The sequence below is a fragment of the Tardiphaga robiniae genome, assembly GCF_001618955.1.
Taxonomy (GTDB): Bacteria; Pseudomonadota; Alphaproteobacteria; order Rhizobiales; family Xanthobacteraceae; genus Tardiphaga; species Tardiphaga robiniae_A.
In genome coordinates, this window is sequence record NZ_LVYV01000001.1 from 660,909 (window position 1) to 718,579 (window position 57,671).

At 61.7% G+C, this 57,671-nt stretch carries 53 protein-coding genes and 1 tRNA gene (2 of these 54 cut by a window edge); 21 read left to right on the plus strand and 33 right to left on the minus strand.

Annotated elements, in window-relative coordinates; all coding sequences use genetic code 11:
• The 13 genes from A4A58_RS29505 to A4A58_RS03200 form a co-directional block, all read right to left on the minus strand.
• Positions 1-113: the 5' end (the start) of a DUF2778 domain-containing protein gene (locus tag A4A58_RS29505; protein WP_244499645.1), read on the minus strand. Its footprint begins 859 nt before the window's first position; only the first 113 of its 972 coding nucleotides appear in the window; the start codon lies at positions 111-113; its stop codon lies beyond the left edge, outside the window.
• A gap of 239 nt (positions 114-352) precedes the next feature.
• A tRNA-Ser gene (locus A4A58_RS03145) sits at positions 353-442 on the minus strand.
• Between the two features lie 224 nt (positions 443-666).
• Positions 667-2,139, minus strand: a complete 1,473-nt coding sequence (locus tag A4A58_RS03150) for a trehalose-6-phosphate synthase (RefSeq protein WP_068729695.1) — start codon at positions 2,137-2,139, stop codon at positions 667-669.
• Between the two features lie 157 nt (positions 2,140-2,296).
• Positions 2,297-3,112 carry a trehalose-phosphatase gene (gene otsB, locus A4A58_RS03155; protein WP_068730416.1) on the minus strand — a complete coding sequence of 272 codons (816 nt, stop codon included), beginning with the start codon at positions 3,110-3,112 and terminating at the stop codon, positions 2,297-2,299.
• Positions 3,113-3,122: 10 nt separating this feature from the next.
• Positions 3,123-4,616, minus strand: coding sequence for an MFS transporter (locus tag A4A58_RS03160; RefSeq protein ID WP_068729697.1), 1,494 nt, complete (start codon positions 4,614-4,616; stop codon positions 3,123-3,125).
• A 175-nt stretch (positions 4,617-4,791) separates the two neighbouring features.
• The gene (locus tag A4A58_RS03165) at positions 4,792-5,517 is read right to left on the minus strand and encodes a GntR family transcriptional regulator (RefSeq protein ID WP_433993610.1); all 726 of its coding nucleotides are present in this window, start codon (positions 5,515-5,517) and stop codon (positions 4,792-4,794) included.
• Between the two features lie 11 nt (positions 5,518-5,528).
• A complete protein-coding gene (hpxZ, locus tag A4A58_RS03170) occupies positions 5,529-5,927 on the minus strand; it encodes an oxalurate catabolism protein HpxZ (RefSeq protein WP_068729700.1) in 399 nt (132 codons plus the stop codon).
• A 1-nt stretch (position 5,928) separates the two neighbouring features.
• Positions 5,929-7,359 (minus strand): AtzE family amidohydrolase, encoded by a 1,431-nt coding sequence (locus tag A4A58_RS03175; RefSeq protein ID WP_068729702.1) that lies wholly within the window; start codon positions 7,357-7,359, stop codon positions 5,929-5,931.
• The gene (locus A4A58_RS03180) at positions 7,349-7,528 is read right to left on the minus strand and encodes a DUF4089 domain-containing protein (RefSeq protein WP_068729704.1); all 180 of its coding nucleotides are present in this window, start codon (positions 7,526-7,528) and stop codon (positions 7,349-7,351) included. The genes A4A58_RS03175 and A4A58_RS03180 overlap by 11 nt, the downstream gene beginning before the upstream one ends.
• A gap of 23 nt (positions 7,529-7,551) precedes the next feature.
• On the minus strand, positions 7,552-9,273 hold the full coding sequence (locus A4A58_RS03185) for a dipeptide ABC transporter ATP-binding protein (RefSeq protein WP_068729706.1): 1,722 nt from the start codon (positions 9,271-9,273) through the stop codon (positions 7,552-7,554).
• 211 nt (positions 9,274-9,484) lie between these two features.
• Positions 9,485-10,405, minus strand: coding sequence for an ABC transporter permease (locus A4A58_RS03190; protein WP_244499646.1), 921 nt, complete (start codon positions 10,403-10,405; stop codon positions 9,485-9,487).
• A 10-nt stretch (positions 10,406-10,415) separates the two neighbouring features.
• Positions 10,416-11,429 carry an ABC transporter permease gene (locus A4A58_RS03195; protein ID WP_068729708.1) on the minus strand — a complete coding sequence of 338 codons (1,014 nt, stop codon included), beginning with the start codon at positions 11,427-11,429 and terminating at the stop codon, positions 10,416-10,418.
• Between the two features lie 216 nt (positions 11,430-11,645).
• Positions 11,646-13,265: an ABC transporter substrate-binding protein gene (locus A4A58_RS03200; RefSeq protein ID WP_068729710.1), complete on the minus strand. Its 1,620-nt coding sequence runs from the start codon at positions 13,263-13,265 to the stop codon at positions 11,646-11,648.
• Between the two features lie 320 nt (positions 13,266-13,585).
• On the opposite strand from A4A58_RS03200, the gene A4A58_RS03205 reads away from it, so the two are divergent.
• From A4A58_RS03205 to A4A58_RS03220, 4 genes are all read left to right on the plus strand, one after another.
• Positions 13,586-15,655 (plus strand): TonB-dependent receptor, encoded by a 2,070-nt coding sequence (locus A4A58_RS03205; protein WP_081421678.1) that lies wholly within the window; start codon positions 13,586-13,588, stop codon positions 15,653-15,655.
• A gap of 130 nt (positions 15,656-15,785) precedes the next feature.
• On the plus strand, positions 15,786-16,571 hold the full coding sequence (gene exbB / locus A4A58_RS03210) for a tonB-system energizer ExbB (RefSeq protein ID WP_086936946.1): 786 nt from the start codon (positions 15,786-15,788) through the stop codon (positions 16,569-16,571).
• 3 nt (positions 16,572-16,574) lie between these two features.
• Positions 16,575-17,012, plus strand: a complete 438-nt coding sequence (gene exbD, locus A4A58_RS03215; RefSeq protein ID WP_068729716.1) for a TonB system transport protein ExbD — start codon at positions 16,575-16,577, stop codon at positions 17,010-17,012.
• The gene (locus A4A58_RS03220) at positions 17,009-17,860 is read left to right on the plus strand and encodes a TonB family protein (RefSeq protein ID WP_068729718.1); all 852 of its coding nucleotides are present in this window, start codon (positions 17,009-17,011) and stop codon (positions 17,858-17,860) included. Before exbD ends, A4A58_RS03220 begins: the two co-directional genes overlap by 4 nt.
• A 40-nt stretch (positions 17,861-17,900) precedes the next feature.
• On the opposite strand, the gene ugpB is transcribed toward A4A58_RS03220, so the two are convergent.
• Positions 17,901-19,223, minus strand: a complete 1,323-nt coding sequence (ugpB, locus tag A4A58_RS03225) for a sn-glycerol-3-phosphate ABC transporter substrate-binding protein UgpB (protein ID WP_068729720.1) — start codon at positions 19,221-19,223, stop codon at positions 17,901-17,903.
• 408 nt (positions 19,224-19,631) lie between these two features.
• Between ugpB and A4A58_RS03230 the strand changes: the two genes are divergently transcribed.
• The 9 genes from A4A58_RS03230 (at position 19,632) to A4A58_RS03265 (ending at position 29,711) form a co-directional block, all read left to right on the plus strand.
• On the plus strand, positions 19,632-21,659 hold the full coding sequence (locus A4A58_RS03230; RefSeq protein ID WP_068730418.1) for a sensor histidine kinase: 2,028 nt from the start codon (positions 19,632-19,634) through the stop codon (positions 21,657-21,659).
• Positions 21,629-23,383, plus strand: a complete 1,755-nt coding sequence (locus A4A58_RS03235; RefSeq protein WP_068729722.1) for an ATP-binding response regulator — start codon at positions 21,629-21,631, stop codon at positions 23,381-23,383. The genes A4A58_RS03230 and A4A58_RS03235 overlap by 31 nt, the downstream gene beginning before the upstream one ends.
• A complete protein-coding gene (locus A4A58_RS03240; protein WP_068729724.1) occupies positions 23,380-24,117 on the plus strand; it encodes a response regulator in 738 nt (245 codons plus the stop codon). Before A4A58_RS03235 ends, A4A58_RS03240 begins: the two co-directional genes overlap by 4 nt.
• 194 nt (positions 24,118-24,311) lie before the next feature.
• Entirely contained in the window at positions 24,312-24,923 is a 612-nt protein-coding gene (locus tag A4A58_RS03245; protein ID WP_068729726.1) for a sigma-70 family RNA polymerase sigma factor, read from the plus strand.
• 344 nt (positions 24,924-25,267) lie between these two features.
• Entirely contained in the window at positions 25,268-26,677 is a 1,410-nt protein-coding gene (locus A4A58_RS03250) for a cytochrome ubiquinol oxidase subunit I (RefSeq protein WP_068730419.1), read from the plus strand.
• Positions 26,674-27,675, plus strand: a complete 1,002-nt coding sequence (gene cydB / locus A4A58_RS03255; RefSeq protein ID WP_068729728.1) for a cytochrome d ubiquinol oxidase subunit II — start codon at positions 26,674-26,676, stop codon at positions 27,673-27,675. Before A4A58_RS03250 ends, cydB begins: the two co-directional genes overlap by 4 nt.
• Positions 27,675-27,824, plus strand: a complete 150-nt coding sequence (locus tag A4A58_RS30075) for a DUF2474 domain-containing protein (RefSeq protein WP_086936947.1) — start codon at positions 27,675-27,677, stop codon at positions 27,822-27,824. Before cydB ends, A4A58_RS30075 begins: the two co-directional genes overlap by 1 nt.
• Before the next feature lie 160 nt (positions 27,825-27,984).
• Positions 27,985-28,587 carry a L,D-transpeptidase gene (locus A4A58_RS03260; RefSeq protein WP_068730420.1) on the plus strand — a complete coding sequence of 201 codons (603 nt, stop codon included), beginning with the start codon at positions 27,985-27,987 and terminating at the stop codon, positions 28,585-28,587.
• A gap of 83 nt (positions 28,588-28,670) precedes the next feature.
• Positions 28,671-29,711 carry an amino acid ABC transporter substrate-binding protein gene (locus tag A4A58_RS03265; RefSeq protein WP_086936948.1) on the plus strand — a complete coding sequence of 347 codons (1,041 nt, stop codon included), beginning with the start codon at positions 28,671-28,673 and terminating at the stop codon, positions 29,709-29,711.
• A gap of 261 nt (positions 29,712-29,972) precedes the next feature.
• Here A4A58_RS03265 and A4A58_RS03270 read toward each other — a convergent pair whose 3' ends face one another.
• Both A4A58_RS03270 and A4A58_RS03275 read right to left on the minus strand, forming a co-directional pair.
• Positions 29,973-31,109, minus strand: coding sequence for an acyl-CoA dehydrogenase family protein (locus A4A58_RS03270; protein ID WP_068729733.1), 1,137 nt, complete (start codon positions 31,107-31,109; stop codon positions 29,973-29,975).
• 163 nt (positions 31,110-31,272) lie between these two features.
• Entirely contained in the window at positions 31,273-32,457 is a 1,185-nt protein-coding gene (locus A4A58_RS03275) for an acyl-CoA dehydrogenase family protein (RefSeq protein ID WP_068730421.1), read from the minus strand.
• Between the two features lie 172 nt (positions 32,458-32,629).
• Between A4A58_RS03275 and A4A58_RS03280 the strand changes: the two genes are divergently transcribed.
• Both A4A58_RS03280 and A4A58_RS03285 read left to right on the plus strand, forming a co-directional pair.
• Positions 32,630-33,175, plus strand: a complete 546-nt coding sequence (locus A4A58_RS03280) for a carboxymuconolactone decarboxylase family protein (protein WP_068729735.1) — start codon at positions 32,630-32,632, stop codon at positions 33,173-33,175.
• A 140-nt stretch (positions 33,176-33,315) separates the two neighbouring features.
• Positions 33,316-33,813, plus strand: a complete 498-nt coding sequence (locus A4A58_RS03285) for a VOC family protein (protein ID WP_068729737.1) — start codon at positions 33,316-33,318, stop codon at positions 33,811-33,813.
• Between the two features lie 94 nt (positions 33,814-33,907).
• On the opposite strand, the gene A4A58_RS03290 is transcribed toward A4A58_RS03285, so the two are convergent.
• Positions 33,908-35,173, minus strand: coding sequence for an MFS transporter (locus A4A58_RS03290; RefSeq protein ID WP_068729739.1), 1,266 nt, complete (start codon positions 35,171-35,173; stop codon positions 33,908-33,910).
• Positions 35,174-35,387: 214 nt separating this feature from the next.
• Here A4A58_RS03290 and A4A58_RS03295 point away from each other — a divergent pair, with 214 nt between their 5' ends.
• Positions 35,388-35,942 (plus strand): ActR/PrrA/RegA family redox response regulator transcription factor, encoded by a 555-nt coding sequence (locus A4A58_RS03295; RefSeq protein WP_068729741.1) that lies wholly within the window; start codon positions 35,388-35,390, stop codon positions 35,940-35,942.
• Positions 35,943-35,956: 14 nt separating this feature from the next.
• Here A4A58_RS03295 and A4A58_RS03300 read toward each other — a convergent pair whose 3' ends face one another.
• Positions 35,957-36,451, minus strand: a complete 495-nt coding sequence (locus tag A4A58_RS03300; protein WP_068729743.1) for an MmcB family DNA repair protein — start codon at positions 36,449-36,451, stop codon at positions 35,957-35,959.
• Between the two features lie 148 nt (positions 36,452-36,599).
• Between A4A58_RS03300 and A4A58_RS03305 the strand changes: the two genes are divergently transcribed.
• From A4A58_RS03305 to A4A58_RS03315, 3 genes are all read left to right on the plus strand, one after another.
• Entirely contained in the window at positions 36,600-37,724 is a 1,125-nt protein-coding gene (locus A4A58_RS03305; protein ID WP_068729745.1) for a vWA domain-containing protein, read from the plus strand.
• A 208-nt stretch (positions 37,725-37,932) separates the two neighbouring features.
• Positions 37,933-38,601, plus strand: a complete 669-nt coding sequence (locus A4A58_RS03310) for an MBL fold metallo-hydrolase (RefSeq protein ID WP_068729747.1) — start codon at positions 37,933-37,935, stop codon at positions 38,599-38,601.
• Positions 38,602-38,678: 77 nt separating this feature from the next.
• Positions 38,679-38,936, plus strand: coding sequence for a hypothetical protein (locus A4A58_RS03315; protein WP_244499647.1), 258 nt, complete (start codon positions 38,679-38,681; stop codon positions 38,934-38,936).
• Here the strand turns inward: A4A58_RS03315 and A4A58_RS03320 are convergent.
• From A4A58_RS03320 to A4A58_RS03360, 9 genes are all read right to left on the minus strand, one after another.
• A complete protein-coding gene (locus A4A58_RS03320) occupies positions 38,933-39,190 on the minus strand; it encodes a hypothetical protein (protein ID WP_158005639.1) in 258 nt (85 codons plus the stop codon). The genes A4A58_RS03315 and A4A58_RS03320 overlap by 4 nt on opposite strands.
• A gap of 68 nt (positions 39,191-39,258) precedes the next feature.
• Positions 39,259-40,230, minus strand: coding sequence for an acyl-CoA desaturase (locus A4A58_RS03325; RefSeq protein ID WP_068729753.1), 972 nt, complete (start codon positions 40,228-40,230; stop codon positions 39,259-39,261).
• Between the two features lie 166 nt (positions 40,231-40,396).
• On the minus strand, positions 40,397-40,816 hold the full coding sequence (locus tag A4A58_RS03330; protein ID WP_068730422.1) for a DUF1236 domain-containing protein: 420 nt from the start codon (positions 40,814-40,816) through the stop codon (positions 40,397-40,399).
• A gap of 195 nt (positions 40,817-41,011) precedes the next feature.
• A complete protein-coding gene (locus A4A58_RS03335; protein ID WP_068729755.1) occupies positions 41,012-43,501 on the minus strand; it encodes a hybrid sensor histidine kinase/response regulator in 2,490 nt (829 codons plus the stop codon).
• A gap of 100 nt (positions 43,502-43,601) precedes the next feature.
• Positions 43,602-44,789 carry an extracellular catalytic domain type 1 short-chain-length polyhydroxyalkanoate depolymerase gene (locus A4A58_RS03340; RefSeq protein ID WP_068730423.1) on the minus strand — a complete coding sequence of 396 codons (1,188 nt, stop codon included), beginning with the start codon at positions 44,787-44,789 and terminating at the stop codon, positions 43,602-43,604.
• A 213-nt stretch (positions 44,790-45,002) separates the two neighbouring features.
• Positions 45,003-45,251: a hypothetical protein gene (locus A4A58_RS03345; RefSeq protein WP_068729757.1), complete on the minus strand. Its 249-nt coding sequence runs from the start codon at positions 45,249-45,251 to the stop codon at positions 45,003-45,005.
• 104 nt (positions 45,252-45,355) lie between these two features.
• Entirely contained in the window at positions 45,356-46,753 is a 1,398-nt protein-coding gene (chrA, locus tag A4A58_RS03350; protein ID WP_068729759.1) for a chromate efflux transporter, read from the minus strand.
• A gap of 1 nt (position 46,754) precedes the next feature.
• Positions 46,755-47,573, minus strand: coding sequence for a chromate resistance protein ChrB domain-containing protein (locus tag A4A58_RS03355; protein WP_068729761.1), 819 nt, complete (start codon positions 47,571-47,573; stop codon positions 46,755-46,757).
• 144 nt (positions 47,574-47,717) lie between these two features.
• Positions 47,718-49,127: an MFS transporter gene (locus A4A58_RS03360; RefSeq protein ID WP_068729762.1), complete on the minus strand. Its 1,410-nt coding sequence runs from the start codon at positions 49,125-49,127 to the stop codon at positions 47,718-47,720.
• A gap of 278 nt (positions 49,128-49,405) precedes the next feature.
• Here A4A58_RS03360 and sthA point away from each other — a divergent pair, with 278 nt between their 5' ends.
• Entirely contained in the window at positions 49,406-50,800 is a 1,395-nt protein-coding gene (gene sthA, locus A4A58_RS03365) for a Si-specific NAD(P)(+) transhydrogenase (protein ID WP_068730424.1), read from the plus strand.
• Positions 50,801-50,876: 76 nt separating this feature from the next.
• Here the strand turns inward: sthA and A4A58_RS03370 are convergent, their stop codons facing one another.
• The 4 genes from A4A58_RS03370 to htpX form a co-directional block, all read right to left on the minus strand.
• Positions 50,877-51,614 carry a cupin domain-containing protein gene (locus tag A4A58_RS03370; RefSeq protein ID WP_081421733.1) on the minus strand — a complete coding sequence of 246 codons (738 nt, stop codon included), beginning with the start codon at positions 51,612-51,614 and terminating at the stop codon, positions 50,877-50,879.
• A 105-nt stretch (positions 51,615-51,719) separates the two neighbouring features.
• A complete protein-coding gene (locus A4A58_RS03375) occupies positions 51,720-52,142 on the minus strand; it encodes a hypothetical protein (protein ID WP_068729764.1) in 423 nt (140 codons plus the stop codon).
• A 186-nt stretch (positions 52,143-52,328) separates the two neighbouring features.
• Positions 52,329-53,408 carry a DUF4892 domain-containing protein gene (locus tag A4A58_RS03380; RefSeq protein WP_068729766.1) on the minus strand — a complete coding sequence of 360 codons (1,080 nt, stop codon included), beginning with the start codon at positions 53,406-53,408 and terminating at the stop codon, positions 52,329-52,331.
• Between the two features lie 158 nt (positions 53,409-53,566).
• A complete protein-coding gene (htpX, locus tag A4A58_RS03385; RefSeq protein ID WP_068729768.1) occupies positions 53,567-54,499 on the minus strand; it encodes a zinc metalloprotease HtpX in 933 nt (310 codons plus the stop codon).
• A 182-nt stretch (positions 54,500-54,681) separates the two neighbouring features.
• Here htpX and A4A58_RS03390 point away from each other — a divergent pair, with 182 nt between their 5' ends.
• Complete coding sequence (locus A4A58_RS03390; RefSeq protein WP_068729770.1) at positions 54,682-55,908, plus strand: LLM class flavin-dependent oxidoreductase; 1,227 nt, start codon at positions 54,682-54,684, stop codon at positions 55,906-55,908.
• A gap of 49 nt (positions 55,909-55,957) precedes the next feature.
• On the opposite strand, the gene A4A58_RS03395 is transcribed toward A4A58_RS03390, so the two are convergent.
• Both A4A58_RS03395 and A4A58_RS03400 read right to left on the minus strand, forming a co-directional pair.
• Complete coding sequence (locus tag A4A58_RS03395) at positions 55,958-56,761, minus strand: DUF4886 domain-containing protein (protein WP_244499680.1); 804 nt, start codon at positions 56,759-56,761, stop codon at positions 55,958-55,960.
• Positions 56,762-57,164: 403 nt separating this feature from the next.
• Positions 57,165-57,671, minus strand: partial view of a cupin domain-containing protein gene (locus tag A4A58_RS03400; protein WP_068729774.1) — the 3' portion only. It continues 3 nt past the right edge of the window; the window shows 507 of its 510 coding nt (coding positions 4-510); its start codon lies beyond the right edge, outside the window — the gene reads right to left on this strand; its stop codon occupies positions 57,165-57,167.

Sequence of the window (57,671 nt, forward strand, 5' to 3'; positions counted from 1 at the left end):
ACATACGCGCATAACGTCAAAGCCGCAGCAAAGGCTCCGACAGACGCAGCAGCGATAACAATTCGAGATCTACGCAATTGATGCCCCGGACGCGACGCAAAAAGGCTACCCAATAATTCAAGCTCAAATCAAGCCAACGAGCCTGACGTATTGGGCCATTTTGGCCTTGCCAGACTTTGCGCCATTCAGGAAGGCCCGTCTCCCAGAGCGAGAGCTTCCTTTTCCAATCCCAGCCTGCCGATACAGGCTCCTTAAAAACCTAGCCATGACGTAGACATCATCCTGTTACCGCGCGGGGAGCGGAAGGACGACAGCCGGCTCGCAAATAGATCAGATGGTTAGGAGGGGGTGCTGGCGGAGAGAGTGGGATTCGAACCCACGGTACGGTTTCCCGCACACACGCTTTCCAAGCGTGCGCCTTAAGCCACTCGGCCATCTCTCCGGCGCGCCTTCTCATGACGGGCCGGAGCGAGATTTGCAAGGGACCGCCGGCCCGGCCCGGCGGTTTTTCTCAAATTATTGAAGGATATAGGGAATTCGGGGGAGCCTTGGCGCCACCTGCTCGCCCTGGCGAGCGGCGAATCGGCTTGCGATGCGTCGGCACAGCAATCCCCGCACCAGCGCGCCGCGGGAGACATCCCCATTTCGCCTGGCTGGCGCCGCGGCTCAGTGGAACCGGCTACCGACCCCAGCACCCAGCGATTGGACCGGCCAGAGTACGGCCGGCTCAACCGGCAGCGTTTCCACCGGCGTCTTGTCATTGACAACATGGGCCTGCTGAAGCGCCTCGACGAAATCGGCGAACCAGTCCTGAATGGTGCCGGCGCGCAGCTTCGCCATCATGGCTTCCCAGCGCATGCGGCGCTCCAGCAACGGCATCGACAATGCGGTCGCGATGGTCCGCGCCATGCCGTCCACATCATGCGGATTGACCAGCAGGGCCGTATCGAGCTCGTTGGCGGCGCCGGCATATTTCGACAGCACCAGCACACCGGGGTCGACCGGGTTCTGCGCAGCGACATATTCCTTGGCGACCAGATTCATGCCGTCATGCAGCGGCGTCACCAGACCGACCTGCGCAGTGCGATAGAGGCCAGCGAGCACGGTCTGGCTGAAGCCCTTGTTGAGATAGCGGATCGGCGTCCAGTCAACTTCGCCGTGACGCCCGTTAATATCGCTTACCAGCTTCGCAAGCTGGTTCTGCAGATCGCCATAGGCCTCGATCGTGCCGCGCGACAGTGTCGCGATTTGCAACAGCGAGACCGAGCGCTTGAGCTGCGGCTGCCGCGTCAGCATGCGATCGAATGCATCGAGACGATTGACGAGGCCCTTGGAGTAATCGACGCGATCGACGCCGATGGCGAGTTTCTCGCCGTTCAGGCTGCGGCGCAGCCGCGACACATCGGGATGCGACGCCGCCTTGGCGGCATGTGCAGCAAACTTCGCGGGATCGATGCCGATCGGAAATACCGCACAGCGCGACACGCCGTAACGCGACATCACCACGCCACCCGTCGTATCGAGGCCGAGATCGCCATCGACATAAGACAGGAAGTTGTCGCGATCACCTTCGGTCTGGAAGCCGATCAGATCGTAAGCGAGCATTGCCTCGACCAGCTCGCGATGGTGCGGCACGCCGCCAAAAATATCGCGTGCCGGCCACGGCGTATGCAGGAAAAAGCCGAGCGGATGCGTCACGCCAAGCGCGCGCAATTCTGCGCCGAGCGCAAGGAAATGGTAATCCTGAATCCAGAACGCGGTATCGGGCTTGCGGAACCGCAGCAGCGCGCGCGCGAAGAACGAATTCACTTCGCGATAAGACTGATAATCATCGTGCGACGTGCAGATCAGGTCGGTGCGGGAATGCAGCGCAGGCCAAAGCGCCGAATTGGCGAAGCCTTCGTAATAGCCACCGTAATGCGCGGCAGGCAGATCGAGCATTGCCAGCGCACCGGCGCCCAGCGCCTCAATTTCGGCAAACGGTTCCTTCTGCGCGCCGTCGCGCACGCGGCCGCTGGAACCCACCCAAATCGCGCCGGATTTCTCCACCACGGGCAGCAAGGCTGCTGCCAGACCGCCGGTCATCGGCTCATTCGCCGAAGCGCGCGATACTCGGTTTGAGACTACGACGAGATTCACAGGGTCCCCTCCTGATTGCACACATTGATAAACGTCCGTTCATCAATATGGTTCCTCGTCACCATTCGACCCAATTGAAACCAAATTCGGGCACGCAACGATGGAACTCACCTTTCAGTGAGTTCCATCTGCATCGGTATCAATGACACGAGGTGAATCACTTCGATTTCGCCGCATCGTCGATCAGCAAGCGCGCGAGCCATGCGCGCACATCGCGCGGCTCGTCGAAGTGACCCGACACACCTTGCGCACGGCGACCGACGGAGAATGCGAGACCATTCATGCCGGGCATGATTGCAAATACAGATTCATCGGTGACATCATCGCCGATGAAGATCGGACGGCGCCCGCTGAACGGCTCATGCGTCATCAATTCGATCACGCCCGTCGCCTTGGTCACGCCAGCTGGCTTGATCTCGCAGACAGCCTTGCCGGGCAGCACTTCGATCGGCGCATTCGGCAGATCGGCACGGATCGCGGAAACCGCATCATAGATCGCCTTCTCCGCATGCGGCGCGAGACGATAGTGCAGCGCGAGCGCATAGCCCTTGTCCTCGAGCAGAATGCCCGGGCTCAACTTCGCAATGGCAGCAAGGCGACGCTTCAATTCCTTGTCCATCGGCGGCGCGCCTGACGCCACCGATTCATTGTCGCCTGACAATCGCATTTCGGCACCGTGACCACCGACCGCCGGGAACTGCATCGGCGCGAAAATCAGATCGATGTCGTTGATCGAGCGACCTGAGACAAGCGCCATGGCGCCATTCGTGCGCTGCAGCAGCTTACCCATGGACGTCGCCAGATCCGGCGGCACCCACACTTCACGCGGCGTCGGCGCCAGATCGAGCAGTGTACCGTCGATATCGAGCAGCAGCGCACATTCGCTAAGCCGCGGCAATTCCGCGCCGGGATACAGCACCTCTTCGGAATGCGGTGCATCGTCGACAGGAATTTCAATAATCTTCTGTGGCATGTTCATGATACTACTCCACCACGGCCAACGGCCGTGCAACTGATTCAAGCGGCTGGCGTTCCGCCGCGACGGCATAGCGCCAGCCGACGATCGCAGCCACGATCATCAGAACAGCGCCAAACAGGTAGCCGGCAAACACGCTGTCGCGCGACCCGGTATCGATCAGCACGCCAAACAGAGCCGGGCCGGCAACCCCGCCGATCCCAGTGCCGATCGCGTAGAAGACAGCGATCGCCAATGCACGCACCTCGATCGGGAACGTCTCACTGACGGTGAGATAGGCCGCACTCGCCGCCGGCGATGCAAAGAAGAAGATGATCATCCAGGCGATGGTCTGGGTCTGTGCACTCAACACGTCGATCGAGAACAGATAGCCGGAGATCGCAAGCAGTATGCCCGACATCCCGTAGGTCACCGCAATCATGACGCGGCGCCCGAGCGTATCGAACAGCCGGCCGAGCAGCAGCGGCCCGAGAAAATTGCCCGCCGCAAACGGCAGGATATACCAGCCAACATGGTTGGACGGGATGCCGAAGAAATCCGTCAGTACCAGCGCATAGGTGAAGAAGATCGCGTTGTAGAAAAACGCCTGCGACGCCATCAGCACGAGACCAACCAGCGAGCGCTGCCGATACAGCACGAACAGCGTCTGCGCGACCTCCTTCAACGGCGTATGGTCGCGCATCGTCAGCCTGATCTTCGGCAGCGCCGCCAGAACCGATGGCCTTGCTTTCTGATGCGCGGAGGTTTCGATCTCAGCCACAATCTCCTCTGCGCGTTGCGGCTGTCCATGGATCATCAGCCAGCGCGGGCTTTCCGGAATCCACATTCGCATGAACAGCACGATGAGACCCAAGATGGCGCCGGTGAAATAGGCCAGCCGCCAGCCGTAGGATTGCGAGATCACTGCAGGGTCGAGCAGGACGATGGCGCAAACCGCGCCCATCGCGGCGCCCAACCAGAAGCTTCCGTTGATCACCAGATCGGTCCAGCCGCGATAGCGCGCCGGGACAAGCTCCTGAATCGTCGAATTGATCGCGGTATATTCCCCGCCAATGCCGGCGCCCGTCAGGAATCGAAACACGGCATAGCTGGCAAGATTCCATGACAGCGCCGTGGCGGCAGTCGCCGTGAGATAAAGCGCAAGCGTAATGAAAAACAGCTTCTTGCGACCGATGCGATCCGTCAACCAGCCAAATCCCAAGGCGCCGATCACGGCGCCAGCGAGATAGGCGCTGTTCGCAAAGCCCACGTCGAAGTTCGAGAAGCGCAGCGCCGGATCTTCCTTCAGTGCGCCGGACAACGCCCCCGCCAGGGTCACCTCAAGGCCGTCGAGTATCCATGTAATACCAAGCGCCAGGACAACCCGTGTGTGAAAGCCGCTCCAACGCAGCGCATCCAGGCGTGCGGGAATATCGGTTTCGATGATACGATCCGAGTCAGAAGCTGGCGTCTTGCTCGGCACCGGCGAAGCCGCGATGTCCGCGCTGCTCAGATAAGCCATGCCGCCTTGCTCCTGAGCATTTGCTCGCTACCCCCACGGACAAGCGGAAATCGATATCAACGCGAAAAGCCCGAAACCTTGCGGTGACGGGTGATTCAGCGCCAAAGGGTTACATTCTCCGTGAAACAACCCACGAAGAACGCGTTGGTTCCCATTTTATGCAGGGAATTAGTACCTAGAGCGAAACGGCGTAATGCTCGTATTCGCCGCGTACCAGCTCGATATGGGCGCGCATCGCCGCGGCGGCGCCGTTGCGATCGCCGCGCATGATGGCGACGACGACGCGGTCGTGCTCAGCCTGCGACTTGGCGAGACGACCGAGATTGCGAAACTGCGCGCGCCGGAACGGCTGCACCCGAACCCGGGTCGCGAGCGTGATCTCGGCGATATATTCGTTCTGCGAGCCCGCATAAATCGCGTTGTGAAAACGCTCGTTCACTTCGTGGAAGCGATCCGGATTGCCGTCATAGCTCAGCACCCGCAGCTCTTCGTGAATGGCCTCCAGCCCGTGACGCTGTACGGCCGGCATCCGTTCGGCGGCGAGACCGGCACATATCGCTTCGAGCTCGGCCATCGCTTCGAACATGCCGGTGAGACGATCGATCGACGGCTGCGCCACCACGGCGCCGCGATGCGCGCGCGAGTCGACAAGGCCGCTTGCCGTAAGCTGGCGCAACGCTTCACGAACGGGCGTCCGCGAGACATTGAAGCGTTGCGCCAGATCGGTTTCGTCGAGCGACGTGCCGGGCGCCAGCACGCCGCGCACGATCTCGTCGGCGAGTTGCAGGCGGAGTTCTTCAGCGCGCGTCAGTTTGCCGGTGGTCGCACCGGCGCGGTCAACCCGGCTGACCGGCCCGGTGATGCCCGCCTTGCGGCGTGGCTTGCCCGGCTGGATCAGCATGTCGTCGAAACTCATCCCTTGGCGCCCTGCGGTTCGTCGATCAGGCTGACAGACGCCGCCACGATTCGCCAGCCTTCCGGAAAGCGGATCCACGTCTGCATCTGTCGACCGACCTTACCCGGAGCCGTGTCGCGATAAAATAGCGTCGAGGCCACCGCAGTGTCGCGGCCATAGGAGGAAATCACCGTGCGCGCAGTGCGGCGCACCAATCCGACCGGCGAGCGTGCACCGCGAAAGGCCTGGATCTCGTCATAACCGTAAAGGTTTTCACCCATCCCATAGCGAAGCGTCCGCGGATCGTTGCGAAACAATTCGCCGAGCACCGCCGTGTCGTTGGTCGTCAACGCCTTCTCATAGCGAGCGAAAGCGGCGCCCACTTCGGCGATGACGTCAGGCAGATCAATGTCCATGTCAGAACCCTTTTGCGCGGGGCGCAGCAACCACGCCGGCCCGCTCCAAAGCATAGGCGACACGCAGCGCGATGTCTTCCCGCCACGGTGCTGCAATGATCTGCACACCGATCGGCATCGGATCGAGCGGCACCGGCACGGCGACGACGGGCAAGCCTATGAAGGAGATTGGCTGGGTGTGGATGCCGATATTGGCGCGCACCGGCAGTTCGACGCCGTCGAGCACGAAAGTCGCCTGCCCCAATTTCGGCGCGATGCAAGGCGTCGCCGGCGCGATGATCACGTCGACGTCCTTGAACAATGCGAGCACCTTGGTGCGATACCAGCGGCGGAATTTCTGCGCGCGATCAACCAGCGGCGCCGGCACCATGGCGCCGGCCAGCAGCCGGTCACGCACCGCCGGGTCGAAATCATTGGGCCGCGTGCGCAGGCGATCCAGATGCAACGAGGCGCCTTCAACGGTCGAGATGACATAGGCCGCTGATCGCGCGCGGGCGACCTCGGGCAGCTCGATATCGCGTGTGACGCCGAGCGCCTTCGTGACGCGCGCAACCGCCTCCTGGGCCTCCGGAAACAGGTTCTTGCGGAAGTATCCGCCGGCCGCAGCGATGCGGAGAGAGCCGATATCCTGTCCGAGCAGCGCCGTCACAGACTCGATGGCGCGGGTTGAACACGCGGCATCCTCGGCATCGGGGCCCTGCATGGCGTCGTAGGACAGCGCGAGGTCCTCCACCGATCGTGCGAACGGGCCGAGATGATCGAAGCTCGCGACAAACGGAAACGAGCGCGCCCGCGACAACCGGCCATAAGTCGGTTTCAGGCCGAAGATGCCGCAGAACGACGACGGCACGCGGATCGAGCCGTTGGTGTCCGACCCCAGGGCAAGCGGCACGAGACTGCCGCCGACTGCGCCGCCAGAACCGCCCGATGAGCCGCCGGTCATCCGGGTCACGTCATGCGGATTCCGCGACGGGCCGTCGTGAATATTCTCGCCCGTAAAATCATAGGCGTATTCGCCCATATTGAGCGCGCCGACCAATACGGCGCCCGCGGCTTCCATGCGCTCGACCAGCGTCGCATCGCGGATCGAGGGCGGACGATCGCGATTGATTTTGGAGCCAGCGCGGGTCGGCAGACCCGTGACATCGAACAGGTTCTTCACCGCAAACGGCACGCCTGCAAGCGGGCCGACGCTTTGACCGGCGGCAATCGCGGCATCCAGCGCCTTCGCCGTGGCGCGCGCGCGATCGGCAGTGACATCGGTGAATGCGTTCAGGACCGGATTGTGCTGCGCGATGCGCGCGAGCGCAGCTTCGGTGACGGCGAGTGCCGAGATCTTCTTCGCGGCAACCGCCTGGGCGATTTCGGAGGCCGGGCGCCAATCGCCATTGGTTTGAACAATCTGGGCTGTGATGACAGGGTCAAGCTGCATAGATGTTCGCCGGCTCGGTTTCATCTGGCAGCGGGAATTCATCGACCATACGCGCCATTTTCAACGTCACCGCGAGATTGGCACGGACGGACGGCTTCCACGCGTCTTCAATCGGCAGTGCCAACGCCCCGGCGACGGCGTCGATATAGTCATCAAGCGGTTCGGCCACGGTCCCTCTCTCGATCGTTCGTCTCAATGAACCGGCAGCGGCGGATGCGGGATCGCCGACAGCAGTTCCTTCGTATAAGCATCTTGCGGCGCATCCAGCACAGCCTCTGTCAGGCCCTGCTCGACGATCCGCCCCGTGCGCATCACGATGACACGATCGCACAGCAAACGCACCACATTCAAATCGTGCGATACGAACAAATAGCTCATCCCCATCGACTGTTTCAGGTCCTGCAGCAGGTTCAGCACCACTGCCTGCACTGACACATCGAGCGCAGCGGTCGGCTCATCCAGGATGATCAGCTTCGGCTGCAGCGCGATGGCCCGCGCAATGCCGACGCGCGCCTTCTGGCCGCCGGACATCTGATGCGGAAAGCGATCGAGCAAGTCGAGCGGCAACCCCACCTGTCGCGCGAGGTCCTCGCATTTTGCACGCAATGCATCAGAGCCCTTGATATCGCCGAGCTGCATGATTGGGTCGGCAATGGCCCGCGCCGCCGTGAAACGCGGGTTGAGACTGTCGGTGGGATCCTGGAACACCATCTGGATGCTCTTGCGCAGCGGCAGTCGCGCAAAGGCATTCGGCGCCATCTCGCCAATCTCGTCGCCATCGAACGAGATGCGCCCCGACGTCTTGTCGATCAGCCGCATCACCATCATCGACGTCGTGGACTTGCCGCAGCCGGATTCGCCGACGAGGCCAACGCTCTCGCCGTGGCCGACCGTGAAGCTGATGCCATCGACGGCGCGGAATTTATCCGGCTCGGTCGGCGGTTTGCGCGAAAACAATTTTGCCAGAGAGGCTGTCGCGCCCTGGCGGGCATATTCCTTGACCAGATTTTCGACCACCAGTAATGGCTTTTCCGCTACGGCCGCACCGGCGCTGTCGGCAATCGTCGGCTGCACCGGCATCGCCGCGCGTTCTTCGGCCGGCAGCAGATCGCGCAGCGAAACACCGAGCCGCGGCGTCGCCTGCATCAGCTTCTTGGTATAAGCGTGTTGCGGATTGGCGAAGATATCGGCCGACAGCGCCGTCTCGACCACCCTGCCCTTTTCCATCACCACCACACGGTCGCAATAGGCAGCGGCAAGGCCGAGATCGTGGGTGATCAGGATCGTCGACATGCCGCGGCTCTTGGTGAGCTCGACGACCAGATCCATCACGGCTTTCTGCGTCGTGACATCGAGCCCTGTCGTCGGTTCGTCAGCGATGAGGAGTTGCGGATTACAGGCCAGCGCCAAAGCGATCACCACGCGCTGGCACATACCGCCCGAGAGTTCGAACGGATAGGCATGATAGCGCTCGCGTGGCCGTGCGATCTTGACCTGCTCCAGCGCCTCGATGGCTTTCTCCGCACGGTCGGCGCTGCCGGCCTGCGCATGCTGGCGCAGCACGTCCTCGATCTGGTCGCCGACCTTGCGGATCGGATTCAGCGCCGCCCGCGGATTCTGGAAGATCATCGAGATTTCGCGGCCGCGCAGGTCGCGCATCTGATTCTCGGTTGCGCCCTTGATATCGACGCCGGAAAACATCACCGAGCCTTCGGCGATCTTGCCGGCGCGATCAAGAATGCGCATCACCGCATAGGACGTCACCGACTTGCCCGAGCCGGACTCGCCGACGATGCCCAGCGTTTCGCCCTTGGCCACGGAAATATTGACGTGCTGCACGGCCTTGACGATGCCGCGCCGCGTGGCGAATTCGACGGTGAGATCGCTGACGTCGAGAAGCGGTTGAGCAGTCATGCCGATGTCTCCACGTGCTCGGTAGGCTCCCTCGCCCCGCCCTTGTGGGGAGAGGGTTGGGGTGAGGGGCTCTTGCGATCCGCAAACACCGGCGTTGATGGCGAGGTCAGTGCCCTGCCCCTCACCCGCCGCTCGCTACGCGAGCGTCGACCTCTCCCCGCGCAGAGCGGGGAGAGGTTAAGAAAGCGATCGGCGGAGTATGCTTGCATCGTCACGTCCGTCGCTGCGGATCGACGATGTCGCGCAGACCGTCGCCCAGCAGGTTGAAGCAGAACACCGCAATCATCAGCGCGAGGCCGGGAAACAGTGCGATCCACCATTCGCCCGACACCATGAAGGACGCGCCTTCGGCGACCATGATGCCCCATTCCGCAGTCGGCGGCCGAACGCCGAGACCGATGAAAGAGAGACCTGCGGCATTGAGGATCGCGTAGCCCATGGTCAGCGACATCTGCACGATCATGATCGGCATGATGTTCGGCAGGATATGCACCAGCAGGATGCGCATCTCGCTATTGCCCGACAGCCGGGCCGCCTGCACGAAGCCCGCCTCGCGGCGGACATTGGCTTCGGCGCGCGCGACACGCGCATAGAGCGGGAAGTTCACGATCGCAGTCGCGATGATGATGTTCTGCACGGTGTTGCCGAGTGCCGCAACGATACCCATGGCCAGCACGAACAGCGGGAATGCCATGATCGTGTCGGCGATACGGCCGACGATGCGATCGGTCCAGCCGCCGAAATAGCCCGAGGCGATGCCGGCGAGACCACCCATGGCGAAGACAAGGGCCACCGAGGCAATGGCAATGAAGAAATCGAGTCGGGTCGCAACGATAACGCGGCTGAAAATATCGCGCCCGAGCTGATCGGTGCCAAACCAGTGCGCCGCAGATGGCGCCTTCAATGCCTGGGCCGTATCGCTGGCGAGCGGGTCGTAAGGCACGATGTAGGGACCGAACAACGCTGCGAACACGATCAGCACCAGCAGCCCGAAGGCAAACGCCGTCACGCGGTTCTCGCCGAGAATGTAGCGCGTGTGCTGCAGCGTCGCGGCAAAGCCGGAGATGCGCTTTGCGGGCGCAGGCGCCGGCGCAGGAACGGTTTCGGAATCGACAGGCGTGACAGCGCTCATGGTTTCCCCCTCACCCTTCCAGCCGCACGCGTGGATCAATCACGCCGTAGAGAATGTCGATGATCAGATTGATCAGTACATACATGACGGCCATCGTCAGAACGAAGCCCTGCACCGGCGCGAAATCCGACGAGATCAGGGCTTCGACCGCGTAGGAGCCGATGCCCGGCCAGGCAAAGACTTTCTCGACCAGCACATTGGCGCCGAGCAGAAACGAGAAGGTCATCGACAGCGTGGTGATAACCGGCAGCATGGCGTTGCGAAACGCGTAAGTGACAATCACGGCGCGTGGCGACAGGCCGCTTGCGCGGGCCGTTCGCACGAAGTCCGATGACAGGATCGCCAGCATAGACGCGCGAGTCATGCGCGCGATCGGCGCCAGCGAAAAGATCGCCAGCGTCGCTGTCGGCAGGATCAATTGGTTGAAGGCAGACCTGAAGGCCTCCCAGTCACGGGCGATGAGACTGTCGATCAGATAGAAGCCGGTCACGTTGGGAGGCGTCGACACGAACACGTCGAGACGTCCGAGCGGCGCCGGGGACCAGCCCAGCCTGAAATAGAAAACATAGACCAGCACCAATCCAGTGAAGAACACCGGCAGCGACACGCCGGCCGTCGTCGTCACCCGGCAGAGATGATCGATCCATGAGCCCGGCCGCGTGGCCGCGAGAATGCCGAGCGGAATGGCGATCATGACAGACACCATCAGACCGAGAAGTGTCAGCTCGGCCGATGCCGGCAGGCGATTGCGGATTTCGGTCGCCACCGGCTGGCCGGTGGTCAGCGAATTGCCGAAATCGCCTTTGGCCAGATCCGCCGTATAGCGGAAGAATTGCTCGATCAGCGGCTTGTCGAGACCGAGCTTCTTGCGGATCTCCTCGATCGCCTGCTTGTCCGCCGACGGTCCCGCGAAATAGGCCGCGGGATCGCCGGGCAAAGCGCGCGTCAGCAGGAACGTCACGATCACGACCCCGATCAAACTCGGGATCGCGAACATCAGTCGTTTGCCGATCAGACTGAGCATGGTGCGTGCCTCGTGTTCATCGACATAGTTGCAAACAAGCTCAAGGCGCCCCCTCTCCCCTTGCGGGGGATGGTTGGGGAGAGGGGGAGCACCAAGCGCCAGAGTTCGTGGCTCACCCCTCTCCCGGCGCTTCGCGCCACCCTCCCCCGCAAGGGGGGAGGGGACGATAGAACCGCCCCATCATCGAACCAGGCGAGCTTCCTCGCGCTCATCACATCACGCCTTCACGAGCGCGCGATAGTCGAGCCGGCGATGGAACCAGTACTGGTAGCCCGAGATGTTCTTCTGCATCGCCACGTTGACATAGGGCTGATACAGCGGGATGCGCGGCAAATCATTGAACGCGAGATCGACGAAGCCCTTCACGTCGGCATCATAGGCCGCCTTGTCGCCGGTTGCGGCCGCCATGCGCGCACCGTTAATGAGCTTGTCCATCTCCGGCGACTTGTAGCTCATGGTGTTAAACACCGAATTGTCGCCGTGATAGCACCAGTAGAAGAAGTATTCGGGGTAATCGAGCCAGCCGGAGAACACGTTGGTGTAGAGCGGCATCTCTTTCTTGTTCAGCTCGGTGCGCCAGTTGGCGCCGGGGATCTTGTTGATCGTGGTCTTGATGCCGATCTGGCCAAGGCTTTCCTGCACCAGAATACATAGCGGCTCGTTGACAACCGCGAAGCCGAGATCGAACGAGATCGTCGTCTCGAAGCCGTTGGGATAGCCAGCCTCGGCCAGCAGCGCTTTCGCCTTGGCCATATCGGTGTTGTATTTGGTCGGCTGCGGCCAGGCCACTTCAGTCGACTTGTCGGCAGAGGCGCCGAACATCGGATTGGCCAGGCCAAACAACACGGCATCGACGATCTTCTGATAGGGCAGCGCATAGGCCACAGCCTGACGCACCTTCGGATTGTCGAAGGGCGGCTTGGTGACATTCATGCCGATATACTGAATGCCGTTGGAGAACGGCAGCGATACGACATCGAGCTTGCCGTTGGCCTTGATCTCCTGAAAATCCTTGTAGGGCAGTTCATAGGACATATCGGCATCGCCGCGCTCGAGCAGCGCGCGACGGTTGCCGGCCTGCGGTACCATGCGCCAGATCACGCGCTTGATCTTCGGCATCGGACCGGAAACCCAATCGTCATTGCGCTCGAGAATGACTTCGGTGCCTGCAGTCCACTTGGTCACCTTGTAGGCGCCGCCGCCCGCAGTCTGCATCTTGGTATATTCGAGACCCCACGGATCCTTCTCGGTGGCGTTCTTCTTCACCAATTCGGAATTGATCACGCAGGGGACGATGACAGCGAGATCCGGAATCGTCAGGCGATCCTTGGTGGCGAAATCGACCCGCACGGTGTGATCATCAACGATCACGAACTGCTCCGGCTTCTTCAGCGATCCGGCGCTCATCTGGAAGGTCGGAAAACCGCCGACGCTGACCGAACGATCGAGCGACCACTTCACGTCCTTCGCCGTCACCGGCGTGCCGTCGTGAAACTTCGCGTTCTTGCGCAGCTTGAAGGTCGCCGACATGTCGCTGATCGTCATGTCCTCGGCGAGTTCAGGCTTGAACTTGTCGCGGTCATAATAAGGAACGCCGCCGGGGCCGGCTTTCATCTCGTGGCCGATCAAACGGTCGTAGCAATTCCAGGACACTTCATAGCCGGGCACATTGGTGCCGACGCCATGAATATCGAGGTTGTTGGGGCCGCTTTCGGAGACGATCAGCAGGGTTTCGGATCGGGCATCTGCCTTGGCGGACGAGAAGATCGCCGGACCGGAGACCATGGCGCCGGCGGCGGCGCTTGTGGCGGTTTTCAGAAAATCACGACGCTTCATTCTGGCTCTCCCCAAGGGCGCGAGTGGATCGGCTTGGGAACAGACATCGCAAACTTCGTGCCAGAGCTTAACGAACCCCTAATGATCGCCTAGGCGTCTGATAAATCTCGCATTTCCACAACGCGCCCGACGGTCAGCATCGCCAGATGCTTCCGCCTTATTGCATACAAAGATACTTATATGCACATAATTTAGACCACCTCGCGTGCTTGCCCGATCATTAGTCGCCTGTTTCTGGCTTGACATACATCGGCTCTCGCCTCTTATTGCGAATAGTTCGCATTAGCATTCGCATCAAATCAGTAATATTGGGGAATGGCGTGAGTTTGAGGTTGTGGGCGTCGATCACGGGGGCAGCGTGCCTCTCATCAATCTGGATTGGAGAGGCGAAGGCCCAGGAGGGGCAAACGCTGTCGGAAATCGTGGTCAGTGCCGAGCGGAAGAAGGAAACGGACGGCTTCCAGTCCACCACCCTGCTAACCGGCGACGCCCTGCAGCGCACGACATCCGCCTCCATCGCCGACTTGCTCGCCACCCAGCCGGGTGTTGCGGCATCGACCTTTGCGCCGGGCGCGAGCAGACCGAATATCCGTGGCCTCGATGACTATCGTGTCCGAGTTCAGGAAAATGGAATCGGCAGCCAGGACGCGTCGGATTTCAGCCAGGACCATCAGGTCCCGGTCGATCCGCTCTCTGCCGACAAGATCGAGGTGATCCGCGGTCCCGCAACGCTGCGCTACGGGAATCAGGCCATCGGTGGCGTCGTCACCGCCAGCAACAACCGCATTCCGGAAAATCTCGTGCCGGACAATTTCAGTGCGCGCATCAAGGGCGGCGGTTCCTCGGTGGATAGCAGCATCGACGGCGCGGCCAGCATCGATGCGTCAGGCAACAATGTCGCCATTCACGTCGACGCCTTCGGCCGCAGCGCCGGCGATTACAGAATTCCCGGCGGCGGCGTCCAGGCCAATACGCGGCTGCGCTCGGAAGGCCAGTCGGTCGGCGGCTCCTACATCTTCGATGGCGGCTATATCGGCACCGCGATCCAGCACATCACCAGCCTGTATCATATCCCCGGCATCGCCGAATCCGCGTCGCGGACCCGCATCGATCTCGAACAAACCAAGGTCACCAGCAAGGGCGAATGGCGCGCGCCAACCGACGGCATCGCCGCGATCCGCTATACGTTCGGCGTCAGCGACTACAAGCATGGCGAGCTCGGCATCGGCAGCAATGGCGTCGATGGCCTGCAGAACACCATCACCAACAAGGAAATCGAAGGCCGCTTCGAACTGGACCACGCCTCGGTCGCAACACCGCTCGGCGCATTGACCGGAAGCTGGGGCGTGCAGGCCAGCAATCGTAAGCTCGGCACCGCGGGGCTGCTGGGCGGGTTGCTCGCTCCCACCAATACGGACACCGTCGCGGGCTTCGTGTTCGAGCAGTTGCAGCTCTCGGACACACTCAAATTCCAGGCCGCCGGCCGTATCGAGAGCCTGTCGGTATCCGGCATGGCGCCGATCTTCCCCAGCAATTTTCTTCCGCCGCCCGACACATTCTCCGAGACCGCAGCGACACGCGATTTCACCCCGAAGAGCTTCAGCTTTGGACTGCTGAAATCACTGCCTTGGGATATGGTTGCCAATCTGAGCGTACAGCGTGCGCAGCGCGCGCCTGCCGCGCCGGAACTTTACTCGCGCGGCTCTGATGGCGCATCCGGCACCTTCGTCATCGGCAATCCGGATCTGAAAATCGAAACCGCAGAGTCGGTCGAAGTGGGCCTCAAGCGCAGCAGCGGCCAGCTTCGCTTCGAGGCCAGCCTCTACTACACGCGCTATCTCGATTTCATTTTCAAACAAGTAACCGGCAACTTCTGCACCGACACTTTCGCAAGCTGCGGCGCGACAGGCCCGCTTCTGCAGGTCGCCTATGGTCAGCGAGATGCCAATTTCCGCGGCGCCGAGCTGATGGCACAACTCGATGTGACTCCGCTCAGCGACGGCATGCTCGGGATCGACACCCAATTCGACGTGGTCCGCGCGACCTTTGCCGATGGCAGCAATGTTCCGCGCATCGCACCGATGCGCGTGGGCGGCGGCGTCTGGTGGCGCAGCGCCGAATGGTATGCCCGTCTGGGTGTCCTGCATGCATTCACGCAGAATGACATTGCGCTCAATGAAACTTCGACGGCTGGCTACAACTTACTGAAGGCTGAGGTGAGCTATACCCACACATTCGCGAAGGTCGACGGCGGCCTGCGCGACATCACCTTCGGCGTGACCGGCGACAATCTGCTCGACGAGCAGGTCCGCAACCACATCTCCTTCAAGAAGGCCGAGGTGCTGCAGCCTGGGCGCGGCGTGCGGCTCTTCACGAGTATGAGATTTTGAGCCCAATGACCTTGGAATCGCTCCAGTTTGGGCCTCAACTCGGTCTCCAGAGGGCGACATCGTTCACATGCGAAGCTATTCTTCGCCATCATCTCCCATTGCAAACTTCGACCGACGGAATGCAGCCCCTATGACAAGATCCTGGTCTTCCATCACAACTGTATTCGTGGCGGTTAGCGGAACGGCGGCGGTTCCGCAGTTTGCTGTAGCTGCGACCACGGAAGCGTTGCTGCCGCATAATCTGTCCCCATGGGGCATGTTCATGAATGCCGACATCGTGGTGAAGGTCGTGATGATCGGTCTTGCGATCGCCTCGCTGGTAACCTGGACGGTCTGGCTCGCAAAGACCATCGAACTCAGCCGCGAAACGCGGTCCGCCAAACGGCGCCTCGACATACTGGAAAGCGACACGACGCTGGCCCAGGTCGAGCACGACAGCGCCAACGCCCGCGATCCCGTGGCCCAGCTCATTCATTCGGCAGTGCGCGAGACTGCCCTCTCCCATGGACTGTTCGATGACGGCTTCAAGGAGCGCATTGCGCTCCGGCTTGAGCGCGTCGAACAGGCAATGTCACGCCGGATCTCCCGCGGCATCGGCGTGGTCGCAACGATCGGTGCGACTGCGCCCTTTGTCGGCCTGTTCGGAACCGTCTGGGGCATCATGAACGCCTTCATCGGCATTTCGGAAACCAAGACCACCAACCTCGCCGTCGTCGCGCCGGGCATCGCCGAAGCCTTGCTCGCGACAGCACTTGGTCTCGTCGCAGCCATTCCGGCCGTGGTGATCTATAACCAGCTCGTTCGTAACATCACGACCTACCGTGCGCTGCTCGGCGATGCCTCCGCACAGGTCATGCTGCTGATGAGCCGCGATCACGGTCGTCGCGGCATGCCGATCTCGCGGGCGGCGGAATAGACCATGGCTGCAAGATTAGGTGGACGCTCAGGCGGCGGTGACGACCTCGAAGTCAACCACGAAATCAACGTGACGCCTTTCATCGACGTGATGCTGGTTCTGCTGATCATCTTCATGGTGGCAGCGCCGCTGGCAACGGTCGATCTCGGTGTCGATCTGCCGGCAAGCGCCGTCGAACCACAGCCGCGTCCCGACAAGCCGGTCTTCGTCACCGTCAAGCCTGACCTGACGATCGCCGTCGGCGAAGACATCATCCCGCGCGATACGCTCAGCGGCGCGCTGGATGCTGCGACCAAGAACAACAAAGACGAGCGCATCTTCCTGCGCGCGGACAAGGTCGTGAGCTATGGCGATCTAATGGAAGTGATGAACCTGCTGCGCAATGCAGGCTATCTCAAGATCGCACTGGTCGGCCTCGACGGACGAACCTCCGCGCCATGAACGTCTTTGCGCTACATGCGCCGACCGACAGCGTCGGTCTTCGCTGGACCGGGTCGGCGATCGCTATCGTCGCGATCCATGCCGGCCTGATCGCCGTAGGAATTTGGTGGTACCATCAGCCGAACCCGCCGGGCGTTACGATGCCCACCATCATGATCGACATGGCGCCGGCCACCGCTGCGCCCGAAACGCAGCCGTTGGATATCGCGCCCGGCCCCGAGATGCAGAAAGCGGAAGCGCCGTCCGAGCCGCCGCCCGAGCCCGTTCAGCAGAAGCAGGTGGAAGAACAGATCCCGCCGACGCCGCTGATGGAGAAGCCGGTCGTCGAAGCGCCGCCCGAGCAGAAAACCGAGCCGACACCCCCCCCGCCCGAACCCGCCAAGATCATTCCCGATCCGCCAAAACCGGTGCTGGAAAAGCCCAAACCGAAGCCGATACGCGCCGAGGTCAAGAAGAAGCTGAACGATACGCCGGCAGCGCCGCAAACCACCGCAGCACCGCGCGCAGAACGCATCGCGCCTGCAGCATCAGCGGCCGCGGCCGGTGCCTCCAGGGCAGCGTCTGCGTCCTACAATCAGCTCGTTCAATCACACTTGCAACGCTTCAAGCAATTTCCCCAGAGCGCACGCACCGGTCAGTCAGGCACGGCAGCCGTCAGGATCGCCTTTACACTCGATCGCAACGGTCACGTGCTGTCTTCTCGCCTCCTGGGATCGTCGGGAAATCAAGCGCTCGATGCCGAAACGCTCGCCATGGTTCGTCGCGCGCAGCCATTTCCGGCATTTCCGCCGGAGAAGACCGGCGGTACGGAAGCGTTCAACGTTCCGCTGAGATATGATCTTCGTTAGCAACTAACGAAGATCGTGATGCGCCGCGACCGAGCAGATATCACTGCACCGGATTGGCGCGTTCGAATTGGCGCAGCAATTTGTTGCCGCGCTCGGCTGCAGCGTCGAGTGCCTCCTGCGCAGGCTTCTTGCCGCTGAAGGCCTGCTCCAGCTCATCCTCGATGGCGTCACGGATCAGCGTGAACGAGCCAAGGCGCAATCCCTTCGAATTTTCCGTCGGCGCTTTGAGCGTGATCTGCTCGATGGATTTCACGGTGCCGGGGTTGCGGTCATAAAAACCCTGCTGGCGCGTGAGTTCATAAGCGGCTCGTGTGATCGGCAGATAACCCGTCTTCTGATGCCAGGTCGCCTGTACTTCGGGCTGCGAAAGAAACGCAAAGAACTTCGCGACGCCCTTGTATTCTTCGCGCGGCCGATCCCGCAGTACCCAGAGCGTTGCGCCGCCGATGATCGAATTCTGCGGCGCGGCCGTGACATCCGGCCAGTAGGGCATCAGGCCATAGCCGACCTCGAATTTCGCATTGGCGAGAATGTCGGCGCGGGTCCCCGACGAGCCCAGGAAAATGCCGCATTCGCTCTTCTGAAAGCGTGGCTCAGCCGCTGTCGCACGGCCGCTATAGTCGAAGACCTTGGTCTTCTGCCATTCGGCAAGTTGCGTAATATGCCTCACCATCAACGGATTGTTGAAGGTGAGCACCGCGTCCAGACCGCCGAGACCATTGGACTTGGTCGCCACCGGAATGTTGTGGAATGCCGAGAAGTTCTCGACATTGATCCATGATGGCCAGGCCGTGGTGAACCCGCAAACCGCGCCTGCCGTCCGCAATCGCTTGGCAGCGGCGCCGAGTTCCGGCCAGGTCCGCGGCGGCTCGTCCGGATTGAGCCCGGCGGCACGGAACAGATCCTTGTTGTAGTAAAGGATCGGCGTCGATGCATTGAACGGGAAGGACAGCATGTTGCCGGCCATGTCGGTGTAGTAACCCGTAATGGCTGGCAGATAGGCCGACGGATTGAACGCCTCCGCCTGATCGCGCATCAGCTCATAGACAGGGTAGGTCGCCCCTTTCGCTGCCATCATGGTGGCCGTCGCGATTTCATTGACCTGGACGATGGCAGGCTGGCTCCGGGACCGGAAGGCAAAGATCGCCGCGGTGACAGTCTCGGTATAGTTGCCCTTGTAGACCGGAACGATGCGATAGCCCGTCTGTGTGGCGTTGAAGTCCGCGGCCAGCTTTTCGACGTGCCGGCCGAGTTCTCCGGACATCGCGTGCCACCACTGAATGTCGGTGGCGCGTGCGGGCGTCGCCATCTGGCTGACTGTCACCACAAGCGCGAGATATCCGAGCGCCGCCTTCAACTTCATTTCGTCCTGCCCTTACAACGCCGTCGGCTATCAGCCTGCTGCGTTATCATTGGGGGTCAAAGCGTCCGCCCAATAAAATAATGATTCCATTATAGTTTTGATCGAAATTGCCCCGCACGGTGGCGTTCACCGGACACGATCTGCCGCAGCACTCTGTTGCGACTTCGCGGCGTTCGGTTCAATCGGGACTGCGCCAATTCAACCAGTTGTTGCAGGTTAATAGCCAGCACCGCCTGTATTTGCTACATTGAACTGTCTCGCAACCTCAACGAAACTCTTTCAGACTAGAAAAAACGAATTGCCGGGTTGCGACGCACGGCTGTCTCACCGATTGAACCTTTCGCAAGGCCGAATGACACACCTGTGGTGACGAGCCCGCACAACGGAGTTTCTGAAGGACAGGACGAGCTGGCGGCGCGAGGCCGGACCGGCGTCGTCGCGGCTGTCCGTGCGATTCCGATCCGCTGGCGCATTTTGTCCATCGCAGCCCTGAACTCGGCGGTCGTCCTCGTCCTGGCGGGATTGATCTGGAGCGGCTCGCGGGTGCTGTCCTCCGCCTGGGACGATGTGCGCCAGGTCCGGCAATCCGATCAGGTTCTGGCCCTGCTCGAGAGCGAGACCGGCCGGCTGCAGAACCTGATCCATCGCTATATCAATCAGCCCAGCCCCGAACTGTTCGCCGAGATTCTGCTGCTGCGCGAGGCTGTGCTTGGGACACTGAATACCCGTGCCTCGACCGACCCCATGCTATCCGGCTCGGTCGCCGAGCTGGAGCGCGTCACCGAGCGCTTCCTCAGCGGCTTCGGCGAATTGCGGACGCTTCAGACCACCATTGCCAAGACCTATGAGGAACAGGTGCTCGGGCCTGCCAAGGACATGGCGGGACTGTACTCCATCATCGAGGGCGCCACCGGCCAGCGTGATGCGCTGATCTGGCCGGCACTCGGCAAGTCGCGTGAGGCATTCACCGCGATGCTGGTCGCCGCCAACGCCTATTATCTGTCGCTGGCATCCGCCTCGGCCGAGGATGCACGCCGCAACACAGAGACGATCGAGCGCACCATCCCGGTCATGACCGACCTCGCCGACAATGATCTGCAACGTATTGCGCTGCAGCGGCTCAGGGGACGTTCAGTTGCACTCCGTCAGGGACTCGCAAAACTGTCCGAGCAACTCTCCAGCCGCACGGACCTGCTGCGCAATTCGATCGATGCCAGCCAGGCCGACACGATTGCTGCGATCGATGGCCTGTCCGTCAAGATGCGGCAGCGCGAGCAGTCCGCGCAGGCCACTTTCGACCGCACACTGACGGCGATCTCCCGCAATGTCATGGTCATCGCCGCGGCCTTTCTTGGGCTGATCATCACCGCAGGCATCATCATCGCGCTCAGCATCCGCCTGCCGCTGCAGCAGATCATGGCATCGATGCGGGCGATCACCTCCGGCGACTATGATCGCAAGGTCCAGGGCACGGCCGCCAAGGACGAAGTCGGCGCCATGGCCCGCGCGGTCGAGGTGTTCCGCGAGAACGCTGTCGCCAAGCGCGAAGCCGAGAACGAGCTGCGCGCGTCGAAGGAGAAGGCCGAAAGCGCGCTGCTCGAACTAAATGCCGCACAGCAGAATTTGATCGACGCCGAACGGCTGGCCGCACTTGGCGGTCTGGTCGCCGGCGTAGCCCACGAGGTCAACAATCCGATCGGCATCAGCCTGACCGTGGCATCAAGCTTCGCGCGGCGCTCGGAGATATTCGAGGCCGAACTGCGCTCCAATGCCCCGTTGCGACGTTCGCAACTGGAAGAATTCGTCAAAACGTCACGCGATGCGGCGCAGCAACTGGTCGCCAACCTGCATCGCGCCGGCGAACTCATCCAGTCCTTCAAGCAGGTCGCCGTCGATCGTTCCCATGCCGAACGGCGGCAGTTCAGTCTCTCCGAGGCCACCGATCAGATCATCGCCAGTCTGCGCCCCGTCCTGAAGAAGGCTCCGATCACGCTGACGGTCGATGTGCCGGACGGGCTGATGATCGACGGCTATCCCGGGTCCTACGGCCAGATCCTGACCAATCTGTTCCTGAATGCGGCCAATCACGCATTCCCGGACGGCAAGCCCGGCGCCATTGCCATCACCGCGAAACCCCGCGGCACCGACGATATCGAGATCAGCTTCTCCGACAACGGCGCGGGCATGAGCCCGGACGTCCAGCGACAGGCTTTCGACCCGTTTTTCACCACGCGCCGCAACGAAGGCGGCACCGGCCTTGGCCTCCACATCGTGTACAATCTGGTGACCCAGCAGCTGGGTGGCCGGATGATGCTGGAGTCAAGGCTGGGACAAGGCACGACATTTCGCATTATCATGCCGCGGGCCGCCACTGGCGCCGCCGGATCATTTGACGGGACTACGCAATGGCCGACCAGGACGATGTCCTCTACCTGATTGAAGACTCCGGTGATGTCCCGGAGGAAACCAATAACCGAAAATGGAAGATCGCGGTCATCGACGATGACCAGGCCGTGCATGAAGGCACGCGCTTCGCACTGAGCGACTACACCCTGAACGGCCAGTCGCTGGAAATCCTGTCGGCCTATTCGGCTGCCGAAGGCCAGGCCCTGATGCGCGAGCATACGGATATCGCGGCCGTGCTGCTTGACGTCATCATGGAGACCGACGCGGCGGGCCTCGAACTGGTCGAGTTCATCCGCAACGAGCTACACAACGAAACCGTCCGCATCATCCTGCGCACCGGCCAGCCCGGCCAGGCGCCGGAGCGCCGCGTCATCGTCGACTACGACATCAACGATTACAAGGCGAAGACCGAACTGACCGCCGACAAGCTGTTCACCTCGTTGACCGCGGCGCTGCGCAGCTATCAGCAGCTCGAACGCATGGTGCAGACACGGCGCGGCCTCGAAATCATCATCGACGCAGCCTCGACGCTCTATGATTTCAAGTCGATGCAGCGGCTTGCCGAAGGCGTGCTGACGCAGATCGCCTCGCTACTGAATGTGGATTGCGCCGGCATTCTGGTGCTGCGCGATGGCGGCGTTGTCGGCGACGACTATGCCGTCCTCGCCGGATCCGGCTGCTACAGCCGCTTCATGGGCACCGCGACTTCGCAATCGCTCGACCCGGACCTGCGCCAGATGGTCGAAGAGGCCTTCAGGCGCCGCAAGCATGATTTCGCTGACCATCGGACGGCGCTCTATATCCGCACCGGAAGCGGCCGCGAGGTTGTCGTGCTGCTGCAGGCAGAGCGGCAATTATCGGAGACCGATCGTTCGCTGGTGGAGATCTTCGGCAGCCGGCTGTCGATCGCCTTCGACAACGTGATCCTCTACCAGCAACTGCACGAGGCCAATACGCAGTTGGAAGACCGCGTGGCGCAGCGCACCCGCGCCCTCATGCAGGCCAATCGCCGTCTCTCTGCACAGTGGCTGCGGCTGCAGCGCGCCAATGGCTTCAAGAACGAGATTCTGGGCACCGTTGCCCATGACCTGAAGAATCCACTCGGCGTGATCCTCGGCCGCACCGAGATGCTGACCGAGCTGATATCCGCAGGCTCGCCGAAGGAGAACGTCGCCGCGCAGGTCGATCATATCCGTGACGCCACCAAGCGACTGACCTCGATGGTCGATCATCTGATCTCCGACGCCATGGCGGACGCTTTCGATATCACCATCCGCCGCGAGCCGGTCGATCTGGCGGCGCTGGTCCGTGAGGTCGCGGAAGCGAACCGGCCGTCTGCCGTGAACAAGCAGCAGGATCTCTCCGTCTCCGCGCCGGCTCACCACGATCTCACCATGTGCGATGCCGACCGGATGCGCGAAGCGATCGACAATCTCGTCAGCAACGCCATCAAATACAGCCCGATCGGCGGCAAGATCGCGCTGCTCATCACAGGCGACGCCGATTTTGTCCGGATCAGCATCAGCGACGAAGGCCCTGGCCTGTCGCCGGAAGATCTCGACCGGCTGTTTGGCCGCTTCCAGAGGCTGTCAGCCAAGCCGACCGGCGGCGAAAGCTCGACCGGCCTCGGCCTGTCGATCGTCAAACGCATCATCGACATGCATGGCGGCGAGGTGAATGCACATAGCCCCGGCCCCGGCCAGGGCGCTACCTTCACCATCCTGCTGCCAGCCACCAGTGAGGGCCTGTCATGAGCCAGAGCCCGCATATCGTCATCGTCGACGACGAAGCGCCCGCCCGCGAGATGGTGGGCGACTATCTCAAGATGCACGGCTTTGCCGTGACCCTGTGCGACGGCGGCAAGAGCCTGCGCAGCGAGATCGAGACCAAGGTGCCGGATCTCGTGGTGCTCGACCTCAACATGCCCGAGGAAGACGGGCTCTCGATCATCCGTGACCTCAAGAGCCGCATCAATGTGCCGGTGATTATGCTGACCGCCACCGCGAGCCCGATCGACCGTGTCGTCGGCCTCGAACTCGGCGCCGACGATTACATTGCCAAGCCCTGCGAACTCCGCGAATTGATGGCGCGCATCCGCTCGGTCTTGCGCCGAAGCACGCCAGCGAAGGGCGCAGCAGCAGATGCAACGCCTGCCAAGGAGAGCAAGGATCATCTCGTGCGCTTCGGCACGAAATGGCTCGATCTGGAAGCACAGGCCCTGCGCGATGATGAGGGCAACGAACATCCGCTGACGGCCTCTGAATTTGGCCTGCTCAAGGTATTCGCCGCCAATCCGAAGCGCGTGCTCTCGCGCGAGCGGCTGCTCGAACTGGCCAATGCCCGCGATGCCGAGGCTTTCGACCGGGCGGTTGACCTGCGGATCATGCGAATCCGCCGCAAAATCGAGCCCGATCCGACGAAACCCGCCGTGATCCGTACAATTCGCGGCGGGGGCTATTTGTTCTCCCCGGCAGGCGACAAGGCCTGAGCGCCCCTTTTAGAATCTATCTCGTTCAAGTTGCACGCATTTCACCCCTGAATGTTTCGTCGCCAACCCTGCGACGAAACAATTCTCCGGTTCCATGAAACCATTTTCCGCTTTTGAAGCAGACGCCCTGAAACTTGGGCTCCTTAACAATCCTCCCAACGAAGCCGCAACGCGGTCTCTTACGGGAGTTAGTCATGCAGAACGTCATCGCCCTCAATGCCGCCGGTCAGCAGGGTATCATTACGGCCCGCGCCACCTCGGACGAGATGTTGCTGGAGAATATCGCTGGCGGCGACCGCACGGCGATGCATACGCTTTATGCCCGGCACAATGTGCGGGTCTATCGCTTCGTTCTCCGCATGCTGCGTGACACGTCGGCAGCGGAAGATCTGGTCAGCCAGGTATTCCTCGATGTGTGGCGGACCGCCAGCCAGTTCGAAGGCCGCTCGCAGGTCTCCACCTGGTTGTTGTCGATCGCACGCTTCAAGGCACTGACCGCGCTGCGCCAGCGTAAATATGAAGACATCGACCAGGACGATGTCATGGAAATCGCCGACCAGGCCGATACACCTGAGGCATCGCTCGATCGCAGCCGCACCAGCGCCATTCTTCGCGCCTGTGTCGCCAAGCTGTCGCCGGCGCATCGCGAGATCGTCAACCTCGTCTACTATCATGAGAAGTCAGTAGAAGAGGTCGCCGGCCTGATCGGTATCCCCGCGTCGACGGTGAAGACCCGGATGTTCTACGCCCGCAAGCAGCTCGCCGATCTCCTGAAGACCGCCGGCATCGACAGTATCGCAGCGTAATCTGCCGCGATGCCTTTGCTCCAACGTTCCAGACGTCAGTTCGCGTAAACCTCCCACCTCCAGCGACCCGGACGGGATGCCCCCTTCCGGGTCGTATTCTGTTTGGAGCTGCGGCTGTGTCATCGTCGTCGGTCGCGCGAACTTCCGCATCGACCTGCGCAATACATCTGACAAAATTGGACAAATTGTCTACGAGTCTAACGGCCAACGCCGATGCGGGCAGATGGACAGCCTTTTCAAGACGTTGTCGAATGCGGGCAGCCAACTAACACAAGACCTCGCGCAGTATCGCCCGCGCGCTCTGCATGATAGAACACGTCCCGACTACACATGGACGGATGCAGATGTTCGAAGGCTTTGACCCTGTCATACTAGCCCGAGCGCAATTTGCGTTCACGATGTCATTTCACATCATCTTTCCCGCGTTCTCGATTGGACTAGCAAGCTATCTCGCGGTGCTCGAAGCGCTCTGGCTGTGGACCGGGCGCGACGTCTTCCTCAACCTGTTCAATTACTGGCTCAAGATCTTCGCCATTGCTTTCGGCATGGGCGTGGTTTCGGGCATCGTGATGTCCTACCAGTTCGGCACCAACTGGTCGGCCTTCTCCGACAAGGCGGGACCGATCATCGGCCCGCTGATGGCCTATGAAGTCCTCACCGCCTTCTTCCTTGAGGCTGGCTTTCTTGGCGTCATGCTGTTCGGCCTCGAACGCGTCGGACCCAGACTACATTTCTTCGCCACGTTGATGGTCGCGATTGGGACGCTGTTTTCGGCCTTCTGGATTCTCTCCGCGAATTCCTGGATGCAGACGCCGACCGGCTACACCATCAACGCTGCCGGCCAGTTTGTTGCCGCCGACTGGTGGAAGGTGATTTTCAATCCGTCCTTCCCGTATCGTCTCGTGCATATGGTGCTGGCGGCCTATCTCACCACGGCTTTCGTGGTGGGCGCGGTCGGCGCCTGGCATCTGCTCAAGGATACGCGCCTGCCCGGCCCGCGCGTGATGTTTTCCATGGCGATGTGGATGGCCACACTGGTCGCACCGCTGCAGATCCTCGCCGGCGATCAGCACGGCCTCAACACGCTCGAGCACCAGCCGACCAAGATCATGGCCATGGAAGGCCATTTCGAGAGCCATCCCCATGGCGCACCACTGATCCTGTTCGGCATCCCGAGCCAAGCCGAAGGCAGAGTGAACTATGCCATCGAGATACCCAAGCTCGGATCCCTGATCCTGAAGCACGATCTGAATGCACCGATGGCCGGCCTCGACACCGTCCCGCGCGAGAACTGGCCGCCAGTGCCGGTGACGTTCTGGTCGTTCCGCATCATGGTCGGCATCGGCTTTCTGATGCTGGGACTGGGTCTGCTGAGCCTCTTCATGCGCTTCCGCGGCAAGTTCTATGAGTCGCGATTCCTGCATATCTTTGCGCTCGCGATGGGCCCGGCGGGCTTCATCGCCGTGCTGGCCGGCTGGGTGACGACCGAAACTGGGCGGCAGCCGTTCACGGTATTCGGCCTGCTGCGCACCAGCGACTCTGTCTCGCCATTGGCTGCGCCAGCCGTTGCGTCGTCGCTGATCGCCTTCGCCATCGTCTATTTCCTGGTCTTCGCCGCCGGCACGATCTATCTGCTCCGGCTCATGGCCGTGCCGCCACATCATGATGAGCAGGGCCCGGCCGGCAACGTCCCGAGTCGCGCGGCGGGCATTACCCCGGCTGTGGGTGCAACCGCATCGGGGCGCGCATCATGATCGATATCGCGGTCGTCTGGGCCTTCATCATCGCCTTTTCCGTCTTCGTCTATGTCGTGATGGACGGCTTCGATCTCGGCCTCGGCATGCTGTTTCCGCTGTTCCCGAAGAAGGAAGACCGTGACGTCATGATGAATTCGGTCGCTCCGGTCTGGGACGGCAACGAGACCTGGCTGGTGCTCGGCGGCGGCGGGCTGATGGCGGCGTTTCCGCTGGCCTATGCGGTGCTGATGCCGGCGCTCTATACGCCGATGATCGTGATGCTGCTCGGCCTCGTGTTTCGCGGTGTCGCCTTCGAATTTCGCTGGCGCACCACGCGCGAGCGCAATCTGTGGGACATCGCCTTTGCCGGCGGCTCGCTGATGGCCACGCTGGCGCAGGGCGTGGCGCTCGGCGCGATCCTGCAGGGCATCACCGTCAATGGTCGCCACTATGGCGGCGGCTGGTGGGACTGGCTGACACCGTTCAGCGTCCTGACCGGACTCGCACTGATGGCCGGCTACGGCCTGCTCGGCGCCACCTGGCTGGTGTTGAAGACCGAAGGCGCCTTGCGCGATCGGGCCTATCGTCTGAGCTGGTGGCTGCTGTTCGCCATGCTCGCCGCCATCGGTCTCGTCAGCATCGCGACGCCATTTCTGGATGCCGAATATGCGCGGCGCTGGTTCGCCTGGCCCAACATCATCCTGACGGCGCCGGTGCCGATCGCGGTTGCTGCCATCACAGCGCTCTTGATGCGAAGCCTCGCGGCCAAACAGGATTACCGGCCGTTCTTCCTGTCGCTGGCGCTGTTCGCATTGTCCTATGCCGGATTGGGCATCAGCATGTGGCCCTATATCGTGCCGCGCAGCATCACCATCTGGCAGGCCGCGTCTCCCGACAACAGCCTGCATTTCATGAGCTACGGCGTCGCCGTGCTGGTTCCCATCATCCTCGGCTACACCGCCTGGGCCTATTACGTGTTTCGCGGCAAGGTTCGCGCCGGCGCGGGTTATCATTGATGACACCTGCGTCGCAGCAAAAGCCCGGCTCTTTGGGCAAGCGCCCGCTGATACAGCGCCTGTTGTGGTTTGCTGCGCTGTGGCTGGGCGGCGTCGCCAGTGTGACCCTCGTCAGCTACGTGCTGCGACTGTGGATCGCACCGAAATAGACGCGGTGACCTTTAATCAAATCGTCATCCGCGGACGGCAAATATGCCGGCGACTCACGACGTCCGCGTGCGGACCGTCGCCATGCCCGTTGATTTCATGGTTCCCGTGATTTGGCTGGGATGATACAGAATATCGGACGCGAAACCGGAGATGCCTGCGATGATCAACATCCGCCGCCTGCTTGGCTTTCAACTCGTCGCCGCAGCCAGCCTGATGTTATCGATTACGCAAGGCCTCGCCCAGCAACCGCGTCCGGATGTCGGCGACGAGCCCGGGCTGATTGCCGACGACTCTGTTCAGCTCGAACCGGAATTCCAGAAGCAGATGGTGCTGTATCGCACCACCGAGGCGCCGGGCACCATCATCATAGCGACCTCCGAACGCCATCTCTATGTGGTGCAAGGCAATGGTCGCGCGCTGCGATACGGCATCGGCGTCGGCCGCGACGGCTTCCAGTGGCAGGGCCTCCTGAAAATCTCGCGCAAGGCGGAATGGCCGGACTGGACGCCGCCGCCGGAAATGATTGCGCGCCAACCCTATCTGCCGCGCTTCATGGCGGGCGGCCCGGGCAACCCGCTCGGCGCCCGGGCGCTCTATCTCGGCGCCACCGTCTATCGCATCCACGGCACCAACCGGCCCGACACCATCGGCACCGCCGTATCGTCCGGCTGCTTCCGGCTGGTCAATGCCGATGTCGCCGACCTCTATGACCGGATTCCGGTGGGCACCAAGGTCATCGTGCGGCAGAAGCCTGAAATCTGATCCTGGGCGTGACCGCGCAGCTCTTCGATCCAGTTTTTCTCTGACATATTTTTCTCTGACGACGGGGCGGACTTCGCATGGGGATGAAGCGGACTTTCACGACCGGGCTGGCCATCGGCCTGGTGGTTGCCACTGCAGTGGCTGCGGCTGCGATCACCTATGAGCGCTACGACACCAAGACGCTGAAGCGCACCGTCAAACGTGATGCTGTACTCTGCGGCGTCAATACCGGCCTGCCCGGTTTCTCGTCCCCGGATGCGCAAGGCACATGGACCGGCTTCGATGTCGACTTCTGCCGCGCCGTTGCCGCCGCGATCTTCAACGATCCGAAGAAGGTAACCTTCGTTCCGCTCGACGCGTCGGATCGCTTCAAGGAGCTGCAGAGCCGCAAGGTCGATATCCTGTCGCGCAACTCCACCTGGAGCATGTCGCGCGAGACCAATTACGATCTCTATTTCCCGGCCGTATCCTATTATGACGGCCAGGGCTTCATGGTGCCGAAGTCCCGCAAGATCGATTCCGCGCTGGAGCTCGATGGCAGCAAGGTCTGCGTTCAGGACGGCACCACGACCGTGCTGAACCTCGCGGACTATTTCCGCAGCAACAACATCAAATATACCGAAGTGAAGTTTCCGAAGCTCGATGAAGTCCTCAAGGCCTATAATTCCGGCCAGTGCGACACCTTCACGGCGGATGCCTCGCAGCTCTATGCGCTGCGCCTGACCATGAGCAAGCCGGACGATCACCTGATCCTGCCCGACGTCATCTCCAAGGAGCCGCTGGCCCCCGTGGTGCGCCAGCGCGACGACGACTGGATGATGATCGTGAAGTGGACGCTCTATGCCATGATCAATGCCGAAGAACTCGGCATCACCTCGAAGAACATCGACGAAGCCCTGAAGTCGAAGAAGCCCGACGTGATGCGTCTGGTCGGCACCGAAGGCGCCTATGGCGAAGACCTCAGCCTCTCGAAGGACTGGGCCGCCCGCATCATTCGCCATGTCGGCAATTACGGCGAAGTCTATGACCGCAATATCGGCGAAGGCTCGAAGCTGAAAATCCCGCGCGGTCTGAACCAAATCTGGAGCGCCGGCGGCATCCAATATGCGCCGCCGATCAGGTGAGGTTCTAACCTCTCCCCGCCCTTTGCGGGGAGAGGTCGACTGGCGAAGCGCAGCGTAGCCGGTCGGGTGAGGGGCATGGCACGCGTCCACCACAAACGCAGTTCATCGGATCGCTCCGATAACTGACGCTCAAAATTTGACTGAAGTTCTTCGATCCGCTCGTTAGCGGATTGAGGCAGGCCTTGTGCCATGCCCCTCACCCGCCGCGAAGACGCGGCGACCTCACCCCGTAAAGAACGGGGAGAGGTTAAGAACCCGCACTCAATAATTCTTCAGCCGCGCCAGCTGATCCGCGTGGTAGTTGCTGTCCCCCAGCAATTCCTGACAGACCCGCGCACGCTTCATGAAGAAGCCGATGTCGAACTGGTCGGTCATGCCCATGCCGCCATGCATCTGCACGCCTTCCTGCACAGCCAGCGTCGCCGTGGTGCCGGCCTTGGCCTTGGCGACGGCAATCGCGGCCGGCGCCGTCGGCGCGCCGTCGTCGATCAGCTGCAGCGCCTTCAGCACCGCCGCACGGGTCACCTCGATCTCGGTATAGAGATGCGCGGCGCGATGTTGAAGGGCCTGGAATTCACCGATCAGTTTGCCGAACTGCTTGCGTTCCTTGAGATAGGTCACGGTGCGGCCGAACACTTCGTCTGACAGGCCGACCATTTCGGCAGCAACGGCACCGCAGCCGATATTCAGCACGCTGTCCAGCAATGCGCCGCCCTGATCGACATCGCCGAGTAAGCTATCGGCCGTGACCTCGACATTCTCGAACGTGATCCGCGCCGCATTGTGCGAATCCACCATCGCTGTACGCTCGAGCGCGACGCCCTTAGCCTTCGGATCGACCAGAAACAGCGTAAGGCCGTCTCGCTCACCCGGCGCACCTGCGCTGCGCGCCGCGACGATCAGGAGATCGGCGGTGTGGCCATCGACGACAAATGCCTTCGCGCCATTCAGCTTGAAGCCATTGCCGGAGCGTGCGGCCTTCATCGCCGTCTGCAGCGGGCGATGCTTCGCGCCTTCGTCGATGGCCAGCGCCGCCAGCAGCACGCCACTGGCGATCTTCGGCAGATATTCCGACTTCTGCGCGTCGCTGCCCCGATTCAGCGCCGAGACGCCCAGCACAGCCGTGGAGAAGAATGGCGACGGCATCAGTGTGCGGCCAATCTCTTCCATCACGACGCCAGCTTCGACGGCGCCGAGCCCGCTGCCGCCGAACGCTTCCGGCACCAGCAATCCGGCAAATCCCATCTCGGAGAACGCGCGCCAGTAGTCGCGCGAGAACCCGGTCGCATCCTTGGCATCGCGCAGCTGCCGGAAATGACTGACCGGCGCCTTGTCGCCGATAAAGCCGCGGGCGCTATCGCGCAGCATGGTCTGTTCTTCGTTGAGGAGGAGAGGCATGGGTGTGATCCAATGATGAGGCGGTCTGGCGACCAAATTGATCCTAGCTCAGTCCTCATGGTGAGGAGGCGCGAAGCGCCATCTCGAACCATGAGATGGAGTGCACCACCATCCTTCGAGACGCGGCCTTCGGCCACTCCTCAGGATGAGGGCAGAGTGAAATTCACGCCCCCGGCAAATCCAGAATGCGCTTGGCGACAATCCCCAGCATCACTTCGCTGGTGCCGCCTTCGATCGAATTCGCCTTGGTACGCAGCCACGCACGCGGCCGTGCGCCTTCATGCGAGCGCTGGCTTTCCCATTCCAGCGCATCGATGCCACCTGATGACATCAGGATTTCATGGCGGCGCTTGTTGAGTTCGGTGCCGTAATATTTCATCGCCGACGAGAACGCCGGATGCGCTTGCCCGGCTTTCGCCAGATCGGCGGCGCGCTCGGCCGCGCAGGCCAATGCGGCCTCGTCGACTTCGAAACTTGCGATCTGTCCGCGCAGCATCGCGTCATCGAGACGGCCCTGCGCATCGGCACCGATGGAGTCGACAGCGATCTGGCCGAGCGGCCGGCCGGCGCCGCGCTCGCCCATGCCGGAAATCATCGCGCGCTCATGCTGCAGCAGATATTTCGCGACATCCCAGCCGCGATCGACGGTGCCGAGCACATGAGACTTCGGTACGCGGACATTGTCGAAGAAGGTCTCGCAGAACGGCGACTTGCCGGAGATCAGCAGGATCGGCTTGGTCGAGACGCCCTTCGACGTCATGTCGAACAGGATGAAGCTGATGCCGTCATGTTTCTTGCCGGACGCGTCCGTACGCACCAGGCAGAAGATCCAGTCGGCGTAGTTCGCGTAGGACGTCCAGATCTTCTGGCCGGTGATGAGATAATCATCGCCGTCGCTCTCGGCGCGCGTCTGCAGCGAGGCGAGATCGGAGCCGGCATTGGGTTCGGAATAGCCCTGGCACCAACGGATCAGACCCGCAGCAATTTTCGGCAGATGCTCCTGCTTCTGGGCGTCGGTGCCATATTTCAACAGCGCCGGCCCGAGCATTGAAATGCCGAACGACACCAGCGGCAGACGGGCCGAGATCGCTGCCATTTCCTGGCGCAGGATCTTCGTCTGTTCGCCATCGAGTCCGCCGCCGCCATATTCCTTTGGCCAATGCGGCACGGTCCAGCCCCTGTCGCGCATCCGCTCGAACCAGATCCGCTGCAGCTCGGATGAGTACTTCGCGTGGCGACCGCCCCAGAACGTATCTTCATCCGAACTCATCGGCTTGCGCATCTCCGGCGGGCAATTGGCCTCAAGCCAGGCGCGCGTCTCGCTGCGAAATTGATCGAAATCCGACATCAGCGTTTCCATCCGTTTTGTGCGCGGGATGCCGAGCATCCGCAATGTTGTTGGGCGAAGCTTACTCGCCACTTCGTGGAATTCAATGGCCTGCTGCAAAGCGGAAGTAGTCAGGCTCGCCATTCCGGTGTATCGCCAGAGAACAACGAGCAAAAACACACGAGGAAACAACATGCGTCTCAAGTGGCTTTCGCCTGGCGAAATGTCTCCCGACCAGAAGTCCATCTATGACGAGTCGATCGCCAGCAAGCGCGGACGCCCGCCGGAGCCGATGATGGCCTGGCTCGCCAGCCCGAACATGGCCCGGCACGCGACCCGCCTCGGCGCGTTTCTGCGCTACGACACCACGCTGACACCCGCGCATGCCGAGCTGGCGATCCTCGTCACCGCGCGGCACTGGACCGCGCATTTCGAATGGTATGCGCACAAGAAGATGGCGCTCGACGGCGGCCTCGATCCCGCCATCATCGAAGACATCAAGAACCGTCGCACGCCGAGTTTCAGCGAGAAGAAGGCGCGGGTGATCTATGACGTCGCCAAGTCGCTGCACGAGGCGCAGGGCCTGTCCAAGCCGCTCTATGACGAAGCCACCGAGACGCTGGGCGCCCAGGGCCTCGTCGAGATCATCGGCCTGTGCGGCTACTACACCATGGTCTCAATGACGCTGAACACCTACGAATTCGGCCTGCCGGACGGGCTGGTCTCGGAGCTTGCGTAGGCGATGCCCCTTATGGGTAAAGCGCCGCGAGACCCATCAATCCAATTCCCGGAAACGATGGGTTTCGCGAAGACGCTCTACCGATCCTGCGATCCCGTGACTAGATCGTCTTGAGCATCACGCAAATCAGGAGCTCGCACATGCCCGACCCAAACCCGCCGATCCCCGCAGGCACACGGATCGGGCATGTTCATCTGAAGGTTGCCGATCTTGAGCGCGCGCTCGGCTTTTACCGCGACGTGCTCGGCTTTCAGGTCAAGGCGCGCTATGGCGATCAGGCTGTCTTCATCGCGGCCGGCGATTACCATCACCACATCGGCCTCAACACCTGGGAGAGCAAAGGCGGCCAGCCACCGGCGCCAGGGACCACCGGTCTTTTCCATACCGCGATCCTGTATCCGACCCGCGCCGCACTGGCCGATGCCCTGCATCGCGTGCTCTCGGCCGGCATCCAGCTCGACGGCGCCAGCGACCACGGCGTCAGCGAGGCGCTGTATCTGCGCGACCCTGACCAGAATGGCGTCGAGCTGTATTGGGATCGGCCGGAGGCGGAGTGGCCACGGGATGGCGATGGCGGGATTGCGATGTTTACGAAGCGGCTGGATGTTGAGGAGCTGCTGAAGCAGCGGCAGACATAAACTCAGTCCTCATCCTGAGGAGCCGCGCCCTTCGCGCGGCGTCTCAAAGGATGTGCCAAGCGGCTCATGGTTCGAGACGGCGCTACGCGCCTCCTCACCGTGAGGTTAGAGCTTTGCTCTTTCGCCCCCGCACCATGATCAACACTGCTGCGGCCACCTGCAACGCCATGCAGACATAAAACGGCACGGCGTAACTGCCCGAAAGATCGCGAAGCCAGCCGACGATGCCCGGACCGAAAGCGTAAGTGACCTGCGTCGCCGCCGTAATCAGGCTGACCAGCACCCCGAACGAGCGCGCAGCAAATTCGCGCTGCACGATCAGCGCCGGCAGCGTGATCAGATTGCCGACCGAGAATCCGAACAGCGCGCAAGCAAAGAATAACAGCGCCTCGTTGCGCGAGTTGATGACAATGGCGAGCGCCACGCCCTGACTGAGAAACGACAGCGCCGATGCAAGTCGCTGATTGAGCCGGTCGATCACTGTCGAGAACAATACGCGGCCAACCACCGCCATCAGCGTCAACAGCGACACCGCGGCCGCCGCGCGTTCGCGGCCGATCACCGGATCGAGAAACGAGATCAGGTGAACGATGAAACCAACCTGCGCAAACAATCCGAACGCGAAGGCAATCGTGAGCGTCAGGAACGCCACGTCACGCATCGCCTCCGCGCGAATGCGTGTCGACGATGGTGCATTGGTGGTAGCAGCAACACCGCCCTGCGCAGCACTCGCTGCGCGATGCGGCGGATGGCCGACGAAGATGATGATCACCGGGACGAGCAGCACAAGCATCGCGACGGCTGCTGCGATAGTCGCGCCGCCAAAGCCGAATGCATTGCTTGCCGTCACCATCAGAGGCACGCCGACGATGCCGCCGAAACTCGCGCCATTCAGCGCAAGGCTGATGGCCATGCCGCGCTTCTTGTCGAACCACAGACCGAGCGTGTTGGTGATGGCGCCGAGACTGGTGCCTGCCCACCCGAACGCGAGCAGCACGTTCACCGCATAGAGTTGCCAGGGCGACGTGATCTGTCCGAGCAGGATCGTGGCGAAGGCCATCACGCCGACACCGGCCAGCAAACAGTTGCGCGGCCCGAGCGCACGCATCGCCTCGCTCACGAATGCGACCAGCAATGCGCCGACGAGATAGAAGAAGGTCGTAGCCGTTGCGATGGTCGAGGCCGGCCAGCCATGCACGCGCTGAAGTTCCGCGAGATAGACGCTCTGGCCATAGAAGCCAAGCGCCCAGCCGAATGTCGCGAGCAGGAAACAAACACCGACAATGCGCCAGCCGTCGTAGCGAGCCGATGTCTCGTCATTTAGCTCGGGCTTCTTCGGCCCAGTCGGAGTCGCGTCCATTCCGGATCTGCTTTCATTACGTTTCGTCCATCATGCTGCTCTGCGACAACACGCCGCGCTGATGTACCACCGTGATTAGAATTAACCACCCGTTTTACGGGCCAAAACGCTTTTGGATTAACTTCACAATCAAGCCATTCAAATCTTCACACCCTTGGCAGCTGCATTCGGCAGCGCCATATGGTATCGTATTGGATATGGAGGATTTTGAACCGTGAATGCGCTCACCGAAGTGACCGAACAGACCGACCGCTCGCTCCTGATCGTGGAGGACGACAAGCCGTTTCTGGAGCGTCTTTCGCGTGCGATGGAAACACGCGGCTTCACGGTAACATCCTGCGATAGCGTTTCCGAAGGTCTCGCCCAGATCGGCAAATCGGCGCCCGCTTTTGCCGTGGTCGATCTTCGCCTCGGTGACGGCAACGGCCTCGACGTCGTGTCGGCGCTGAAGCAGCAACGTCCCGATGCACGCGCCATCGTGCTCACCGGCTATGGCAACATCGCCACCGCCGTGACCGCGGTGAAGATGGGCGCTGTCGACTATCTGTCGAAGCCGGCCGATGCCGACGACGTCGTTGCGGCGCTGCTCGCGATCGACAATGACAAATCCGAATTGCCGAACAACCCGATGTCGGCCGACCGTGTGCGCTGGGAACACATCCAGCGCATCTATGAGATGTGTAACCGCAACGTCTCGGAAACCGCACGTCGTCTGAACATGCATCGCCGTACGCTGCAGCGCATTCTCGCCAAGCGCGCGCCGCGCTGAGCCTTCTTTAAAAACTAGATTTCGTTCGGATAGGCTGCATGACCTTGAGGGTCGTGCAGCCTGTTCAGTCTGTGCGCCGCGGTTAGCGCGAAGCGCAGCATCATGCCCTTGCGCGTCGGCGCCGGCAGGCGATGCTCCGGTGCATCGCAATGCACATGCGCGCCATAGGCATCCGCCACGATCAGGCCTGTGTCGGCGGGAAAGATCTCGCAGGGCAGATCCTGCGTGAAGGCGAAGAACAACCGATCGCAGTGCGCGCGATAATCCGGCCATTTCTGATCCACCCGCAGATCCTCTATCGATGACTTGATCTCGACAATCCAGATATCTCCGCGCTCGTTCAGCGCGACCAGGTCCGCACGCCGTCCGGACGGCAGCGGAAGTTCGCTGACGCATGAGAATCCCAGCGACCGCAGCAGCCTTGTGGTTCCGCGCGCAATGGCCAACGCCGTCTCCGACTGGCGGCGATCGAAAATCAGCGCGGGCGTGTGAACGGCATTCGATTCCATGGCGACAAACTTAGCCGATTTCAGCGGGGCCGCACATCACGTCTCCCGCCAGTCTGCCGCACGCATGTCGCAAGCCGGACGCAAGTTTTCCGCAAGCGACGACGTGCGCCGAAAATCATCGCTGCAGCCAGGATTACGGAGACATCCCATGAGCTTAGCCCATATCGGTCGCGCCGTCCTGCTTGCGGCTGCCGCAACTTTGCCGCAAGCGATTTTCGCCGGTTCCGCGCAGGCCAAGCCGACCGTCGAAGTCGCCTTCGTGCTCGACACCACCGGTTCCATGAGCGGGCTGATCGAGGGCGCCAAACGCAAGATCTGGTCGATCGCGACCACGATTCTCGACAGCAATCCCGACGCCGACATCCGCATGGGCCTCGTCGCCTATCGCGACATCGGCGACGACTACGTCACCAGGACCTTCGACCTCACCACCGACATCCAGGATCTCTATGGCAACCTGCTGCAGGTCCGGGCGAAGGGTGGCGGCGACTGGCCGGAAAGCGTCAACGAGGCGCTCGATGTCGCCGTCAACAAGCTGCAATGGACCAAGGGCAACGATGTCAGGCGTATCGTCTTCCTGGTCGGCGACGCACCGCCGCATATGGATTATCAGCAAGATACGAAATACACGACCACGCTCGAAGTCGCGAAGCAGAAGGACATCATCGTGAATGCCGTTCTGGCCGGCGGCGCCCGCGATACCGAAAAGGTCTGGCGCGACGTCGCGCAGCGCGGCGACGGCCGCTTCATTGCGATCCCGCAGGATGGCGGCCAGGTCGTCATCATCGAGACACCCTATGACGAAGAGATCATCATCCTGCAGAATGACATCAACAAGACGGTGATCCCCTACGGCCCGCGCGCGCTGCAGAAGCATACCGAGAACAAGACACGACAGCTCTCGGAAGTCGCAGCGGCAGCGCCGGCCTCGGCGTCCGATATGGCAAGCTACATCAACAAGCGTGCGCGTGCATCGTCGGAAGCCGTGACCGGCGGCGGCGATCTCGTCAGCGACGTGTCCGCCGGCAAGCAGAAGCTCGACAGCGTGAAGGAGGATGAGCTGCCCGAGGCCATTCGCAAATTGTCGCCGCAGCAGCGCGCCGATGAACTCGGCAAGCAGATGAAAGATCGCAAGGCGCTGAACGACAAGCTCACCGCGCTGGTGGCGAAGCGCGATGCATACCTCATGACCCAGCGCGACAAGGCGCCGGCCAAGGCGTCGTCCTTCGACCGCGAGGTGGAGGCGACGTTGAAAGTGCAGTTGAAGAAGTAATTCTTACCTCCCCTCTCCCCTTGCGGGAGAGGGTGGACGCGCGTAGCGCGGCCGGGAGAGGGGTAACCACAAGCTCCGAGCTTCGCGGCTCCCCCCTCTTCCGGCGCAGACTTCGTCCGCGCCACCTTCTCCCGCAAGGGGAGAAGGGAAAGAAGAAACCGCCCAAATTCCCCCTTTTCTCGCCCGCAAAAATCAGCATTGTGGCGCGATGACAGATGAAACCGAACACAATGCCCAGGCCGGGGGCACCATCATTCCGGTGACCCTGTTTCAGCAGAACTGCATGTTGCTGTGGGATGAGACCACGCGGCAGGCCGTGGTGATCGATCCCGGCGGCGACGTGCCGCTGATCCTGGACGCCATTGCCAAGGCCAATGTGCAGGTCGAACAGATCTGGCTGACCCACGGCCATATCGACCATGTCGGCGGCGCCGACGAGTTGCGCGAGGCACTGAAGGTCGAGATCATCGGCCCACATCGCGCCGATGAATTCCTGCTCGATCTGGTCGAGGACAGCGGCACCAAATATGGCATGACCGGCACCCGCAACTTCAAGCCGGACCGATGGCTCGACGAAGGCGACACCGTCAGCGTTGGCGGCCTCTCCTTCGACATCCTGCACTGCCCCGGCCATTCGCCCGGCAGCGTCGTATATTACAGCAAGGCGATGAAATTCGCCCATGTCGGCGACGTCCTGTTCGCCGGATCGGTCGGCCGCACGGATTTTCCAGGCTGCAGCCACGAGGCGCTGATCAATTCGATCACGACCAAGCTGCTGCCGCTCGGCGACGATGTCGGGTTCATCTGCGGTCATGGCCCCGGCTCCAGCATCGGCCAGGAGCGCATGACCAATCCGTTCCTCACCGGCCAGGCCTGATCCTGCCATGAGCGAGGACGGGGACCGCCGGCGAGCAGGGGGCGCTGTCCAAGCATATCCTGCCGGGCTCCGGGACGATGATCGGCGTCTGCGCGACGCTGATCGGACTGGTCAAGATCATGGAACCGCAGATCGGCCCCAGCCGGGTCGACGAATATTCGGCCGTCGCCTCGCTGTTCTTTCTCGCCAGCGCGGTCGCGTCCTATACGTCGATGCGGAAGTCGCAAAATCGCCCGCTCAGCGAGCGCTGCGAGTCGATTGCCGATCAGTGCTTTCTGGGAGGCCTCGTCGCGATCACGGTGATCATCCTGTTTTTCGCTTACGAAGTCATCTAGCCGGATCGGACAGCTTGACCCGGATCGGCCCAATCCTCGATCTGCGACGCCGCAATGGTGCGTTTGGGCTGGTGCGGATTGAGCGTGCCGGCTGTTGCGGTCCAGCCTTTGGCCAGAATTTCCCGGGCGAACAGCTTCGCATCGATTTCGGATTTGAAGGTCTTGGTCGTACGTACCCCGCCCCCAGCGCGGGTGTCGGACTTCACTGATTTGTCGGGGCCAAACGCCACATACCAGATATCGGGTTTCGTCATCATGGTGTAGTAACGCGAATTGTGACGAAAAGTTGCACCTCGTGTGGCATGTGCGGCGCCAATTTTGCTTAGCGCTTGGTCATATGCCGCGGCTGGACGATATCCGATACCAAGCCGAGCTTCTCCAGCAGGCGGATCGTCAGATAGGTGGTATCGAACTCCCACCAGCGATGGCCATGGCGCGCGGAGCGCTGATCGGCGTGGTGATTGTTATGCCAACCCTCGCCATGGGCGAGGTAGCCAATGAACAGATTGTTGCGGCTGTCCTCATCGGTCGCGTAGTTGCGGTAACCCCAGATGTGGGTGACCGAATTGACCGCCCAGGTCTGATGCCAGACGAAGACGGTTCGCACGAAGACCGCCCAGATGACGATGCTCAGAGCGAACTGCACGGCCTCGGCCCATGAGCCGCCCCACAGCAGTTTGCCGGCCAGGCCCGCAAAGAAGAAGACGTTGATCTGGATGAGCAGGATCTTCAGCTGCCAGAAATTACGTTCCAGCGCGACATAGAACGGATCGCGCAGGACGTCCTTGGCATATCGTTCATAGATGCCGAGGCGGGACAGGTCGGGGTTCTTCACCAGCAGCCAGCCCATATGGCCCCAGAAGAAGCTGGCAAGCGGGCTGTGTGGGTCCGGCTGCTCGTCGGACTTCTCGTGATGACGGCGATGGATGGCAACCCAGCGCGCCGGCGTATCCTCGGCACAGCAGATCGCCACGACAACGAAAGCGTGCTCCAGCCATTTCGGGCACTTGAAACCGCGATGCGTCAGCAACCGGTGATAACCGATATTGATGCCGATGAGGCCGAACAACCGCGCTGCGATGACCGCCACGATCACCGCTGTCCAGTTGAAGAACATCGGCATCAGCGCGAGTAGTGCGAGTGCGTGAAAGGTGGCGATGGTGAGCGTGTTGAGCCAGTCGATGCGATAGGGCTGCACGCCGTCCGGCAAAGCGAGACCTGTCTCGGTACGATCGGCAAGGGGAATGTCCAGTGCGATGGCAGGGGCGATCTGATCGCGATTGCTGGTGGCCATCGTTCTCCGCATCCGGGCGATTGATCGCCGCGTGGTGCTCGTGTGATTCCCCGGCACTTCTCTACGCGAGAACATCGGCGCTGACTACAGATACGCCGCAGGCCATAGATGGAACAAAACGGGCCGCCTGAAGGCGGCCCGTTAGAAAAGTCATTTATTGATCGGCTTAATCGATCACTTCCACGATGCGATGGGTGCGCGGCTCGACGAGAACCGTGCGACCATTGACCACGGTGTAACGGTATTCACGGGCGGAATTGTATTCTGCCGGAACCTCGTAATAGGTCACGCCGCTCTCAGGCAGCACGGCACCGACACGAACTTCGTTGCTATAGGTGTAGGATGGGCGACGCTGTTCCACGACATAGCTGCGGAACCGCGGACGATCGTCGACACCGAGCACGCCGGCTACGCCGCCGACAACACCACCGATGGTGCCGCCTACGATAGCGCCCACAGGACCAGCTGCACGCTCGCCATCGCGCGCACCACGCTCAATGCCTCCGGGGACACCCTGAGCCTGAGCAACGGCGGGAAGAGCCATCATGGCGACGATGGCAGCGGTTCCAAGAAGACGGCGGATCATGATGATCTCCAGTTTTGATTGATCGGTATTGCGCCGATACAAGCTCGCGGCCGCACAATGGTTCCGACGATTGAACCGTTAGAACCTGCGCACCGAGGCTGAAATATCTGGAGAGATATGGAACCGGAGGGCTACGCCTTTTATTCTGACGCGTTTTCTAGACGCGAACCGGTATCCACTTCGCTTGAAAACGCTTTAGCTCATGACCATCGCGCGGATGCGTCGCAAGAAATGATCGAGGTCGAACGGCTTGGTGATCATCTCCATCCCAGGCAGCAGAAAGCCCTTCGCCATAACGACACTTTCGGAATAACCGGTGATGAACAGGATCTTCAAGTCCGGCCGCGCCTCGCGCGCTTGATCGGCAAGCTGACGGCCGTTCATGCCGGGCAGCCCGATATCGGTGACCAGCAGATCGATACTCGGCGTCTCGCGCAGGACCCGCAAGCCCGACGGACCATCAACTGCCTCGAGCACGCGATAGCCTTCGTCCTTCAACATATCGACGATGACGGAGCGCACCACCGGCTCATCCTCGACCACCAGCAGGGTTTCGCCTGCGGCCACATGCTGATCGCCCTTCAGCGGGGCCGCATCCTGCGCGGCAGCGTCTCCCTCATGGCGCGGCAGATACAGTTTCACGGTCGTCCCAATATCGAGCCTGCTGTCGATGCTGACATGTCCGTTGGATTGACGCGCGAAGCCGTAGATCATCGACAGGCCAAGGCCCGTGCCCTGCCCGATCGGCTTTGTCGTGAAGAACGGATCGAAAGCGCGCGCCACGACCTCCGGGCTCATGCCGGTTCCGCTGTCGCTGACGCTGATACAGATATAGTCGCCGGGAGTCAGCGCCGGCGCATTGGCATTGATGGCATCGACGCGCACATTCTGTGTCGCGATCTTCAAGTGTCCGCCGTCAGGCATCGCGTCGCGCGCATTGATCGCCAGATTGAGCAACGCGCTCTCCAACTGGTTCGGATCGCACAGCGTGCACCACAGATCAGGTGCCGCCGCGATATCGAGATCCAGCGTCTCGCCAATGGTCCGGCGCAACAGATCCTCCAGCGAGACGATCAGCACATTGGCATCGACGCTTTTCGGAATCAGCGGCTGCCGCCGCGCGAAGGCCAGCAACCGGTGCGTCAGCGCCGCCGCACGATTGGCCGAGGTCATCGCAGCGTCGATATAGCGCGCGATATTGTCGGTGCGGCCCTGACCGAGCCGTGTCTGCATCAGGTCGAGCGAGCCGACGATGCCGGTGAGCAGGTTGTTGAAGTCATGTGCGATGCCGCCGGTGAGCTGACCGACAGCCTCCATTTTCTGCGACTGCCGCAGCGCCTCTTCAGTGTTTTTAAGGCGCTCGGCGGCAGCCTTCTCGGCAGTGACATCGCGCGCCACACAATAGATCTGGTTCTGATCCGGCACCGCTGTCCAGGACAGCCAGCGATAGGAGCCATCCTTGTGGCGAAAGCGATTCTCGAAGCGGATTGTCGGTTCGCCGGCAGCAAGCTTGTCGACCTCGGCCATCGTCCTGGCCTGATCCTCGGGATGCTCGAGCCAGCGCGAGGTCTTGTTGAGCAGCTCGGCCTCGCTCCAGCCGAGCGTGCGCGTCCAGGCCGGATTGACGGTGCGCCAGACGCCATCATAGTCGGCGACCATCAGGAGATCCTGCGACACGCTCCAGATCCGGTCGCGCTCACGCGTCTTGTCGCGCACGCGCTGTTCCAGCGTCTCATTGAGGTCTGCAAGTTTTGCCGCGAGCTGACGCGCCTCATCCTCGCTCTTGCGCAGCGCCTGCTCGGCCAGCACCTGATCGGTGACGTCGGTATGCGCACCGACCAGCCGCAGCGGCTTTCCCGCATCGTCGCGCTCGATATAGGACCGCACTGAAATCCAGCGAGTCTGGCCATCGCTCGGACGAATGATGCGATACTGCACTGTGTAGTCGCGCACGCCGCTTTTCACCGCGTCGCGAAACTTCTGCTCCGTCGCCTCGCGATCCTCAGGGTGGATGCGACGCACCCAATCTTCGTGCGACTCGTTGGCCGCTTCCGGCGGTAAACCATGAACAATCAGATATTCGGGCGATCGACGATTGCGGAAGCCGGTACGCAGATCGACTTCGAGACCGCCGATCTGGCCGATCTGCTGCACGCGCGCAAGCTCTGCTTCTCGCTCGCGCAAAACAATGGTCGCTTCATGATCCCGGGTGACATCGCGGCAAACCACCAGCACGCCGCCGACGCCGTCATCCAGATCGAGCGGACTGTAGCTGTAGGTCCAATAGCTGTGTTCGAGCTTGCCATTGCGCGTCATGGGGATCAGCTGGTTTTCGTGCCAGGTGGCACCGCCGCCACTCATCACCTGCGCGATCTGCGGACCGATAATAGGCCAGATCTCGTGCCAGAATTCACGGCCACGCGCGCCCAGCCCTGCGTGATGCTGTCGTGCATCCATGGTCAGCGCATAGGCGTCATTATAGAACTGGATGAGGTCCGGTCCCCACCAGATGAACATCGGGTGGTTGGTATTCAGAACGATCCGGATCGCGGTGCGCAGACTCTGCGGCCAGGTGTCCGGTGCTCCGATCGGATGCGATGCCCAATCGTAAGCGCGCATCAACGCCCCCATCTCGCCTCCACCGGCGAGAAAGTCGGGCGAATTCGGTCGATGGGCATCCAACATGCGCGGGCAATCGGTACGCAAGACCAGTCTGACGTATCTTGAGAACTTAGCGCCCTGTCAGACCTGGCGCAAATCGGCGCCGATCACGCCCTGTTACTTGTCAGGATGACTTGATGAGACCGGCGGCCATGAGGGCGCGGGTAATGGCACCGTTGATATCGATAGACCGCCGTCCTGCGGGATCGCGTCGCGCGTCGCGTCGGTCGCCTGCAAAGCGCGGCTTCTGCGTCGCCGATGAGACAATTGCATCCGCTGGAGCCGCGGGTTCCACGGCTGCAGCTTCGATATTGCGCGGTGCAAGTTGCCGGGTAAGGCCGAAGAACTGCGCGATATGATAGGAGGACGAGATGCCGGCTTCGAGCAGGAAGGCACCGGCGGCACCATAGGGCTCGTCCTGCCCGGCAATCGCCAGTGGCGTGCCATGCGCCATATCGGTGATCGTGTAGGATTCCACGACGGTTTCACCGTCCTTGTTCCACCATACCTCGCGCGGATAGCCATCGACATCGACGGCGGACATCGGTGCGGGCGCCAGGCCGTGAAGGTCGAGCCACTGCTTGACGATTTCGCCCGCATTGGCTGGATTGACGGTGCGATCGGCACTGCCGTGCCAGACCGATACTTTCGGCCACTCACCGGTATGCGGCGATGCCTTGCGCACGAGATTGCCGAGATCGTTCGCGGCACGCGGCGCCGCGCGATACATGCCGCTCAGCGCTTCCTGCATGGTGGTGGCGATACCGTAAGGCAGGCCTGCGATGATGGCACCAGCAGCAAAGACATCAGGATAGGTCGCGAGCATGACAGAGGTCATCGCGCCGCCGGCCGACAGACCTGTGACGAAGATGCGCTTGCGATCCACATCATGGTCCACGGCCAACTGCTCGATCATCTCCCGGATCGAGAGCGCCTCGCCGCTGTCGCGCGCGATGTCATCGGCATTGAACCAGTTGAAACAGGTGTTGCCGTTATTGGATGACTTCTGTTCGGGCATCAGCAGCGCGAAACCATAGCGCTCTGCGAGAGCAGACCAGCCGGTGCCGTTGTCATAGCCCGCAGCGTTCTGGGTGCATCCGTGCAGCACGACGACCAATGCCGGCTTCGCTGTCAGCGTGGCGGGCACGTAACTGAACATACGGAGGTCGCCAGGATTGCTGCCGAAACCCGTTGATTCGCTGATCGGGCTCAAACCTGCCGACGCACGGCCCCGCGCCAACCCTTCCAACGTATTGATTCCGGGCGGTTTCGGGAGATTGCGGAGGAAATCGATATTATCGGCGAGAGACACGGCAGCTCCTAGGTCGTCAGGCTTATACAACAGTACCGACGACATATGGTTGCTGCACTGCAAAATAAAACAAATACGGTTTCAATATACCTATCAACGAAACGAGAGGCGCCACGGACGCTTCCGAAATTACCTATATTGCAAAGGAAACCCCGCATGGCCGGCCATAACATGGCCAGACCATACGGGGCGAGTCGGGGAGAAGATGACGCGTTATTGCTTCATTTCGTTCTTCATCATCTTGTCTTTCTTCATGCTGTCCTTGTGCATGGAATCCTTCTTCGCGCTGTCTTTCGACATTCCCTGGGTGCCCGTGGTCCTGGCCTCGCCGTCCTTGGCCGTCGTACCGGTGCCCATCTTGGTCGAATCCTGACCGGAGGGCCCGGTCGCCTGGGCGAAGGCTGCGAACGGAGTGGCGCTGATGGCCGTGGCGCAGATCGCAACAAGAATGGTTTTCCGCATGGTTAGCTCCTGTTGAGTGAACGGCCTTCAACGCGACGTCGTTCGAAACGTTCCTGTTCCGTCGGCCGTCAATTACCGGTTCCGCACACGGTTTCGCGATTGATTCACACCAAGCCGGCAATGTGCAAAAGCACACCCGCGCCCGCACAAGCCAACAGTATCTGCAGCAGACCAATCCTCAGATAGAATACCCCAAGCAGGGCCGCGACCGACAGCGCGACAGCCCATCCGTTGACGCTGTGCAGAACCGGCATGTCGAAGCTGATTCCGAGCGTACGAACAGGTTTCACCTCGCGAAACATCGTGTGGATGGCAAACCATATCGCCAGGTTGAGGATGACGCCGACCACTGCGGCGGTAATCGCCGCCAGCGCGGCACTCAGCGCGCGGTTGCCACGAAGGGTTTCGACGAACGGCGCCCCGAGAAAAATCCAGAGAAAGCACGGCGCGAAGGTCACCCAGGTCGCGAGCAATCCACCAAGCGTGCCCGCCAGCAGCGGCGGCAACATCCCCGGCGCGCGGAAAGCAGCCATGAAGCCCACGAATTGCAGCACCATGATCAACGGACCAGGCGTGGTTTCGGCCATGCCAAGGCCATCGAGCATCTCGCCCAGCTTCAGCCATGCATAGTGATCGACGGCCTGCTGCGCGACATAAGCGAGAACCGCATAGGCACCGCCAAAGGTGACCATCGCCATCTTGGAGAAGAAAACGGCAATCTGGCTGAACACGTCATTGCTGCCGAACGCCACGAGCAGCACAGCAACAGGCGTGAGCCACAGCACCAGCCAGACGGCCGCAACGACGAGCGACTGCCTTACGCTCGGCCGGGCATGGAGAGGAAGTTGATCTCCGAGCAAACTATCAGCATCGCCTCCGCCTGATGACCCGTGGCCCGCACTCACCGTGAAGGTCGGCAGACCGGCCCGACCGCCGAGGAAGCCAATCGCTGCCGCACCGAAAACGATCACCGGGAACGGCACGTCGAGAAAGAAGATCGCGAGGAAGGCGATGGCTGCCAGCGCGCGCATCACGTCGTTCTTCAGTGCGCGGCTACCGACCCGCACCACCGCCTGCAGCACGATCGCGAGCACCGCGGCCTTCAAGCCGAAAAACAGTGCCGCGACGATGCCGACATTGCCGAATGCAGCGTAAATCCAGCTCAGAACCATGATGCAAATCGCACCGGGAAGGATGAACAGCCCGCCGGCCATCAGCCCGCCAGCGGTCCGGTGCATCAGCCAGCCGATATAGGTCGCAAGCTGCTGCGCCTCCGGGCCCGGCAACAGCATGCAATAGTTCAGCGCATGCAGAAACCGGCTCTCCGAGACCCAGCGCTTTTCATCGACGAGGATGCGATGCATCACCGCGATCTGCCCGGCCGGACCGCCGAAGGAAAGCAACGCGATTCGCAGCCACACCGAAAATGCCTCCGAAAAGGAAACGCCGTGGGTCTGCGGCTCGGGAATGGCCGGTGGTGTGACCGAAGTTGCTTCCGCCATCTCAAGCTTTCGTCTTTGCTGTCGGCCAGTTGTGGGTTTCGGTGCTGGCATCGCGGCACCAACGATAGAACGCATCGTACAGACCCAGTCCAGCCTCAAGCTGCTCGAGATCGTCGGCATACATCCGCGACAGGCCGAGTGACGCCGCCAGCAGGCCCGGCGCTTCCGGGGCGAGATCGAGCCGCGCTGTATCCGCCGCGCGGACAATGGTAGCCAGCCGTAGCAACGGCGGCGTTGCGAGGCCGAATTCCTCGATCATCACATCGAAGGTACAGAGCTCGCCGCGATGGCTCCAGAACACGCCTTCGATATCGAAGGGCGCAGCATCAAATTTCTCGCCGACGGCCGAGACCTCCGACGGCGCAACGAACATGAACAGCGCCGCCGGATCGATGAAACGCCGGATCAGCCAAGGACAGGCTATGCGGTCGATCTTTGGGCGTTCGCGCGTCACCCACAGGGTGCGGCCCTGCGTGTTTTGCGGCGGCAACTTGCCGGTGGGAACTCGCGGCAGGCCTGCACTCTCCCATCCGAGGTACCCACCTTCCAGAACCTCTGCCGGGATACCGGCATCGCGCAGCAGCGCGGCAACGCCGTGACTGAGCTTGAGACCTTTCTGGCAGATCACCATGGCGGACCGACCGCGCAGCGCCGCGGCCCAACCATTCACGTCGCCGAATGGCCGCCGGACCGAACCTGGCAGGAGAAACGGCGACAGGGCGAAATCCTCGTCGGCGCGGACATCGACGAGCGCGGGACATTTCGGCGTCCCGATCAGGCGAACGAGTTTTTCAACGGAAATGCTGTTAATCGATGACATGGCGCGTCCTTGCAGGAATGCGGGACGCGATACTTGGGCATGTCGCCTCGTGGGGAGATCGCTTTGTCCCCATGCCGCAATATCAAGCCATCGCGATTGACCTGTCAAGGCGCGTGCTGGACAGTCAAACGCCGTGCTGGAATTCTATGCGGCGCCCGCGCGGCGCATCCATAGCAGAAAGCCCGCACAGGCGGCGACCGACAACACGCACAATGCGAAGCTTGCGAGCAGCGCGGTGACTGCCGGTGCGGCGGATTGCACCGCGAAATAGACCGCGCCGATCGCAGCAACGCCGGCTGCGTTGGCGATTTGCGTCGTGGTGCCGTACATGCCCGAGCTGGCTCCCGCGCTCGACGTCTGCACGGTCGACAGCACGGCACTGGACAGCGGCGCCATGACCAGACCTTGGCCGTAACCGAACACGGCAAGCGGCACCGCCAGCAGCGATGCAGACGACACGTTGACGGCCAGCACCGTTGCAGCCAGCGCGGCGAGACCGATGACCTGCACCACACACCCCTCGATCAGCACCAGCGTGCCACGATGGCGTGACCGCATGCCGCTGTGACGCGATGCGACAACGAAGGCCAGCGCCAGCGGTACGAAAACGAGACCGGCCCGCAGCGGCGGAATATGCAGCGCGTTCTGCATGAACAACGTCATCACCAGGTAAAATGACAGATTGGCAAAGAAGAAAAAGAACACCGCGCACAGCCCGCGCATGAAAGCAGCATCCGCGAGCAACGCCAGATCGATCAGCGGCATGCCACCGCGCAGCGCGACGCGGCGCTCCAGCCTGACGAAGCCGGCGATCACTGCCGCGCCCGTAGCCATCGCCAGCCACACAGACGGCGCCCAGTGCAATTCGTGCCCGAACAGCAGTGGGCCGATCAGACCGAGCAATCCGGCGAACAGCACCAGCGCGCCCGGTATATCCAGCCGCGTGTCTGGACGGTGGGGAACGGATGGCATCAGCCGCCACGCAGCCGCCATGATAACAAGCCCCACCGGTACATTGACGAAGAACACCGCACGCCAGCCGAGGCCTGCAAGGTCCATCGTCACCAGCAGGCCACCGAGCAGAAAGCCCGCAGCGCCGGCAAGGCCAAGCACGGTGCCGTAAACAGCGAAGGCGCGGGCTCGGGCTTCGTCCACAAACAGCACATGGATCGTGGCCAGCACCTGCGGCACCATCAGCGCCGCAGTGGCGCCCTGTGCCAGCCGCGCCAGAATCAGCTCCGGTCCGGATTGCGCGAGCCCGCACCACAGTGACGTCAGGGTGAAGCCGAGCACGCCGGCGAGAAAGGTGTTCCTGGTGCCGTAGATGTCACCGAGCCGGCCGCCGGTGATCACCAGCGTCGCGTATCCGATCAGATAGACCGCAATCACGGCCTCGATCTGCGCCGCGCTGGCACGAAGCTCGACCGCGATGGTTGGGATCGCGACATTGACGATGAAGGCATCGACCCCAAACATGAACTGCGCCGCAACGACGATCGCCAGCACCCACCAGCGGCGCGCGGAGTCGACGGGATTGGCAACGATCTGGTGCATGGAAGCGCCTCGCTCAACGGTTCGGCCTGAAGCAGCCGTCCACTTTGATCCCAGCTTCCAGTCATCGCGTCGATTACCTCGGAGGTAGCTTTATTCAATTGAACTCTCCCGTCGGAATTGGTGGCGCGTTGACCGCAGGCCCGGCTTCGCAGGTCGATCTCCCCGTCCAAGTCACACCGAATTTGCATTCCTCGTGCAGGAAGATACCGCCCGTGGCCCGATTGCTGCATGGCGAAGCGATTGCATATGCCGGCCCTTCCGGTTTCGAGGCCTCTTCGATGTATGACTACGACATGATCGTGATCGGCTCCGGCCCCTCTGGCCGGCGCGCGGCCGTCCAGTTCGCCAAGCTCGGCAAGTCGGTGCTGGTGGTGGAGAAGGGCCGACGGGTCGGCGGCGTCTCGGTCCATACCGGCACCATTCCATCGAAGACTCTGCGCGAGACCGTGCTCAACCTGTCCGGCTGGCGCGAGCGAGGCTTCTACGGCCGCTCCTATCGGGTGAAACAGGACATCGAGGCCCACGACCTGATTGTGCGGCTGCAGAAGACACTCGACCACGAGGTTGAAGTGCTGGAGCATCAGTTCAGCCGCAACGCGGTGCGCACAGCGCTTGGCGAGGCGCGTTTCACCGGACCGCACCAGATCGAGATCGCCAACGAGAAGAACGAGATCAAGAATGTCACCGCCGGCCATGTCCTGATTGCCTGCGGCACCCGCCCGTTTCGGCCGGAGTATGTGCCGTTCGACAACAAGACAGTGTTCGACAGCGACGAGATCATCGACCTGCCGAAACTGCCGCGCAGCCTCGCGGTGATCGGCGCCGGCGTGATCGGCGTCGAATATGCCACCATCTTCAGCGCGCTCGATGTCGCCGTGACCCTGATCGAGCCGCGGCCGACATTTCTCGATTTCATCGACAAGGAGCTGATCGACGAATTCATGCATGAGCTGCGCGACCGCAATGTCGCGCTGCGGCTCGGCTCCAAGGTCAATGCGATCGAGCAGAACGCACATGGCCAGATCGTCACCCGGCTCGCTGACGGCCGCAACGTCACGTCGGAGATGCTGCTGTTCGCCGCCGGACGCGTCGGCGCCACCGACCGGCTCAATCTCGATGCCGCCGGCATCGCCGTCGATCATCGTGGCCGCATCGCCGTCGATCCCGTGACGCTGCAGACGAGCGTGCCGCATATCTATGCGGCGGGCGATGTCATCGGCTTTCCTTCACTGGCCTCCACATCCATGGAACAGGGCCGCGTTGCCGCCTGCCACGCGCTCGGGATGGAGCCGCTGGCGCCCCCGGAGTTCTTCCCCTACGGCATCTATTCGGTGCCGGAGATTTCCACAACCGGCCTCACCGAAGAGGAAGTCCGCCAGAAGGGCATTCCCTATGAGGTCGGCGTCGCGCGCTTTCGCGAGACCTCGCGCGGCCATATCATGGGCCTGGATAGCGGCATGATGAAGATGATCTTCTCCACCAAGACCCGCCGCCTGCTCGGCGTGCATATTCTGGGCGAAGGCGCGACCGAGCTGATCCATATCGGCCAGGCCGTGCTCAATCTCAAAGGCACGATCGACTACTTCATCCAGAACACGTTCAACTATCCGACTCTGGCGGAGGCCTACAAGATCGCCGGGCTGGATGCATGGAACAGGATGACGGCGCGGTAACTCTTTGTCATTCCGGAGGACGGTCTCGACGCAGCCGAGAGCGCGAGCCCGGAATGATGGAGGCAGCCCCACTCTCCTAGCTGCGCTTGCCACCAATCGAGATGAACGCCATGAGACAGGGCTCCGGCAACGGATTGCGCCAGCGATGGCGTGTCCCGTTCTGCACGACGCAATCGCCCTGACGCAAGTGGACTTTCTGTCCGTCGTCCAGCTCCAGCGTCATCTCGCCGCGAACCACGACCCCGTAATCGATCGTATCCGACGTGTGCATGCCTGGCGCATCGTGCTCGAAATGATCCCCCATACCCGGGACCTTGTCCGACAATTCGCGCAGCCCGCTTTCCATTGTGACGCCGGGCGGCGGCTTCCAGCCTTCGGGGCGTCTGGGCGGATAGGAGATCAGCCGAAACACCGTTCCGCCCGGGCCGGGAAACGCTTTCGTCCCTTTCAGCATCGGGTCCGGCTCCAGACCGGTAAGTCCGGGCACTCCCTCGGTCATGTAGAGTTCGTAGAATGTCAGACCGGGATTGGCATCGATCTCCACGACCTTGGACGTAACATCGAACGACTTGAACACCGACTTGCCGGCACCATCGCGGCCGGTCACGACCCGCTTGGGCGGTGGCAGCTCGCTCGCATCTTTCGCATCCGAGCTTTGCGGTATCGCGGCCAAAGCGCCGCCACCGGCGATGGCGGAGAGTGCCTGGAGCAGCTGACGCCGATCTCGACCTTCAAATGGTTCACAAGAACACGCGCCGGCATCCGGGGATTTGGACTTGTGTCGGGACAACCAGCGCCAAGAGAATTTGCTCATCTGCATTCTCCATCGCGACGTATCATCGGCGCGTCACTCTCCAACACGCGTCGAACAGCCAGCGGATACCGCAAGCACGCTCACCGCGTCTTTTCGCAAGCCTGCTCAAGTTGACATGACATAGGGGATGCTCCCCACGACCACGGCAAGCTGGAATGCGTTCGACAGCATGCCGCCCCAATGCATCCGTCGGAGCCGGCGCACGGCCTCGGCATCACCGGCGTCTCGTGCGCTCATCTGACTATCCATCCGCCGCAAGAACCAGCCCCGCGCCCAGATCGCAAAAGCCGCGATCAAGCCGATGCCGATGGTGAAAACCAGTCGACCAGCCAGTGCAAAGGCCATTGTGGCGATGACACCGGCGATAGCGACCATCAGGAAATAAGAGCGGAACAGGCCCCGCAGTAATTGAGTCACTTCCGGGATATCCAGCCTCACCAGCAGAAAGGCCGGTGACGACAGCAGAAAGAAGCCCATCGAGAAAATCAGAAGGACCATAGAGGCCAAGGCGACGGCATCGGGCGTCATGTAATTACCCTTCTATCTGTCCGGGCAACAACCTTTCCATCAACTTCCGATACCAATATCCCCGTGGGCCTCTTCGACACTATTGGGCTTTGGTCGAATCCGCAGAGATATCTCGCCCCCAACAGAACAGCGCCTATCAGGAGGACCTGACACCGGCGAGCCTACCCAGTCCAACATCCGTTGCGATCAGTTCAGCTTAACGACTTCCACACGCCGGTTCTTGGCGCGGCCATCATCTGCATCGTTCGATGCTGCAGGCGCGAGCATTCCGACGCCGGCTGCACGCAGGCGCCTGCCATCGGCGCGGAAGCTCGTGGTGAGCGCCGCCACAACCGACTCCGCACGGCGGCGCGACAGATCGAGATTGTAGTCATAGGCGCCCTGATTGTCGGTGTGACCAACGATCAACACGGCCAGTTTGGGATCGGATGACAGAAGCCCTGCAATCTCCTGCAGCGTCGGCGATGATTCCGGCTTCAGGTCAGCCTTGCCCGTATCGAAAAATATCCCATACAGCGCAACGCGGCCGGTAGAGCCGATGGTCTTCGCCATCTCGTCGGCTTTCACGACAACCATCTTCTGCTCGCGCGGCTTCGGCTCGACGACATGGATGACGGCGACCGTGCGCTCGTTGAAGGCCTTGCAGTACAGGTCGTCCTTCATGAGATAGGTCTGCACGGTGACATAGGCCTCACCGCCAGCTTGCGGGATCCTGGCAGCGAAGAAGCGCTGGTCATCGAGATGGGACGCCATGGCGCATTTGCCGTTGGAGAAATCACCGTCTTTCAACTGCGCCTCAGTGACGAAATACATCAGCAGGCTCATATCGCCGCCGCCGCCCGCGGCCGAGCGCGTCGGATCGCCGCCGCAGTCATCAATCTTGCAGCTATAGAGCACCTCGCCGCCGGCTACCTTCACCACATCCTGATAGTTTCGCAGCACTTCGAGGGGCGAACGATTGGCCGGCAGCAGATAGGTGATGCGCGTCCGCGCGCCCTCGACCTCGAGAACTTTGCCGGGCTTGTAGACCTGATTGTTCATGCGATCGCGGTCGCTATCGCCCGTCTTTTCGAGCTTCGACAGCGGGATGGTGAAGTCAGTGAAGGCGAGGCGCTCGTAGCTGATGATGAAGGAACCGTCATAGCGCTTCAGCAGCGCACTATCTCGGGCACCGGGAATATCCTTATTGGGAATCGTCGCATCGGCCTGTGCCGCACACGTACCGAACAGAACAAACAAGCCGATCGTTAGAATGCGTCCGAGCATGAGTCATGCGTCCCCGTTTCAGGAGCGCACACGATGACGATTTGGGATATGGAAACAAGCGGACTAAAGCGCAGCGAATAGCCGCGCAGCCATGTCCGGCTTTCATTGAACCGGACGGTGCTGCGCGGCGACCAAACTTGTTAAGTCAAAGCGGGTTGTTAGCCCCACGGACCGCGGCGCGGCTGACTGCCGCCGTTCCACGGGCCGGTTGCTTGAGGCGCGGAACGCGTCGGCACCTGCGAGTGTGCCCCCATCTGCCCCGCGAGCTGCTGCAGCGCTGCGATTCGATTCTGCGTCGCCGGATGCGTCGTGAACAGATTGTCCATGGCACGACCCGACAACGGATTGATGATGAACATATGCGCTGTCGCCGGCGCGCGCTCGGCATCCTCGTTCGGAATCTGATGCGCGGCGTTGTCGATCTTGGCCAGCGCCGAAGCGAGCCACATCGGCTGGCCGCAAATACGCGCGCCCATCTCGTCGGCGGCATATTCGCGCGTCCGGCTGATCGCCATCTGCACCAGCATGGCCGCAAGCGGCGCCAGGATCATCAGCGCGATCTGGCCGATCATGCCCGGGCCATTATTGTTCCGGTTGCCGCCGAAGAACATGCCGAACTGGGCGATCATCGAGATCGCACCGGCGATGGTGGCGGTGATGGTCATCAGCAGCGTGTCGTGATGCTTGATATGCGCAAGCTCATGCGCCACCACGCCGGCGAGTTCTTCGCGCGTGAGCTGCTGCATCAGGCCGGTGGTCACGGCGACAGCGGCGTTCTCCGGATTCCGGCCGGTGGCGAAAGCGTTCGGCTGCGGATTGTCCATGATGTAGATCTTGGGCATCGGCAGGCCGGCATTGTGGGCGAGCTCGCCGACCATGCGATACAAGTCCGGCGCGTTACGTGCATCAACCGGCTGGGCGCCGTGCATCGACAGCACCGCGCGGTCCGAATTCCAGTAAGCGAACATGTTCATGCCGGCGGCGACCACCAGCGCGATCATCGCACCCGACGCGCCGCCCATGAGATAGCCGACGCCCATGAACAGGGCGGTCATGCCGGCCAGCAGAATCGCGGTCTTGAAGTAGCTCATTTGTCCTCCTGCCCGCCTGCGGGAAACGCTACGGTGCAGGCATCAAATGGTGATCCGCCCGATCGTTCCGCAAGACGGCATTGTGCGGCAGCGCGTCGCGGCCATGCAGTGGACTGCATTGAATGCCGCGACATGCGGCCATAGGCTGCGCGCGACGAAAAACATTACAAAGAGGAAACACTATGGCTCGCGTGAAGTTCGGCGCCTTTCTCGCACCGCATCATCCGATCGGCGAACATCCGATGCTGCAGTTCCGCAGGGACCTCGATCTCGTCGAGCAGCTCGATGCGCTCGGCTACGACGAATTCTGGTGCGGCGAGCATCATTCGTCGGGCTGGGAGATGATCGCCTCGCCGGAGATGTTCCTCGCCGCGGCAGGCGAACGCACCAAGCGCATTCGCCTGGGGACCGGCGTGATCTCGCTGCCCTATCATCATCCCTACAATGTCGCGCAGCGCATGGTGCAGCTGGATCACATGACCGGCGGCCGCGCGATCTTCGGCTCCGGGCCGGGCGCGCTCGCCTCCGACGCGCATACACTCGGCATCGACCCGATGACCCAGCGCGACCGCCAGGACGAAGCCATCTCCATCATCCGCCGTCTGTTCAACGGTGAGCGCGTCACCGCAAAGAGCGACTGGTTCACCATGAACGACGCTGCGCTGCAGATCCTGCCGCTGCAGGAGGAGATGCCGTTCGTGGTGGCGTCGCAGATCTCCCCGTCGGGCATGACGCTGGCCGGCAAATACGGCATCGGCATCATCTCGCTGGGCTCGATGTCGACGCAGGGATTGATGGCACTGCCGACGCAATGGGGCTTTGCGGAGGACGCAGCGAAGAAACACGGCACCACGGTGGATCGCGCCAACTGGCGCGTGCTGCTGTCCTGGCACATCGCCGAGACCCGCGAACAGGCGGCGCGCGAGGCCGGCCCCGGCCTGATGCGCTGGCACAACGAATACAATGTCGGCACGCTGCAGCGGCCGGGCCTGCAGCTCTTCACCTCACCGGAAGACGCGGTCGAGAAGACCGCAGGTGGCGAGAGCGCGGCCTCGACCATCGGCACGCCCGACGACCTCATCAAGACCATCAAGAACCTGATACAGATCTCCGGCGGCGTCGGCACCATCATCGGCTTCGTGCATGACTGGGCCAATCCGGAGAACACACGGCGCAGCTGGGACATGGTGGCTCGCTACGTGGTGCCGGAGATCAACGGCTACATCGCATCACTGCGCAAGTCGCAGCAATTCGTCATCGAGAACCGCGAGGTGTTCGAGCGCGCCGGACAGGCCGTGATGGCCAAGATCATGGCCAACGAGAAAGCAGCGGCGGCGCTGCCGCTGACGGGACCCGGACGCGTGGCGATCCCGCTGGTGAATGCGCCGGATCTGCAGAAGAAGGGGTAGTTAGAAGTCATGGCCGGGACAAGCCCGGCCATGACGGAGAATGTGGCGCTCACTTCCCGTAATAGTCCTGCACTGTTTCCCACGCCGCCGTCTGCAGCATCTTCGCAGTCGCTTCATCGAGACCCGCGAGATACGGATTGCCCACCGGCGAGCGGCCCGTCAGCGCGGTGAAGACCACGCAGGACGCAAGGTATGTGCCTGCCATGCTCGGATGACGCCTGTCGGGCTGGTACAGATTGAGCTCGGGCTGCTTCGCGCGCATCCTGGCAAACGCCAGACCTGCCGGAATCACCAAGGCATTATTGTCATTGCCGGCGACCGTATAGGCCTTGGCCAGTTGCTGCGTCATCTCCGGCTTGTCTTCATAGGCCCAGGACATGAAGAAGACCGGTTTTGCGCCGTGCGCCCTGACGATGTCCGCATCCTTCTTCGCATATTCAGTAAAGACCGACTTCAGCTTGGGATGGATCGGGCACTGGCTGCAATCCATCATGATCGCAGCATCGAACAGCCGCTCGCGCTTGTTGAAGATGATGTTGTTATTGTCGTCGAAGGAATAGGACGCGATGGCGTTGGGTCGGAAATAACTCTCGACATCGTGCCATTCGAAGCCGGAGCCGCCGATCGTCACCGAGGTCGCCTGATAGCTCGTCCTGTTGGCGGGATCGGCGGCACGCACCATCGCCAGCACGTGGCTATGCATGCTGTTGTTGAAATAGAAGAAGCTGTTGCCGATGAATATCTCGGTCTTCGGAAAATCGGGCCCCAGCGACGTGACCTTGGGTTTGGTCTGCGCTTGCACCGCAACGGGTGCACTGGCCATGGCAGCAAGGGTCGCCACAGCAACGAGCATGACTCGTAAAGTTCTGGACATGGAATGTCTCCCGGTTCTTATTATATGCGTATCGATAGCATAGGACGGTGTGGATTGCGCCGGCCCTGATCGCGGGAGGCAGACAACGCCATGCCCCATGACCTTGATCTCCTTGAGCTCGTTTCCCATGACCTCGATCCCCTGATCCTTGATCTCCTGGAATGGATCGCGCGCGAACCCAGATCCTATGCCGACGTGCTCGATGCATGGCGGACATCGTGCCCACGACTGACGGTGTGGGAAGACTGCATCGACCGTGGATTCGCGACGCGCCTGCACATCGCCGAACATAGTTCCGTTGTTCGAGTGACGGCCGCAGGTTTGTCCTTTCTGCAACGGCATGGACGCGTCATGCCAAAGACGCCAACCTTCGTGACCGCAACTAGTCCAGCGGCATCGTAAGCTGCGCGCCTTCGTCGGCCACAAATACTGCGATCAGCTCGGCCGGCTCCGTCGTGCTCGCATTGGCCGAGACGAGATGCGTCGAGCCCGGCGGCTCGAAGAATGACTGCCCAACCTTGAAGATTTCGACCGGCCCACCGCCGAGCTGCGAGCGAATCTCACCCTTGGTAATGTAGGCTGTCACCGTGCCGGAATGACGATGCGACGCGCTGAAGCCGCCGGGGCCATAGGACACGCGCACAATGGTCACGCGCTTGCCCGGCACATTCGGCAGCGCATGCGACGTGATCAGTTCCACCGCATCGCCGGGATTGGCGCTGGAGCCATTGTTGACGGCGCAGAGCGGCGCAAGAACAGTCGACAACGCGTCCATCGTCGCCGGAAGTGCCTTGCCCAAGGCGATCGCACACATCAGTCCTGCGGCAACGGCAACAGACACATACCGGGCTTCAGGCAGCCGCGGTGCGATCGCATCGCATGTGATGGA

What these genes read in the sequence shown, in the direction of transcription:
- A4A58_RS03260 (WP_068730420.1), top strand. Translation starts at nt 27,985, where the DNA reads ATGATCAACATCCGCCGCCTGCTTGGCTTTCAACTCGTCGCCGCAGCC.
- hpxZ (WP_068729700.1), bottom strand. Translation starts at nt 5,927, where the DNA reads ATGGACATTGATCTGCCTGACGTCATCGCCGAAGTGGGCGCCGCTTTC.
- A4A58_RS03285 (WP_068729737.1), top strand. Translation starts at nt 33,316, where the DNA reads ATGCCCGACCCAAACCCGCCGATCCCCGCAGGCACACGGATCGGGCAT.
- otsB (WP_068730416.1), bottom strand. Translation starts at nt 3,112, where the DNA reads ATGCCACAGAAGATTATTGAAATTCCTGTCGACGATGCACCGCATTCC.
- A4A58_RS03315 (WP_244499647.1), top strand. Translation starts at nt 38,679, where the DNA reads ATGATCGGCGTCTGCGCGACGCTGATCGGACTGGTCAAGATCATGGAA.
- htpX (WP_068729768.1), bottom strand. Translation starts at nt 54,499, where the DNA reads ATGAGCTACTTCAAGACCGCGATTCTGCTGGCCGGCATGACCGCCCTG.
- chrA (WP_068729759.1), bottom strand. Translation starts at nt 46,753, where the DNA reads ATGGCGGAAGCAACTTCGGTCACACCACCGGCCATTCCCGAGCCGCAG.
- A4A58_RS03275 (WP_068730421.1), bottom strand. Translation starts at nt 32,457, where the DNA reads ATGTCGGATTTCGATCAATTTCGCAGCGAGACGCGCGCCTGGCTTGAG.
- A4A58_RS03360 (WP_068729762.1), bottom strand. Translation starts at nt 49,127, where the DNA reads ATGCACCAGATCGTTGCCAATCCCGTCGACTCCGCGCGCCGCTGGTGG.
- A4A58_RS03160 (WP_068729697.1), bottom strand. Translation starts at nt 4,616, where the DNA reads ATGGCTTATCTGAGCAGCGCGGACATCGCGGCTTCGCCGGTGCCGAGC.
- A4A58_RS03300 (WP_068729743.1), bottom strand. Translation starts at nt 36,451, where the DNA reads ATGGAATCGAATGCCGTTCACACGCCCGCGCTGATTTTCGATCGCCGC.
- A4A58_RS03370 (WP_081421733.1), bottom strand. Translation starts at nt 51,614, where the DNA reads ATGAGCAAATTCTCTTGGCGCTGGTTGTCCCGACACAAGTCCAAATCC.
- A4A58_RS03330 (WP_068730422.1), bottom strand. Translation starts at nt 40,816, where the DNA reads ATGATCCGCCGTCTTCTTGGAACCGCTGCCATCGTCGCCATGATGGCT.
- exbB (WP_086936946.1), top strand. Translation starts at nt 15,786, where the DNA reads ATGACAAGATCCTGGTCTTCCATCACAACTGTATTCGTGGCGGTTAGC.
- A4A58_RS03265 (WP_086936948.1), top strand. Translation starts at nt 28,671, where the DNA reads ATGAAGCGGACTTTCACGACCGGGCTGGCCATCGGCCTGGTGGTTGCC.
- A4A58_RS03375 (WP_068729764.1), bottom strand. Translation starts at nt 52,142, where the DNA reads ATGACGCCCGATGCCGTCGCCTTGGCCTCTATGGTCCTTCTGATTTTC.
- A4A58_RS03355 (WP_068729761.1), bottom strand. Translation starts at nt 47,573, where the DNA reads ATGTCATCGATTAACAGCATTTCCGTTGAAAAACTCGTTCGCCTGATC.
- A4A58_RS03195 (WP_068729708.1), bottom strand. Translation starts at nt 11,429, where the DNA reads ATGCTCAGTCTGATCGGCAAACGACTGATGTTCGCGATCCCGAGTTTG.
- A4A58_RS03305 (WP_068729745.1), top strand. Translation starts at nt 36,600, where the DNA reads ATGAGCTTAGCCCATATCGGTCGCGCCGTCCTGCTTGCGGCTGCCGCA.
- cydB (WP_068729728.1), top strand. Translation starts at nt 26,674, where the DNA reads ATGATCGATATCGCGGTCGTCTGGGCCTTCATCATCGCCTTTTCCGTC.
- A4A58_RS03245 (WP_068729726.1), top strand. Translation starts at nt 24,312, where the DNA reads ATGCAGAACGTCATCGCCCTCAATGCCGCCGGTCAGCAGGGTATCATT.
- A4A58_RS03310 (WP_068729747.1), top strand. Translation starts at nt 37,933, where the DNA reads ATGACAGATGAAACCGAACACAATGCCCAGGCCGGGGGCACCATCATT.
- A4A58_RS03220 (WP_068729718.1), top strand. Translation starts at nt 17,009, where the DNA reads ATGAACGTCTTTGCGCTACATGCGCCGACCGACAGCGTCGGTCTTCGC.
- A4A58_RS03390 (WP_068729770.1), top strand. Translation starts at nt 54,682, where the DNA reads ATGGCTCGCGTGAAGTTCGGCGCCTTTCTCGCACCGCATCATCCGATC.
- A4A58_RS03380 (WP_068729766.1), bottom strand. Translation starts at nt 53,408, where the DNA reads ATGCTCGGACGCATTCTAACGATCGGCTTGTTTGTTCTGTTCGGTACG.
- A4A58_RS03250 (WP_068730419.1), top strand. Translation starts at nt 25,268, where the DNA reads ATGTTCGAAGGCTTTGACCCTGTCATACTAGCCCGAGCGCAATTTGCG.
- A4A58_RS03395 (WP_244499680.1), bottom strand. Translation starts at nt 56,761, where the DNA reads ATGCTCGTTGCTGTGGCGACCCTTGCTGCCATGGCCAGTGCACCCGTT.
- A4A58_RS03345 (WP_068729757.1), bottom strand. Translation starts at nt 45,251, where the DNA reads ATGCGGAAAACCATTCTTGTTGCGATCTGCGCCACGGCCATCAGCGCC.
- A4A58_RS03290 (WP_068729739.1), bottom strand. Translation starts at nt 35,173, where the DNA reads ATGGACGCGACTCCGACTGGGCCGAAGAAGCCCGAGCTAAATGACGAG.
- A4A58_RS03240 (WP_068729724.1), top strand. Translation starts at nt 23,380, where the DNA reads ATGAGCCAGAGCCCGCATATCGTCATCGTCGACGACGAAGCGCCCGCC.
- sthA (WP_068730424.1), top strand. Translation starts at nt 49,406, where the DNA reads ATGTATGACTACGACATGATCGTGATCGGCTCCGGCCCCTCTGGCCGG.
- A4A58_RS03200 (WP_068729710.1), bottom strand. Translation starts at nt 13,265, where the DNA reads ATGAAGCGTCGTGATTTTCTGAAAACCGCCACAAGCGCCGCCGCCGGC.
- A4A58_RS03335 (WP_068729755.1), bottom strand. Translation starts at nt 43,501, where the DNA reads ATGTTGGATGCCCATCGACCGAATTCGCCCGACTTTCTCGCCGGTGGA.
- exbD (WP_068729716.1), top strand. Translation starts at nt 16,575, where the DNA reads ATGGCTGCAAGATTAGGTGGACGCTCAGGCGGCGGTGACGACCTCGAA.
- A4A58_RS03165 (WP_433993610.1), bottom strand. Translation starts at nt 5,517, where the DNA reads ATGCTGATCCAGCCGGGCAAGCCACGCCGCAAGGCGGGCATCACCGGG.
- A4A58_RS03325 (WP_068729753.1), bottom strand. Translation starts at nt 40,230, where the DNA reads ATGGCCACCAGCAATCGCGATCAGATCGCCCCTGCCATCGCACTGGAC.
- A4A58_RS03185 (WP_068729706.1), bottom strand. Translation starts at nt 9,273, where the DNA reads ATGACTGCTCAACCGCTTCTCGACGTCAGCGATCTCACCGTCGAATTC.
- A4A58_RS03235 (WP_068729722.1), top strand. Translation starts at nt 21,629, where the DNA reads ATGGCCGACCAGGACGATGTCCTCTACCTGATTGAAGACTCCGGTGAT.
- A4A58_RS03190 (WP_244499646.1), bottom strand. Translation starts at nt 10,405, where the DNA reads ATGAGCGCTGTCACGCCTGTCGATTCCGAAACCGTTCCTGCGCCGGCG.
- ugpB (WP_068729720.1), bottom strand. Translation starts at nt 19,223, where the DNA reads ATGAAGTTGAAGGCGGCGCTCGGATATCTCGCGCTTGTGGTGACAGTC.
- A4A58_RS03270 (WP_068729733.1), bottom strand. Translation starts at nt 31,109, where the DNA reads ATGCCTCTCCTCCTCAACGAAGAACAGACCATGCTGCGCGATAGCGCC.
- A4A58_RS03175 (WP_068729702.1), bottom strand. Translation starts at nt 7,359, where the DNA reads ATGCAGCTTGACCCTGTCATCACAGCCCAGATTGTTCAAACCAATGGC.
- A4A58_RS30075 (WP_086936947.1), top strand. Translation starts at nt 27,675, where the DNA reads ATGACACCTGCGTCGCAGCAAAAGCCCGGCTCTTTGGGCAAGCGCCCG.
- A4A58_RS03320 (WP_158005639.1), bottom strand. Translation starts at nt 39,190, where the DNA reads ATGACGAAACCCGATATCTGGTATGTGGCGTTTGGCCCCGACAAATCA.
- A4A58_RS03280 (WP_068729735.1), top strand. Translation starts at nt 32,630, where the DNA reads ATGCGTCTCAAGTGGCTTTCGCCTGGCGAAATGTCTCCCGACCAGAAG.